We start from the raw sequence: 55,721 nt of genomic DNA, 5'->3' as shown, positions 1-55,721 counted from the left end.
GCGCGATGACGTCCGCGCGGCAGGAGCGGTCCCGGACGACCCTGAAAGCCGTAGCACGCCGCGCTCCTGGCCTGCCCTCGCCTCAGGCGGCCGTCGGCTCGCCGCGATCGCGTGCTACGTCGGGTTCGAAGAACACCCAGCGCACTTGCGGAAAGGCGCGCTGCAGATCGTCTTCGATGATGTTGATCGCATCGATCATCGCGCGGCCGCTGGCGTAATCGATCATTTCGGCCTGCACTGCCACCACGACGTGCTTGCCCCATTGCAGCGTAATGAGGCTGATGATGCGCGTGATTTCCGGGCGCGTGCGCAAGTGCGCGTCGATCGCCTTGCGTACTTCCGGGCTCGCCGATTCGCCGACGATCATCGACTTCACTTCACGCGCAACGAGAAACGCGATGATCATCAGCAGCACGCCGACGCCGATCGAGCCGGCGGCGTCGTAGGCCGGGTTGCCGGTGAGCATCGTCATGAGCACGGCGGCGAACGCGATCGCAAGGCCGAGCAGCGCCGCGACGTCCTCGCCGGCGACGACGAGCAATTCCGATTCGCGCGTTTCGCGAAACCATCGCCATAAGGTTTTGTTCGGCGCGCCCTTGCGGATTTCGCGGATCGCGCCCGCGAGCGAAAAGGCTTCGAGCACGACGGAGATGCCGAGAATCACGAGCGCGACGATCGGGTTCGACAACGGCTCGTGATGCATCAACCGATGCGCGCCCTCGTACACCGAGAACGCTCCGCCGACGAAGAACAGCAGCAGCGCGACGATGAGCGCGTAGAAATAGATTTCGCGCCCCGAGCCGAGCGGATGCAGCGCGTTCGCGGGCGCCTGCGCGCGCTTCAGGCCAAAGAGCAGCAACAGTTGGTTGCCGCAATCGGCCGTGGAATGGATGGCTTCGGCGAACATCGCGCCCGAGCCGGTGAAGGCAGCCGCCCCGAACTTGCAGACGGCGATGCCGAAATTCGCGGCGAGCGCGTAGAAAATGGCTTTCGGGGATTCTTCCTTCATGCGTTTCGAGTTTGTTTAGCTGACGTCGACGTGGCCCCGGCCGTCCACCATTTCGCCGATGATCGTCGCGTCGTGAAAGCCGTCCGCGCGGAAGATCGCGAGCACGTCGTTCACGGCATGCGGGGCGCACGACACGAGCAGGCCGCCCGAGGTCTGCGGATCGGTCAGCAAGGCGCGGGCCTCCTCACCTTCCTTGCCTTCGACGTTCAACGAGATGTCGTCGCCATACGCGCTCCAGTTGCGTCCCGACGCGCCCGTGTAGATGCCCGCGCGCACGAATTCGCGCACCTGCGGCAGCCACGGCAGATTGGCGTAACGGATGCGCGCCGTCAGTTGCGCGCCGCGCGCGAGTTCGAGCGTGTGACCGAGCAGGCCGAAACCGGTGACATCGGTGAGCGCGTGCACGCCCTCGAGTTGCGCCAGTTCCGCGCCGGGACGATTGAGCTTGGTGGTCGCGTCGATCATCGCCCTGTAGCCCGCCGCGTCGAGCTTGTCCTTCTTCAGCGCCGCCGACAGCACGCCGACGCCGAGCGGCTTGCCGAGCACGAGCACGTCGCCCGAGCGCGCGGCCGCGTTGCGCTTCACGCGCGACGGATGCACGATGCCGAGCGCCGCAAGCCCGTAGATCGGCTCGACGGAATCGATCGAATGGCCGCCCGCCACCGGAATGCCCGCTTCCGCGCACACCGCTTCGCCGCCCTTCAGCACTTGCGCGATGACTTCATGCGGCAGCACGTTGATCGGCATGCCGACGAGCGCGAGCGCGAGAATCGGCTTGCCGCCCATCGCGTAGACGTCGGAGAGCGCGTTGGTCGCGGCGATGCGGCCGAAGTCGAATGGATCGTCGACGATCGGCATGAAGAAGTCCGTCGTCGCGACGATCGCCTGCTCGTCGTTGAGCTTGTAGACGGCGGCATCGTCGGCGGTGTCGTTGCCGACCAGAAGATTCGGGAACGCGGGCAGCGGCGTCGCGCGCTTGAGCAGGTCGGCGAGCACGCCGGGCGCGATCTTGCAGCCGCAGCCGCCGCCGTGGGACAGGCTCGTGAGCCGGGGGGAAGTCGTGTCGGTCATAGTGGAAATCGGTTGAGGCGAATGTCTGCGTATTATCGCCGGATGCGCGTGAAGAGGCCGGGATAGTCGATCACGAGGCCGTCTTCGTCGACGGTGATATCCGCCGTGAAGCCCGTGTCGAGCCCTTCGTAACGATAGCGACAATCCGGCTCGATGCACGTATAAGCCTGCTCCACCGCGCTCACGCCGAGCTCGGGCACGCGCACATAGGCGACGCGAATCACGCGCCGTTCGCCGCGTTCGAGTTTCAGGCGGCGGATGGGCAGCGTGTTGGTGAAAGGCGTCGCGGTGATGTCCACGTCGATACAGCCGCGCAGCGCCTCGAGCGGCTCGCCGTTCGCATCGGTCCATGCGTGCGCGTCGCCGTTGTCGCCGTCCCTGCGATGCAGATCGAGCGATGCGCCGCCCGCGAGCTTCAGCGCGAGCCGCGTCACTTGCCAGCGCGCATCGCATTCGATGCGATACACGAGACCGAAGGCACGCGCTTCGTCTTCGCCCACGACCGCGCTTTCGATCACGATGCCATCGCGCGTCTCATCGAGAACGAGATGCTCGAGCCCTGAGCCGTCTTGTTGCGACCATCGCACCGCTTTCATTGGGCACCTCGTTCGCGTGTTTATCGGCATCAAAGGATACATCGCTGCGGGCGAGGCTTTCGATCGGCATTCGACCTGCGCGAATCGCTCGACGTCACAAAACGTCACACGGTATACTTCGCGCCATTCCTGCGCAGGCGCGCGCACCGCACGTTCAGCGCCATTCACGCGATCCGTGCTCCGGCGATCCGCGCTCTGCCCGAACATCTCCGAACGCCCTTTTCATCGCCCATCGCATGAAGAACATTCTTGCTCCCGCCCTGGCCGCGCTCGCTTTGTCGGCGTCGATGTTTCAGCTCGTCCAGGCGCAGGAAACGCCGGACGTGCCCGAGGATTATTCGTATCTGACGAGGCTTCACGTACCGGATGCCGTCGCGCAATGTGTCGCCGCATTCGATCGCTGGGTGGAGAACGCGCCGAAGTACGACACGCTCATCGTGCCCGACCGCCGCGTGCTCTCCGCGAAGATCGACGACGATACTACGATCTTCAGTGTCGGCAACCCGATTCCGGTCGATCAGGTCATCGTGATGCGCGCGTTCGCGAAGGCGCGCGGCAAGGAGCAATGGACGCGCGTCGATAGCCGCTGTGGCGTGCGCGCCGGACATGTGGTCGGCGTATCGCTCACGCCGAACATGAAGCCGAAGATCGTCCGCTAAAGTCTTTCAGCGCTTGGCCGCGCGGCGCTGGTCCGTGCGCCCGCCGAGCCATTTGACGACCTGCGGCCCGAACGTGCGCGGCGCTTTCGCATGCATGCGCCCGGAGAGATCCGCCAGCCGATCCGCCGCGAGCGCTTCACGCATGCGCTTTTCGGCGTTCTTCATCACCGCGTGAACCGCGCATACGCCGCTCGTCGCCCAAGGCGGCGCGTCGTCGCCGAACACGGCGCAGCGCGCGCGAATCTCCCTGCATTCGAAGAGAGGCTTGTCGCCGTCGATTGCGTCGACGACATCGAGCACGCTGATTTCCTTCGACGGACGCGCGAGCGCGAAACCTCCGCGCGCCCCTTCCGTCGCGACGACGAGTCCCGCCTTGTGCAGCTTCGTGAAGAGCTTCGCGACGTATTCCGCAGGCACGCCCTGCAATTCCGCCAGATCGCGCACGCTCGCCTCGCGCACGCCGTGTGGCGGCTCCGCGAGATACAGCATGCAGTGCAGCGCGTACTCGACGCCCGTGCTGATGTGAGACATGTTCACTCCGACATTTCGAATCGGAGTTCAGAATAGCGCGTCCTGCATCCGCCGTACAACGGCGCACGACGGAGCTTGTAGACGCCCGTCGCGAATATTTCAGATTACACGTTTGCTTACAAACGAACACGGCTTGTCATTTTGCGAACCGCTAAATTGGTCTCCATGGATTCACACGGAGAAACCCATGAAGAAACTAGCGATCCTTGCAGCGTTGAGCGTGTTGTTGGGTAGCGCGCTATCGGGCTGCATCGTCGTGCCGGACGGTGGCGGTTATCACCATCATCACGATTACTACCGTTGATAAGCCGGTCCTGAACCACACGCCAAAGTTTGGCCGAACTGCGACCAATCGACTCGCGGTTTCACCACCAGGCAAACGACCAAGGAGCACACATCATGAACAAGACGAAGAAAAGCCTGTTGATCGCTTCCCTTGCCGCCGCGCTGGGCATGGGTCTCGCAAACGCGGCGTCGGCGGACGTTCACCGCGGTCCCACGCATCGCGTGACGGTCGGCTGGCATGGCGAGCGCTACTGGGACGGTCATCGTTACTGGCAGCGTCAGGAATGGGAACGCCATCATCACCACGTCGCGCCGCCTCCGCCGCATCGCTATCGATAAGCACGATCGCGCATGAGAAAGGCCGCAACGATCACGCATCGTTGCGGCCTTTTTATCGATTCCCGGCTCACCAGTTCTTCGGATCGCCGCCCAGCTCCTTGCAGGTGTCATAGGCGATTGCCTGCAGCTTTTCCTCGCCGATCTGCCCCGAAAGCGCATAGCCGACGCGATTCCACGCCCAATAGAACGTGGTGCGTTGTCCGTCCTTCAGCGTGCGGATCTTGCTGTCGTTGCGCCTGATCGTGGCGGTCGTCATGTAGAGCGTGAGGCGCTCGCCCGCCGCGTTCTGATACATGAACTGCGCGGCCGGACCCTCTTCGTCCGGCAACAGGCGTCCGCCGACGAGCTGAAATCCGTACTCGGCCAGCGACGGAATCGTCACCGCGCGATTCAGCCGCTTCGAGAGCCAGGTGACGAGATGATCTTGCTGCGACGCCGCCACTTCCACCGCGTGCCGCTGCTCGGGCGCGTACACGGCATACGCGATATCCGCGCGTTCCGCGAAGCGCGGCTTGTCGCCGAGCGCGGGAAGGAGCATCTGCAACAGGAATCCGCACGCGACCCCGACGGCCATGAAGCCTGCCGCGATCAGATAACGCTCGCGCGAGCGCGGCCGCAGACGCACGATCTGCGGCTCGCTCTGATCGGCGAAGAGCGCGCGCAACGCATTGTCCTGCGCACGATACGCGGCGACGGTCGCCTCGCTCGCGGGATCGCCCGAGACGCGTTCGGCCACGGCATCGCGCTCATTGCCGGGAAGTTCGTCGTCGATAAAGGCGGACAGCGCCTGCAGATCGCGATCGGGTTTGGGCGGCCCCATACGGTCGCCGCCTTCGGATGGACGGTCTTGATTGGTCATGAGCGGCTCACCACTTTCAGCGACGAAGGCGACGCCTTGCGGCCCGATTCCTCGCCGAGCAGAACGCGCATGTGCTCCCGCGCTCTCGACAAGCGCGACATCACGGTTCCGGTCGGCACATTCAACACCACGGACGCCTCCTGATAACTCATTTCCTCGACACACACGAGCAGCATCACTTCGCGCTGCTCGACCGGCAGACAGTACAGCGCGCGCTGCACGTCGCGCAGCACGAGGCCGTCGACTTCCCCGCGCGGCGCGGCCATCTGCCGCCAGGGCGCGCTTTCATCATCGACGGCGATATCGCGGCGACCGCGCAACTGGTCGATATACAGATTGCGCATGATCGTGAACAGCCACGCGCGCAAATTCGTACCCGCATGAAACGACCGGGCGCGATTGAGCGCGCGCTCGGTCGCGTCCTGCACGAGATCGTCGGCCCAGGCGCGATCGCCCGTCAGCGCGCGCGCGTAGCGGCGCAACTGCGGCAGATGCGCGAGAAGATCGCTCTCGAAGCTCAAGACCGTGCGTCCTCGTGCGTGCGGGGCGAGCCGGAGGCGTTCGCCATCAGTAGCTGCCTCCGCCGGCAGGTCCGCTCGGCGCGCCAGAAGAAGGCGGCGCACTTTGCGTACCGCTCGCGCAGCCCGCTGTGCCGAGCGCGAGCCCGAGCGCGATCAGGAGCGCCGTCACGCCGATCGATCGTTTCATGGTCGTTACCTGTTGATTGAAAGACTGGCGGACTCGCCGATTTATTCCGCGAGCCCGCATCGATGCGAAGGCGCTCAGGGCCTCACGACGTGCCAGACATCGCGGAAATTGTCCCCGTTCTTGTCGCCGGGCTTCGTGTCCTTCGCGAAGCGATAGACGCGCTTGCCGTCATAGGCCCACTGTTTGCCGCCGTCGGCGGATTCCATGGTCCATTTCCCGCTCGGCTTGTCGGAGTCGCTCGCCATCGCGGCGGGCCAGGCCTGCGCACAGCCGCCGCTGCACGCGCTCGGGCCGCCTTTCGTGTCCTTGTCGAAGGTGTAGAGCGTCATGCCGTTTTCATCGACGAACATGCCGTTCGATTCTTTCGGCGCCGCAGCGTGCGCGGACGACGCGAGCGAAGCAAAAGCGGTAGCGACGGTTGCGGCAGCGACGAACATCTGGATACGCTTCTTCATTTCATCTTCCTTGTTGTAGAAGTCTCCGTAGAACGTTCGGAAGCGCTGCACTATTCCGCGGACGATGAAATAAATCGATGCGGCAGCGCCGTCGCATCGCCTGTTGGCAATCCATTCAAGACCATTCGCGCGCGCTCGGCCAGTGCTTCGTTGAAATTTCGGTGCTCAGGCCCCCGCGGCGGCGGCCGTCGCGTCGCGCCAGCGGCGGGTGTCGCGCAACGGCGGCGCACCGAAAAGCCGGCTGTACTCGCGGCTGAACTGCGATGCGCTTTCATAGCCCACGCGATGCGCGGCGGTGGCGGCATCGACGATATCGAGCATCATCAGGCGGCGCGCCTCCTGAAGCCGCAGCTGCTTCTGGTATTGCAGCGGGCTCATCGCCGTCACCGCCTTGAAATGATGATGCAGCGAAGACACGCTCATGTGCACGTCCCGCGCGATGTCCTCCACGCGCAGCGGCTGGTCGAAATGCTGGCGCAGCAACTGGATGGCCTTCGCGATGCGCTGCGTCTGGCTGTCCTGCAGCGCGATCTGCCGCAGACGCGCGCCGGAGCCGTTCATCAGCAGGCGATACAGGATTTCGCGCTTGACGAGCGGCGCGAGGATCGGCACGTCCTCGGGCGTGTCGACGAGCCGCAAAAGGCGCAACACGGCATCGAGCATCGAGTTGCCGAGGCGGTTCACGTAGAGGCCGCGCGAGGCGTCGGTCTGCGTCGCGGGCGGCAGGCTTTCGTCCTGGATCAGCGACGTGATTTCGTCGACATCGAGATCGAGCCGCATGCCGAGATACGGCTCGGACTCGCTCGCCACCGACACCTGCCCGCACACCGGCAGATCCACCGACGACACCAGATAGTGCATCGGATCGTAGATATAGACCTCGTCGCCGACCATGAGGCGCTTGCTGCCCTGCGCGATGAGCGCGAGCGCGGGCGTCTGGATGCCGTGCTTCGGCCCGCCCGGATTCATGATCCGATGCAGGAACAGCCCCGGCACCGGCGTCTCGACCGAGCCTTCGCAACCGATGGTGAAACGGTCGAGCAGCGCGACGAGATCGAGGCGCGCCTGATCCAGCGCGGCGTCATGACGCGTTTCTTTCGGCTGGTCATGACTTTCTTTTCCGGCGAAGCCGGGCGTGTCGTTCAGAGCCATGGTTTGCGGACTATTTTCAAGATGGGAGAAGTCTGGTTAGCTTACTCGCGCGAGGGCGTGATTGCTCGCGCGCGCCCCCAGCGTTTGCAGGAACAGGCAAGGATTGAACAGGATCAGGCTATGAACCCGCCGCGCGCCGGGACGATACTGCATTGCCGGCGCGGACCCTGTCGTGAAGGTCGTGCGATGCCGCGCCATTCCAGTCACTCGGGAGCAACCATGCGTTACAGGAAATTCGGCAACACCGGTCTTTTTGTCTCGGAGCTGTGCTTGGGCACGATGACCTTCGGCGGCGGAACGGGCGGAATCTGGGACAACATCGGTCAGTTGCAGCAGGCGGAAGCCGACAAGCTGATCGGCCGTTCGCTCGATGCGGGCATCAATTTCATCGACACCGCCGACGTCTACGCCGACGGCCGATCCGAAATCATCACCGGCCAGGCGCTGAAGAACCTCAACGTGCCGCGCGAAAACGTGGTCGTCGCGACGAAAATCCTTGGCGAGACCGGCACCAAGGGCGTGAATTCGCGCGGCGCGTCGCGCTATCACATCATCGATGGCGTGAAGGCGAGTCTGAAGCGGCTGCAGCTCGATCACGTCGATCTGTACCAGATTCACGGTTTCGATCCGGCGACGCCGATCGAGGAAACGCTGCGCGCGCTCGATAATCTCGTGCAGCATGGACACGTGCGTTACATCGGCGTTTCGAACTGGGCGGCGTGGCAGATCATGAAGGCGCTCGGTATTTCCGAGCGTCTCGGTCTCGCGCGTTTCGAGTCGCTTCAGGCGTATTACACGGTCGCTGGCCGCGATCTGGAACGCGAAATCGTGCCGCTGCTGCAAAGCGAGAACGTCGGGCTGATGGTCTGGAGTCCGCTCGCGGGCGGCCTGCTTTCGGGCAAGTTCACGCGCGAAGGCGGCAAGGAAGAAGGCAGCCGGCGCACCAAGTTCGACTTCCCGCCGGTCAATGTCGAACGCGCGTACGACTGCGTCGACGTGATGCGCCGCATCGCGGAATCCAAGGGTGTATCGGTCGCGCAGATCGCCCTTGCCTGGCTGCTGCATCAGAAGGTCGTGTCGAGCGTGATCATCGGCGCGAAACGGATCGAGCAGCTCGACGACAACATCGCGGCGACCAACGTGCGTCTCAACGGAGACGAACTCGCCGCGCTCGATGAGGTGAGCCAGTTGCCGTCGGAATATCCCGGCTGGATGCTCACGCGCCAGGGCGAATATCGGCGTAATCAGTTGAAGGAGGAAGCGGCGGAGTAAGGCCGTCCGGCGCGGGCGACCGGCCCGCGCCGGCTAGGGATTTACCCGTATTTCAGGCGATTTTCCCGCGTTTTAGGGGCTTTATCTCCGAATCAGATAGTTCTTATCCTCCCTATTGCGTTGCGGCATAAGGCCGCTCTGCCGACACTGTACGCACAACATCACCACTACCTCACGGAGACAATCATGCGTACTCAAGTCGGCATCGTCGGCGCGGGCCCGGCCGGGCTTCTTCTCTCGCACCTGCTTCATTTGCGCGGCATCGAATCGGTCGTGCTCGAAGCGCGCAGCCAGAACGACATCGAATCGACGATTCGCGCCGGCGTGCTCGAACAAGGCACGATGGACACGCTCACTCAGGCCGGTCTCGGCGCGCGCATGCAGGCCGAAGGCGCGCTGCACCACGGTTTCGAGCTCGCGTTCGAAGGCCAGCGCCGCCGTATCGCGCTGACCGAGCTCACAGGTCACTCGATCACGGTCTACGCGCAGCACGAAGTCATCAAGGATCTGGTCGCGGCGCGGCTCGCGGCGAACGGCGAGCTGAAGTTCAACGTGTCGAATGTGTCGCTGCACGACTTTCAGGATGGCAGCGATCGCAAGCCGCGCATCAAGTATCAGCACGAAGGCCGCGACGAAGAACTCGAATGCGACTTCATCATCGGCTGCGACGGTTCGCAGGGCGTTTCGCGACAGTCGATTCCCGAAGCGGTGCGGCAGGATTATCAGCGCATCTATCCGTTTGGCTGGTTCGGCATTTTGGTCGAAGCGCCGCCCTCCTCCGATGAACTCATCTACGCGCGGCACGATCGCGGATTCGCGCTCATCAGCACGCGCTCGCCGGGCGTGCAGCGCATGTACTTCCAGTGCGATCCGAAAGATACGGTCGATGCCTGGTCCGACGACCGCATCTGGGCCGAACTGCACGCACGCGTCGATACCGCCGATGGCTGGCAGATCACCGAAGGCAAGATCTTCCAGAAGAACATCGTCGGGATGCGCAGCTTCGTGTCCACGCCGATGCAGTCGGGCAAGCTGTTCCTCGCGGGCGACGCAGCGCATATCGTGCCGCCGACCGGCGCGAAGGGCCTGAACCTCGCCGTGTCGGACGTGCGCGTACTGAACGCCGCGCTTCTCGATTTCTATCAGGAAGGCAACGGCGAGAAGCTCAGCCACTATACGGAAACGGCATTGAAGCGCGTCTGGCGCGCCGAGCATTTCTCGTGGTGGATGACGCGCATGCTGCACAAGCTGGACGATACGTCGCCGTTCGAGCAGCGCCTGCAGGTGGCCGAACTCGAACATGTGACGACATCGCGCGCGGCCGCCACTGCGCTCGCCGAAAATTACGTGGGCAGCGTCGCGGTATAAGCGCGGACCGGTCGCACGGCGCTTGGTCGGCGCCGTGCGTCGTCGACGTTACAGAACGGCCACGACCCTGACGTCGCCTTCGACGGACGGAATGACCTGCCCGCCGACGCGCCGGAACGTGATCGTCGCGGTCTTGTCGCCGAGCCGCAGATCGCCGATTTCGAGCCAGTCGATGCCTTCGGGCAACTCCGGCCGGTCGATACGCACTTCTTCCTTGACGGCGTCGACGGTCACGCCGAGACACGCTTCCAGAATCATGAAAGGCGCGCCCGCCGCCCACGCCTGCGGCAGACACGCGACCGGATAGGCGATCGGCCGTTCGCCGCGTTGGCGCGTGAATCCGCAGAAAAGCTCCGGCAGACGCATGTCGAACGTGACGGCGGCTTCGAACAGCGACTGCAGCAGTCCCACGGCCGCGCCGCGATCGCCGTAGCGCGCGAGGCCGCGTGCGCAGAGCGCGGTGTCGTGCGGCCATACCGAGCCGTTGTGATACGACATCGGATTGAAGCGCGGCTGCCCCGCCGCAAGCGTCCGCACGCCCCAGCCCGTGTGAAAGAGCGCCGATTCGAGTTGCTTGGCGACAGCCTCGCCGCGTTCGCGTTCGACGAGATCGAACGCGAGCAGATGCCCCGCATTCGACGACAGCACGCGGCATAGCTCGCCCTTGCCATCGAGCGCAATGCCGTAAAAATCCATCTCCGGCATCCAGTACATCTCTTCGACACGCTCGCGAATGTGACGCGCACGCCGCTCGAACTCGCTTGCGTTCTCGCCTTGCCCGCGCTCGCGGGCGAGACGCGCCATCGTGGAAAACGCGGTCGATGCGTAACCTTGGACTTCGACGAGCGAGATCGGGCCGATCGGAAACTTGCCGTCCGCGTGGAAGACCGAATCCTGGCTGTCCTTCCACCCCTGATTCGCCAGACCGTGCTCGGATGCGCGCTGGTAGTCGAGCAGACCGTGCGGATTCTTGTCGCAATGGCGCGCGACCCATTGCGCTGCGAGCTGCAGCGCCGGCCAGATTTCATCGATCAGGGCGGTGTCACCGGTGCGTTCCGCGTATGCGCCCGCCAGCACGATGAAGAGCGGCGTGCTGTCGACGCCGCCGTAATAGAGCGCGAACGGCACTTCGCCGGTTGCCGCCATCTCGCTCTTGCGCGTCTCGTGCATGATCTTGCCGATTTCGGCATCGCGGAAAGCGGAGTCTTCACGCGCCTGATTCGCGGCAAGGAAGCGCAGCACGCCGCGCGCGAGCGTCGGATGCAGCCAGAGCATTTGCAGCGACGTGATGATCGCGTCGCGGCCGAACGCCGTCGAGAACCACGGAATGCCAGCGTACGGATAAGGGCCGGTTTCGAGATCGGTGGTGAGCAGCCCGAGATCGGCGAGCGAACGGTCGATCCATTCGCTGAAGAGCGGATTGCTCGAACGCACGCGCGCGCTCGCGCGGCGCCGGTCGCGCATGCGGCGATGCGCCTCCACGAGCGCGTCGCGGATCGCGGGACGGCCCGATTCGGGCGCGCATTCGGCCGCTTCCGCGGCGTTGCGCTTGCTTTGCTCGCTGGCGTCCGAGAGCGCGTGCGTCACGGCCGTCACCGAGAGATACACGGAAATGGCCGTTTCCGACTGGATATGCAGCGCGTAGTCGGCGCGGGTGGGCGAAAGCACGTCCGGCGCGGGCGTGAACTGGATGCGCGCCGTGCGCTCCACCTCGTCGAGGCCGACATAGCGCAACACGACCTCGCCGTTCTCGACGACCGGCGGACGCAAAGCCCCGCGCTTGCCACGTATCGCGCCGCGAACCTCGAACATGTCGAGGAAGTCGGCCTTGAAGGAGATCGACAGCGGCACGGTGGACGGCTCCGTGCCGTAGTTCGTCAGCACGATGCTCTCGTGCAGCACATGCCCCGACAGCACGCGCTTGCGTTCGACGTGGATTACGCCTTCCGGCGTGCGTGCTCCGCCGATGGGCGGCAGCGGGCGGTTGGTCAGGTGCGCGGTAAAGACGGCGTTGTCGCTCGATACGCTGCCCGAAAGCAGCGACGGCGCGCGTCCGCCGAACGTCAGCACGAGCTCCGACAGCACGCGCGTGTCGTTGACGAAGAGGCCGTCGTCGTCGCCGCGGATATCGCCGTTCGCATCGTAGACGGCGAACGTGTTGCCCGACTTCAGCACGAACTGGCGTTCGCTCGGTATGTTCGGGTGCTCCGTCGGGATGAACGCTTCGTCCGGCAGCTTCGATTGCGACACCTGCATCTGCTGTTGTTGCTGCTGTTGCTGCTGTTCCTGTGTGTTCATTGCACCTTCCTGAAAGTAATCTGAAGGGTTTCGCGAGGCGTTCGGGGGCGCTTACCCGCTGTCATCGAAAGCCTTTCGACCCGCCCACGCCTGACGCGTTCTCCGCGCGCAATGTCATCTCGATATGTCGGACCATAAGCCTCTCGGCCTTATGTGGCAATGGCTTGGGCTAAAATTGCGCTTTTTGAGCGAACTCAGAGGTGGATTTGCGCAACAGAACAATCGACGCAGCCCGAGGGATCGGGATCGTTCTTGTTGTCCTTGGACACGCCATTGGTTTGCCAGAGTGGCTCTTCCGAGTCATTTACTCGTGTCATATGCCTCTGTTCTTTTTCCTGTCTGGATACCTTTTCAACGGCAAGAGAGGTCCGCTAGAGGTAATGCGCAGGAATTCCCGACGCCTTCTGATGCCGTACGCAGTCGCCGCCGCAATCGCGATCTTCCCGTCGATTCTATTTGGGAATACAACCAGTCTCTCCCAATTCTTCGTGCAACTCGGGGGTACGGCGTATTCCATACCTCGATCGAATCTTACTTTCTATTGCACGCCGCTCTGGTTTCTAACTTGCCTGTTCTGCACTGAAGCCATGTACGCGGCGTTGACCCGGTACGCGCGACACGTTGTGCATGTCGTGATCGCCGCATCATTGGTCGTCGGCTGCACGTTAATGGCCTTCGTGAAAGGCTTCTCACCCTGGAACATCAAGATCGCTTTTGTCGCGCTCTTTTATTTCCACCTGGGTTTCGTTGCAGCCGAATCCAAAATGCTGGACGGCAGGCGTTTTCCCGCTTGGACGCTGCCACTTTGCGCGCTCGGATGGATCATCGCTTCGCTGTGGAATCCCAAAGCAGCGAACCTCGCCGGCGAGACTATCGGTAATCCAGCGCTCTTCCTCCTCGCATCAATATGTGGGATATGGGCATTGGCCAGGTTAGCCCGGCTCACCGCGACGTCGCGCGCACTCAGTTTTCTCGGTAAGAACACGCTGCCCATATTCGCGTTCAACTATCCCCTCAATCTTTTTGCTCAGTGGCTGTTCGCGCCGACCACGCCGTGGTTCGTCTTCGCTGCTTCGGAAATGGCGTTAGCCGTCGGGTTCGTTTTCCTGCTTCGACGCATTCCGGCAATCGCGCGCGTGTTCTCGATCGAATCGGGACAACGCGCAAGCCCAACTGCGGTCTAGGCCGGCCAGGCTGGTCAGTTCGGCATAGGCTCCGCGAGCCATAGCTGAAGAGTGCTATGCTCTTAGCCCTTTTGTCCGGCCAGCGCTAAAAGGCGTCTGCCGGGAGGCGCACGGTTTCATTAGAAGGCCGGCGCAGCGTTTGGGCTCCGATCGCTGAAAGAGTACTTCGCGGACGCGCGCGAAATCGGGACGCCCTAAGCCGCGACGCCGAAAGGTTCTCACGAAATCCGACCGCTCTCGGCGCGCCTCCGTTTGCAGGAAAAAGGAAAGGATTTTGCCCGGGCAATTTTCGGGCGTCGGTCGGCCGCGATGACCGAGTCGTACAAGGATGTCCGAAGCCAAGAGTCGCGATTCGGACAAATTTTGGATGAACGTTAAACAGCCCCGCCCAGCAAGGGTTGCGGGCGTCCGGCATGTCATTTCCGCATATCGACTTACTTTATTCTGCCTCAGGCCTCGCAGTGGGTTTCCTGGTCGGCCTGACGGGCGTCGGCGGCGGCTCCCTGATGACCCCGCTGCTCGTCCTGCTGTTCGGCATACATCCGGCGACCGCCGTCGGCACCGATCTGCTGTACGCCACGGCGACCAAGACGGCCGGCACGCTCGTGCACGGCATCAAGGGTTCGGTCGACTGGCGCATCACCGGCCGTCTCGCGGCGGGCAGCGTGCCCGCTGCGGCCATCACCCTCTACTTTCTGCACGAACACGGTTTGACAGCGCCGGGCACCGCGCGGCTCATCCAGCTGATACTCGGCACCGCGCTCCTTATCACGGCGGTTTCGCTGATCTTCCGGCCGCAACTCGCGCGCCTTGCCTACAAAAAGGGACATGGCCGCCCCGAACACCCGACGCGTACCGCCGCGTGGACCGTCTTCACCGGCGCGATTCTCGGCCTGCTGGTCTCGATCACTTCCGTGGGCGCAGGCGCAATCGGCGTGACTGTACTTCTGCTGCTGTATCCGCGTCTCGCGACGGCGCGCATCGTCGGCTCGGACGTGGCTCACGCGGTGCCGCTCACGCTGATTGCCGGCACTGGCCATTGGATGCTCGGCTCAGTCGACTGGTCCTTGCTCGCCTCGCTCCTCGTGGGCTCGATTCCCGGCATCGTCCTTGGCAGCATGCTGTCGACCAAGGCGCCGGAAGCGTTACTCCGTCACGTTCTTGCCGCGACGCTCGTTCTCGTCGGAGCAAAGCTCGTGTTCAGTTGATGTTAGTCACGGTCGTTCGCGCTTTCCAGTCGGCCAAAAGACATAGGCCGATTCGTACGATATTCCTGTTTTTTGCCTATGTCGTTCGGCCGGGTTTCCCGCGGCGGGACGATGCGGCATCATCCCCACTCAGTTGAGCCGCACGCAGAGCGGTTCAAGTCGGGGCGCCGGTAACGGGCGCGTCATCTTTCGGCGTCGATCATGCAGCGTGCGTCAACGGGCGTGGGCCGCATATTCACGAGGAGTCAGGCGATGAATGAAAACAATCATCCGCAGCACGAGCTTCCTTCCGGCAACGATACGCCAGCAGGCGACGCACCCGCCGACCCCGCGCGGCGGCGGCTTCTCGCGGCGGGCGTGGGCCTGGCGGGGCTGTCGCTCGGCGGGTGCAATCTGTTCGAAAACAAGCCGACCACCCCGAAAACTGCCGCCGATATCGCACTCGACCGCACGCTCGCCGCGAAAGTGCAGCACATCGTCGTGATTTACGCGGAAAACCGCAGCTTCACGAATCTCTACGGCAACTATCCGGGCGTGCAATATCCGCTGTCGGCGGTGCCGGCATCGCACTACACGCAACTCGATCGCGATGGCGTCACGCCCATGCCCACGCTGCCGAAAATCTGGGGCGGGCTTGTGCCGCAGGCGCAGGAAGTCGACGGCAAGCGCTACGCGATCACCGAGCAGCAGATCATCGATCTGCGCAACGCGCCCTTCCAGATCGCAGACGCGCACGGTGCGCCGCTGCCCAATTCCGTCATCACGCGCGATCTCGTGCATCGGTTCTATCAGAATCAGATGCAGATCAACGCAGGGCGCAACAACCAGTTCGCGGCGTGGGGCGATTCGGGCGGCCTCGTCATGGGGCACTACCAAAACTCACCCGAAACGCTGAAACTTTGGGGGCTCGCGCAGCAATACACGCTCTGCGACAACTTCTTCATGTCGGCGTTCGGCGGCTCCTGGCTGAACCACATCTTCCTCATTTCCGCGCAGGCGCCCTTCTATCCCGATGTCAAAGGCAGCCCGGCTTCGAAGCTGCTCGCGGTCGTCGAAGGCGACGATCCTGCCGGTTCGCGCCTGAAGCTCGCCCCGGATTCGCACAAATCCGCGCTCGAGGGCCCGCCGAAGTACGTGCGCGACGGCGCGCTCACGGCGGACGGATACGCCGTCAACACCATGTTCCCGCCGTATCAGCCGAGCAACGTGCCGCCTCCGCAAGGCGGCGACTCGCGCTATGCGGACCGCTCGAACGCGCTGGTATTGCCGCCGCAGACGTATGCGACGATCGGCGACCGCCTGTCGGACAAGAACGTCGATTGGGCGTGGTACAGCGGCGCGTGGCAGTACGCACTGGAACATCGGGACACCGGCGCGGTGCCGGACTTCCAGTACCACCATCAACCGTTCAATTACTTCGCCAACTTTGCGCCGGGCACGGCCGCACGGGCGCAGCATTTGCGCGACGCGGGACTTGGCGACGATCCGTCGACGAACAAGCTGCTCGCGGACATCGACGCGGGCCGCCTTCCTGCCGTCACGTTCTACAAGCCCCAGGGCAATCTCAACATGCACGCGGGCTATGCGGATGTCGCTTCGGGCGATCGGCATATTTCGAACGTGATCGAGCGTCTGCGGCGCGGGCCGCAATGGGAGAACACCGTGGTGATCGTCACCGTCGACGAAAACGGCGGCTGGTGGGACCACGTCTCGCCGCCGAAGGGCGATCGCTGGGGGCCCGGTTCGCGCATCCCGGCGCTCGTGATTTCGCCGTTCGCGAAGAAGGGCTACGTCGATCACACCGTGTATGACACGAACTCGATCCTGCGCTTCATCTCGCGCGTGCACGATCTCGCGCCGCTGGACGGCGTGGCCGCGCGGGATCGCGCGTTCGCCGCAAGCGGTCAGGCGCCGCTCGGCGACCTGACAAAATCGCTCGATCTCGCGTAACGGCTAGACGCGTTCGACCCACGCTCGCGCGGAAATTTCCAGCAGATAGCCGTAGTGCAGCGCGCCGACCGGCACGACGGCGCGTGCCGGTTTCCAGGCGCCGAAGTGACGCGCGTAGATCTCGTTGAACGCTTTCCAGTGTTCGACGCCGACGAGATACACCGTCACCTCGATGCAATCCGCGAGGCTCGCACCCGCGGCTTCGAGCACGGTGCGCAGATTCGAAAGCGTCTGTTCGGCCTGCTCGTCGAACGGGAGATCGCCGGTATGCGTGCCGTCCGCGCGCATCGGCAATTGACCCGAAACGCAGACGAGATTGCCGGCGCGCGTCGCGTGGCTGTAGTGTCCGGCGGGAATCGGCAGGCCCGGAGCGTTGATGAGTTCGATCGGTGGCATCGTCGGTCGCGTTGGGTGGATGGCCTCGGATTATTGATTCCGAGTCAAGTTTCATTTGAGACTATCACCGTTTTTGCGAAAGTCGAAGCGGCTCATACTGTGTTCATCGCAGTTTGAACATTCAACGGAGCAAGAACATGAACGTTTTCATCACGGGCGCGGGCGGTTTCATCGGCGGCTCGATCGCGGCGGGACTCGCGCGGGACGGACATCGCGTGCGCGGCCTCATCCGTCGCGCGGAACAGGCCGACGAACTGAAACGCCTGAACATCGAACCGGTGATCGGCAGTCTCGACGACGCGGCCTTGCTCGCCGCCGAAGCGCACGCGGCCGATGCCGTCATCAACGCGGCGAGCAGCGATCATCGCGGCGCGGTCGAAACGCTGATCGGCGCGCTCGAAGGCACGAACAAGCCGTTTCTGCATACGAGCGGATCGAGCATCGTCGGCGACGCATCGGGCGGCGAGGCATCGGAGAAGATCTATACCGAGGACGACCTGCCGGAGCCGACGCCCGACAAGGCGCCGCGCGTAGCGATCGACAATCTCGTGCTCGACGCCGCCAAGCGTGCCGTGCGCTCGACGGTGCTCTGCAACACGCTGATCTACGGCCACGGCGCGGTGCGCGATACCGCGAGCGTGCAGTTGCCGCGTCTGGAACGACAGGCGCGCAAGAGCGGCATCGTGCGCCATGTGGGGCGTGGCCTCAACATCTGGTCGAACGTGCATATCGACGATGTCGTGACCATCTATCGGCTCGCGCTCGAAAAGTCGCCTGCGGGCACGTTCTACTTCGTCGAAAGCGGCGAGGCGCAATTCCGCGACATGACCGTCGCGATGGCGAAGGCGCTCGATCTGCGCGGGCCGGAAGACTGGCCGCTCGAAGAAGCGATCAAGGAATGGGGCTACGAGATGGCCTCGTACGGCCTCGGCTCGAACAGCCGCGTGCGCAGCAAGCGAACCCGCGAGATTCTGGGCTGGCAGCCGTCGCGCACGTCGGTGGTCGAATGGATCGAGAAGGAATTGACTGCTTGAGTGAATTTAGCGCGGCAAATTGGCTTGACCAATTTGCCGCGCCTACCGCTTCGCGCAATTACTGCAGCGCGGCCGCGAACTTTTCGATTTCCGCTTCCGGCATGCCCGATTTCGTCGCCGAATCGCGGATTTGCTGCCACGTCGTCGGATCGATTGCGATGCCGTTCGCGCCGCGGTCCGCACGACGCGCCTCTTCCGGCTCGCCCGGCGCGTAGATCGCATCGACGCCTTCCGCGCGCGGCGACGCCTTCATCCATTCGAGGAACGCTTCGGCCTCTGCTTGCGCGGCGGGCGCATCGAACGCGTTCGGATCGACGATCACCGAAGTCATGCAGTTGATGATCGCACTCGATTTCTCCAGCGTCTCTTCGTGCGTCGTGTAGCCGCCCGAGAGCGCGCCGCCGAAGATCTCGCACAGCGCGGCCAGGCCCGAACCCTTGTGCAGGCCGAACGCGGTGAGGGAGCCGAACGGCTCCTCGTGCATCACCTTCGGCTCGATCGTCGGCTTGCCCTCATGATCGAGCAACATGCCCGGCGCGACCTTTACGCCCTTGTTGTAGGCGACGCGCGTCTTGCCGTACGCGATGCCCGCCGTCGCGAAATCGAGCACGAGCGGGCTCTTGCCGTCGCGCGGATAGGCTGCGCAGAACGGATTGGTGCCGAAGCGCCGGTCGATGCCGCCGAAGGGCGCGACGAGCGGATCGCCCGCCACGTTCACGAAGTGGAACGATACGAGTCCGGCCTTCGCGCACTGTTCCGCCCAGTGGCCGATACGCCCGATGTGGTGCGCGTTGCGCAAGCCGACCGCGCATACGCCGAGCTTCTTCGCGCGCTCGATGCCGTGCTCCATCGCCTCGTAGGCGACGACCTGACCGAAGCCCTTGCGGCCGTCGACGGTCAGCACCGCGCCCGCATCGCGCACGATTTCGGCGTGCGTGTTGAGCTGCAACTGACCTTCGGAGAGCGACGCGACATAGCGCGGGATCATGCCGACGCCGTGGGAATCGTGGCCCGAAAGGTTCGACATCACGAGGTGATCCGCGACCAGTTCCGCCTCGCGCGGCGCGCTGCCTGCCGACTCCCAGATGGCGCGGACGTACGCGTGCAGCGTGTCGGCGGCGATGCGCCGTTCAGTGGCGGATGGGGTGGACGTGGGGGATGCATTCATTGCGACACTCGTCTCCATAGTTGATGGCTCGCGCTCTGCTTTTCGAGATGCGCGCGGATTATCACTTTACAGACGATCAACTGGCCTTACCACTTTGTTTTTACGAAATCGCTGAAATCGGCCGAAAAAAAGCCCGGACGAACCGGGCTTTCTCCAGACAGAAGTTCGGCCGCCCGGCCTCAGGGCGCTGCCGCGATGACCTCGGCCACCGACGCCGTCAGCTTCTTCGCGTACGGCACGTGCAGGAATTCGTTCGGACCGTGCGCGTTCGATTTCGGACCGAGCACGCCGCACACCATGAATTGCGAGCGCGGGAAGCCTTCCTTGAGCGTATTCATCAGCGGAATCGTGCCGCCCTGCCCGATGTATGCGACATCCGCGCCGAAGTGCCGTTTCGACGCCTCATTCAGCGACGAGCGCAGCCACGGCGCGAGATCCGGCGCATTCCAGCCCGTCGCCGCGCCCGCTTCGGGCTTGAACGTCACCTTGGCGTTGTACGGCGGATCCATTTCGAGCAGCCGCTGCAGGCGGACGATCGCACTGGCAGCGTCGACGAGCGGCGGCAAGCGCAGCGACAGCTTGAACGCCGTGCGCGGCGCAAGTACGTTGCCGGCATCGGCCAGCGGCGGCAGGCCCGACGCGCCCGTCACCGTGAGCGACGGCCGCCAGGTCGAATTGAGCAGTGCCTCGCGCGGATCGGTCGTCGTGGGCAGAACGCTGCCGCCATCGGCGCCGCACGCCCACGGCAGCTTCTTCCAGACATCGTCGCCGAGAATGCGCGCGGTCATTTCGGCTTCGCGCCGGCGCAGCATCGGAATCGGGCAATGAAAACTTTCCGGCAGCAGATTGCCGGTGCTCGAATCTTCGAGGCGCTCGAACAGTTGCCGCAAGATTCGAAATGCCGACGGCGCGATGCCGCCATAGCCGCCCGAGTGAATGCCCTCGTCCAGCACCTGCACTTCGAGATCGCCGGCGACGAGGCCGCGCAGGGACGTCGTGAGCCAGAGCTGATCGTAATTGCCCGCGCCCGAATCGAGACAGATCACGAGGCCGACATCGCCGAGCCGGTCGCGCAAGGCATCGATATACGGCAAAAGATCGTAGCTGCCCGATTCCTCGCACGTCTCGATGATACCCACGCAACGCGGACGCTCGACGCCCTGCGCATCCAGCGCCGCCAGCGCGGTGATGCTCGCGTAGGTCGCGTAGCCGTCGTCGGCGCCGCCGCGGCCGTACAGTTTGTCGTCTTCGAGCTTGGGCGTCCACGGACCGAGATCGCTGCGCCAGCCTTCGAATTCCGGCTGCTTGTCCAAATGGCCATACAGGACGACCGTTTCGGTGCTGCCCGAGCGCGTGGCGGGGGCTTCGAAGAAAATGACCGGCGTGCGCTCCGGCAAGCGGACGATTTCGACCTTCAGGCCTTTGACCGGCTGCGTTCTGATCCAGTCGACGGCGTCCGTGACCACGCGTTCGATGAAGCCGTGACGCGCCCAGTCGCTGTCGAACATCGGGCTTTTCGCGGGCACGGCGATGTAGTCCGTCAGCGCGGGCACGATTTCGTCATTCCATTTGCGATCCACGAAATCCCGCAGCGCGACGGAATCGAGCCGTACCGCTTCGTCGTGATGCGTGCTGTCGCCGATAGTCATGACCGTGTTTCCCTCCGAGGCAAACTTCCATAATAGACGCGATTTGCCCGCGGTTCGACCGCCGCCGCGCCGCGCGCGCACGTTTTCCGCGACTTTTTTCAACGTTTCGGCGCGCCCGGCCCTCCGTCGCGCGTTCCCGAAACGACAACGCGCGTCACCGCCGGATCGGAGTCGATCGACTGTTCGGTGAAGGGAAAGCGCGCCCAGCGTTTCGCCGCGAACGCGCGCGTCGCGTCGCCCGAATGGGGCGATGCCGGATCGTCCGATTCGGAGTGCGACAGCATCGTGTCGGCTTCGACGCCGTTTTCGCCGAAGGTGACGACTTGCACGTAGCTGTCGCCCTGGCCGCTTGAGTCCATCGGATAGCCCTTGGGATCGAGCGGACGCCGCGCGCAGACGATCGTGAAATAGCCCGCTTCGTCGCAGCCGCCGTAAAGCGGCACGCGCGCGCCGTTGCGCGTCGTGTAGAGGATGTCGCCGCGCCGCGAATCGAGCGCGAAGCCGTTCAGCTTCAGCGCGAGCGCCGCGCCGCCCAGCGCCTGACGCAAGTCCTGCACGACGGCAGGATTGTCGATGTTGAAGCCGCCCGGCGTCGCGAGCGGCTTGTTCGGATCGAAGCCGGATTCGTACAGGCGCTCGGGCGCGATCTGCATCGCGCGCTGCCAGAACTCGTCCCACAGGTTCGCGCCGCGCGCGTCGATATCCGCCGTGCCGTTCCACTTGCGCAACACCTCGCAGGCTTCGTGCAGCGGCCCGCCCGCTTCATTCACCGTGCACACGGCGTCGAGCAGCGGCCGGCGGAACAGCCGCTCGGACATCGAGTGCGTCTCGAGCACCGCCGATTCGAGCGCCTCGCGCGTCACGCCGCCGCGTTCGCGCTGCAGACGCGCCGCGAGCAGATGGCCGTAGCGCGTGCGCAGCGATTGTTCGACGCGCGCCGCGCCCGCAATACGCGGATAGCCAGACATCGGCGCATTCGCATTGGTGAGCCAGTAGCTGTCGTTGAAGTTGCCGACGTAGTCGCCGCGCACGGCGCTCGGCAGTTGCTCCAGCGGCAACGCGCCCGGCTGCGCGCTCGTCGCATCGACGCGCCACGCGCACGCGCTTTTCGAGCCGTCGAGGAACGGCACGCCCGGCGCGCGGGCCGCGAACGCGCGTCCGGCGGGCGGCGTGCACGATTGCGCGAGCGCGTCAGGCACGTTCGGGATCGGGCCGATGTCCGCGAACCAGACGCGCACGTCGTCGCGACCGATCGCGAACGTGTTGACCCACGGCATGCCGGCGTAGCGCTTCTGGATCGCCATGAAATCGGCGAGCGAGCGCGCCTGATTCCACGCGAAGAAGTTCTGAAAGGCGCGCGTGTTGTCGGCGTTCACGTCCGCGATCGCGAAGGCGGTTTGCGCGGTCCAGCCGAGGCCTTGCGCCATCGCGGACAGATCGACGACCGGCCCGAAGCGCGTCCTGTACAGCGTGCGCGACACGGACTCATACGTGCCGTCGGCGCGGCGCGCGCGCACGGTGAGCGGCACGGGCGTCATCGCTTCGCTCTGGCCATCGACGAGATAGCGCGTCGGATCGGCGGGATCGAGCGTCAACTGAAAGATGCCGAAACGCCGCGCGCTCGACACCGTATGCGTCCACGCGATGTTTTCGTTGAAGCCGAGGACGATCAGCGGCACGCCGAGAAAGGACACGCCCGCGACGTTCATCTGGCCGGGAATCGTCAGTTGCGCCTGATAGAAACGGTCCGGGCCGCGCCAGAACCAGTGCGGATTGCCGAACAGGATGCTGCGCCGGTCGCGCGTGATCTGCGCGCCGAACGCGAGCGCATTGCTGCCGATGCCCGGATTTTCGCCGATCGGAAACCGCAGCGAATCGAGCGCGGTCCGCGCGGTGTCGGCGTCGGCGTTGTCGCCGCGCGGGGCCGCCGCGCCCGGTTTCGGCGGATGCGCCAACGCGATCGGCGTCACGAAACGCGCCGAGCCGCCCGCGAGATTCGCCGCGATCAGACGCAGGTAGATATCGTCGGCGCTGATCTTGTCGACCCACGGCTTGCCCCGGCACGCCGCATGTGCCTCGGGAAATTTGCCGGCGTTGAGGTCGTCGAGATAGCGGTCGTAGCCGTTCGCGAAGCCGTCGATGAGATCGCGCAATTCGGGCGATTGCGCCGCACGGTAACGCTCGACGGCCGCCTGATCGCCGACCAGACGAAAGAAGAAATCGGCGTCGATGTTGCGCGGCTGACCGAACGTCGCCGCCGACGTCGGGCCTGCATCCGCGCCGAAATACGCCGAGCGCTCGCCGCGATACGTGACGAAGCCATCGGCGAGCGTGCAGAGATTGTCCTGCGCCTGCGCGTAGCCGAAACCGAAGCCGAGGCTGCCCCAATCGGCCGCTCGGATATGCGGAATGCCGTCCTGCGTGCGGCGGATTTCGGCGTGCCAAGCCGTTTGAGCGCCGGACTCCGGCTGCTGGCCGGGCGCCGCGCAGCCGCCAAGCAAAGCGCTCGCGAGCGCAGCGGAGATCGCAAGGCTGACGATCTGATTCATCGCGTGAGTTCCTCGATCCGATCGACGTGATGACGGGGCGCAATCGCCGCCCCGCGCGCAGTATCGCATTGCGCATGACGCGCGCCGCAGCCAAAGTCTAGCCGCCCGCGTCCGCTCAGCGAAGCCGATGCACAATGAAGCGATGAACGATCCATCCCGCCCCGCCGACGATCCTCGCCCGACGCCGCCCGAGCGTCCGCTGCCGGAAGACTGCTGCCGCAGCGGCTGCAATCAGTGCGTGTTCGAGTTGTACAGGGAAGCGCTGGAGCGCTACGAGGCCGACGTGCGCGCGTGGGAAGCGCGGCATGCGCAGGCTTCCCGTTCGTGAGTGACTCCGGCCGATTCGAGCAGGCAACCGGGCGCGGCGCTATGCTTGTGACCCCTGTCGCTGTCGAATCCGAACCTCAAGGAGCGCAACCCATGTCCCTCACGATGTATCGCGCATCGATTCCGGTCTTCATTCGCGGACTCGAAGTCTGTGCGGACCTGCTGAAGAAAGGCGCCGCCTTCGCCGATGAAAAAGGCCTCGCTCACGCCGATGTGATCAACGCGCGCCTCGCGCCCGACATGCTGCCGCTCGCCGCGCAGATCCAGCGCGCGAGCGACACGGCGAAGCTCTCGGCGGCGCGTCTCGCGGGCATCGAGGCGCCGCGCTTCGAGGACAACGAGGACAGCTTTCCGGCGCTGCAGGCGCGCATCGAGAAGACGATCGCGTTCCTGAAGAGCATCGACAAGGCTTCGCTCGCCGGCTGCGAAACGCGCACCGTCACGCTGAAGTTCCCGGATTTCTCGCCTTCGTTCTCAGGCGACGATTATCTGTTCGGCTTCGGCTTGCCGAACTTCTATTTCCACGTCGTCACGACCCACGACATCCTGCGCCATCTCGGCGCGCCGATCGGCAAGCGGGATTATCTCGGCCCGCTCAAGTAAGCCGGTCGCGGCGCTGCGTTATTGCTGCCGCGCCGCGATCTGCTTGCGCCAGCCCGCGAGAATCCGCCGCGCGAGCACATCGTAGTCGCCGCCGAAGTGATGATCGCCCGGCAGCTTCACCACTTCGATGCCCGTCTTCGTCAGCGCGGGACACAGCGTGTCTTCTTCGTTCGCGCCGTAGATGCACTGCACCATCGATGGCGGCAGTTTGTCGAATTCCGGCCGCACCTTCAGCGCCTTGTCGCTCGCCTTCATGCCGAGCCAGCCCGTCACGCGAATCTGGAAGTCGGCGTCGGGCGCGAAGCCCATCAGCGAGATATACGACACCTGCGCGCGGACTGCGTCCGGCAGACGGTTGTACGCGAACGGCATCACGTCCGCGCCGAACGAATAGCCGACGAGCGCGACATGGCTCGTATGCCAGCGCGCGTTGTACGTGCGGATGATTCGCGCCAAATCGTCGGCGGTTTGCTGCGGCGACTTCTCGCTCCAGAAGTAACGCAGCGAGTCGACGCCGATCACCGACACGCCATCGCGTTGCAGCGCCAGCGCCATCGTTTTGTCGAGATCGCGCCAGCCGCCGTCGCCGGAAATCACGATCGCCAGCAAGTCGGTCGGTTGCGCGGCGCGCAGTTCGATCAGCGGGAGATCGGAGACATCGTTCTCGGTCGGACGCCCGGCTTTTTTCAGACGCGGCGCCGTCATCGCGACGAGCGCGTCGGCCTTCGAGCGGTTCGCTTCCAGCACGGCCGTGTATTCGAAGAAGCCCGGCAAACCCTTTGCGTGGATGATGGTCGCATCCGGCGCGCACGGATTGAAACGCGGGTCGAGCATCGGGTCGGCCGCAAGCGAGACCGCGCCCGCGACGGTGTTGTCCGGCGCCTGCTTCAGCGCGCTTTCCGCGACCATCGCGCCCTGCCCGGTGCCGACGAGAATCGGCGAAAAATATCGATTCGACTGAACGGTGCGTTCGAGCTGATGGCTCATGTTTTCCGCATCGCCGACGAGGTTGTGGCAGGACTTCTCGGTCTTGTCGGCGGCGAGGCGCGCGGCATAGCGCGGCGTGTCGACGCCGATGACCATCGCGCCCTTGGCAGCGAGCGCGTCGGCGGCCTGCTGATCGGCCGGCGTCCAGCCGCTCTTCTCGGAAAACAGCACGACGAAGCCGGTCATGTCGCCCGCAGGCTTCGTGAGTTGGACCTGACCGTAACGTCCGCCGGAGATCGACTCGGCGGCATGCGCCATACCCGTCACGGACACACCACAGACGGCGGCCACCACGAGCGCCGCCGCTTTCTTGCAAAGGAATTTCATGAACGCCAGCCGCCCGCGAGGAGCGAAAGATCCGCCAAAGTGAAAAATACGCCGACCGAGCCGGACGCCGCCAGATAGCGCGGCTCCCAGCGCGGCTGGAACTTGCTTTTGAATCCGCGCAGACCGCGGAAGTTGTAGAAACGGCCGCCGAAGCGCCACACCAGTCCGGCCATCCGATGCCACGGCGATGCGAGCGGCGTCGGCTCCATGCCCGACAGCGGCGCAATGCCGAGCGACAGCGACTTGAAACCCGCTTCCTTCAGATGCAGCGCGAGCTTGGTGAAGAGATATTCCATCGCATAGGGTGACGCGGCCGAAACATGGCGCATCACGCCGACGGTCGCTTCGGTGTTCATGTCGGTCGTCATGAAAGTGACGAACGCGACCGGCTCGCCCTGCTGGCGCACGAGCAGCACCGACTGCGCCGCGAGGTATTCCTCGTTGAACGCCGCGACCGAGAAGCTCTTCTCGCGCGCCGAGCGGCTGCCGAGCCAGTCGTCGGAGATGGCGCGCAACATCGGCATGCTTGCTCCGATGCGCTCCGGTCCGATGACTTCGGTGTCCAGACCGTCGCGCTCGCCCCGTTTGATCGCATAGCGCAAATGCGAGCGATGCGAGCCCTTCAGATCGAAGTCGGACAGAGCGACATGCGCTTCCTCGCCGAGCTTCATCAGCGTGAGGCCGGCGTCGAGATAGAGCGGCAGCGCATCGGCGCGCACCTGATAGAACGCCGCGCGGCCGTTGTGCGCGTGCGCGAGCTCGACGAACTTGCGGATCAGTTCGGCCCACTCGCGGCGCGGACCGACCGGATCGTGCAGCGCGGCCCACGTGCGGCCGTGTTTCGCGTACATCAGAAAGGCTTCGCGCGACTCGGAGAAGAGGAAGCTCTTGTCACCCATCATCGCGAGGCCGGCGTCGCTGCGTTCCTGCGCGCGCAGGATGCGTGCGGCATCGGCGAGATCCTGCGGCGCGGGCTTCACGAAGCGGCCCGCCGCCGGGCGCAGCAGTTGCCACACCGCGAACGCGGACGCGAACAGCGCCGCCGCGAGCGTCGCGCGCAGCGCACGCGGGGCGCGCTCGTCGAATGCGAACTGCCACCAGAGATCGCGGCTATAAGGCACGTCGCGGAAGGCGAAGAACATGATCCACACGGCGAGCGCCATCACGACGCCGATCGAAATGAGCCACGTCGCGGTGAAACGCTCGGCGAAGAGCGATGAACGGCGATTGAAGCGCTCGCGCGTCAGGACGAGCAGCACGACGAGAAACGCGAGCACGCCCACTTCGACGAACGCGAGACCTTTCGCGAGCGACAGCGCGAGGTTGGCCACCGCGAGAATCAGCGCGAGCCACCAGGCGGCGTCGAGGCGGCGCATGAGACCGCGCGCGACGAACAGCAGCAGCACGCCGAGCACCGAGCCGAGCAGTTGCGAGCTTTCCAGCACCCAAAGCGGCACGATGGTCTGCAACAGCGCGATACGCATCTTGAACGCGGGCGTCGCGCCCGAGATGACGAGCATCGAGCCTGCCGCGAACGTGACGATCGACAGGAACAACGGCGCAAGCTGCGAAACGTGATGCGGGCTCAGAAAATTGAAGCGGCCTTTCAGCGCGCGGCCTTCGAAGGCGGCCATGACGCCGGCCGACAGGATCAGCGGCAAGCCGAAGTAGATCGCGCGATACGCGAGCAGCGCGGCGACGACGTCCGGCGTCTGTGCGCTGCCGCCGAGCGCGAAGACCATCGCCGCCTCGAACACGCCGACGCCGCCCGGCGTATGGCCGATCATGCCGAGCAGCATCGCCGCCGAGAAGACCGTCATGAATTCGCCGAAGCCGACCTGGGGATTCGGCAGGAGCGCCCAGAGCGCGAGTCCGGCGCCGAACACGTCGACGACGGCGAGCGCGGCCTGCGCGACGAAATCGCGGCGCGCCGGCACGGTGAACGACAGCCACTTCCAGCGCGAGTGCAAAGTGCGCGGCTCGCGGCCGCAGACGATGACCATCGCGGCGAAAACGGCGAGCAGCGCCGCGCCGGTCGCGCGCAACGCGGCCGGCGGCAGGTGCATCATGCCGGAGAGCGTCTCCGCGCCGAACACCATGCCGGCGGCGGCCATGAACGCGAGGGACAGCGCGAGCGTGATGCTCGTGAAAATCGTCAGACGGCCGACTTGCGCGGGCGTGACATCGGCCGCGCCGTACACGCGGCAACGCACGGCGCCGCCCGTCAGCGCGCCGAAACCGGTCACGTTGCCGAGCGCCGAACCGACCGTCGCGCCGACCCACAGCAAAGACCGCGGCACCGCGACGCCGATGTGACGCAGCCCCACGGCGTCACGCCCGACGAGCGCGGCGAAGCTGAGCGCGGTGGCGAACAGCGCGGCGAACCACGCTTGCGCCGTCATCATGCGCAGCGAGTGCATGACCGACTTGTAATCGACCGAGCGCGAAAGATGCTGGAAGACGACGAGCAGCAGCACGCAGATGACGACCGTGAGCACGGGCGCGGCGAGCCGCTGAAGATCGACGCCGCCGGACGAACGTCCGATCGGGGAAATGGCGCGAAGCCGGGCGAGCAACTTTGTGCGAGACATGCGTTCTATGAAACTGGCTCACGCTGCGTTTCGTCAGCGAATCGACGACGGCAACGGTACGTCAAGGTTATCGGGGTCCACGCATTGCCGGGACTTCGCGCGGACGGAGAGCGCCATTTCGGCTCCCGCCGCCCGCGCTCGCGCCATACAAAAGGCTTCAACGTGTGAAACGCCTATATAACGGCCATGGTTGACCCGACTTGACCAATATTGGGAAAACTACGGATCGAAAGCTTGCTTTCAGATCTGGCGCGGAGTTCCGGACAGCGCGACCGGCACGAACGAGCGGTCGCCCATGCTTTACGGTTTGTCAGGGAAACGGTTAGGATCGACGGCCGTGAAGCTTGTCGGGCATCGAATAGACGCGGGTCGGTAGCTTAAGCGGATACTACAGAAAAAGGCATCGGAATCATGAGAAAAACCACATCGATCTTGTTCGCCGCCATCGGCGCGTGCGCCCTGAGCGCCTGCGTTTCGACCGACGACGCCCTGCTCAAGACCGTCCCGTTCGGGTCGGGCACGTCGCAGTACAAGCCGTACGAGTTCGTCCGCTGCGTGAAGGAAAAATGGACGCCGATCGCGCCGCGCGTGCGCGAATACTCGCCGAGCTCCGACACGCTGGCCGTCTCCGTGCCCAGCGGCGGCCTGACGAGCCAGTCACTGGTGCTCGTCATCGCGCAGGCGTCGGCGAACGGCACGGGCTACACGATCTACGGCGACATCGCGGCGGCCGGCCGCTACGTCACCGCGACGCACACCTGCGATTAACCCCGGTTTCCGCGCTTCAGGAGGGCTTGCCGTTGCGCATGTCGACGCCGGCGAGATGCGTCCCGACGACACGCCCGATCAGATAACCATCCGACGCGCACGCGTTGACGCGCTCCTTTCCTTCCCACTGGATCTTGTATTGATCGTCCTGGGAATGAACGGCCGATGCGTCGAACTTGCGCTTCGCCTTGCCGCCGTTGCGCACGTCTTCGCTGACGAGCCGGTTCCATGTCAGCGCATAGCCGTAGCGCACGCCGTCGGCGAACGCGTTGTCGTCGCAGACTTGCGATGGCTGCGTCGTCTTGAGCATCAGGTGATAGCCGTTCGCGGTGCCGACCATGATGCGCCTTTCCCCCGGCGGGGCCGGCGCGACGGGCGCCTTGACCGCCGCCTGAGCCGCTTGCGCGGCCGATGCCGCCGATGCCGCCGCGGCCGCGTCCGTGTCGTTCTGCTGCGGAAGCGGCGCACATGCGCCAAGAAGCAGCGCCGCTGTCACCGTGAATGCCGTGCCGGCGCCTTGCATTTTCGTGAACGTCATCCTGCGAATCACCTACGCTGACCCCATCTCAAATTTAGTCCGGGCTCTACCTTACCATCCCCGGGATGATTCATCGGACCGATGAAAAAAAGACGACGCGGACGCCCTTTCGGTGCGCCCGCGTCGAGGAAGAGAAACGGGAGGCTCAGGAGGCCGACGACGTATTGCTCATCGGCATTTCGATCCCGCGCCGCGCCATTTCGACGATTAGAAACGTTCGCCGCGTGACGTGAAAGCGCGCGAGCAGATCGCTCGAATATTCCTTCGCGGTGTTTTCGCTGATGTTCATCTTTCGCGCGATCGCCTTGTTCGACAGCCCTTGCAGCAGATAGCGCAGCGTCTCGGTCAGGCGCGGCGGCAGTTCGAGCGATTCGATCGTCACGCCCGCGTGCGGCGAAACCGGCTTCGGGCTGTGGCCGCCCTTGCCCAGCACCGTATTCGGCAAATAGACGCGCCCGTTCAGGATCGTTTTCAGCGCCTCGCGAAACACGCCCGCGCCCTGCTCGCTGCCCTTCGAGATGAATCCGCACGCGCCGTTCTTGATGCATTCGAGCACCGTGTCGCGGTCATCCTGCGCCGACAGCATGATCGTCTGGACCTCGCGTTCTTCTTCGCGGATCCAGTTGAGCAGATCCATGCCGGTCGCCTGGCCGCGCAAGTGGTAGTCGAGAAACATCAGATCGTAGGTATTGGCGGAAAGCTTGGCTTTCGCCTGCTCGACTCCATCGGCTTCGTCGATTTCGAGCAAAGGCTCGTTCGCCAGGATCAGGCTTTTCATCGCGCTCCTGGTGAGCCCTTCGTCCTCTACTAGCAACACAGTTTTGAAATAGCCATTTTCCATTGCGACGCTCCGAGAACGGTTCCGATATTACGCGCGCCTTGCCCGACTTCCACCCTCCTTTCGCAGGGATACATTCGGCAGTCTCCCAAAATCTCCTGCGTTCCCCTCCCGCGCCGGGTTTAGCGACCGCCACGTTCGGCCGAAACTGAACGCAGTCGAATCACCACGTAACCCAAAACGAGAATGGAGGATGAGATGTCAAGCCGTCTGGCCGCCAGCGAAAGCGAATTCGCATTGTGGCGCATCAAGCGGGCGCGTACCGGAGACGCATCGCGCCGTGTGCTGATCGCCCACAAGGACAAGTCGATCGGCGATTCGCTCGCCGTGCAACTTCGGCTCAAAGGCTTGCAGGTCATCCTTTCGCAGGATCTGAAGTCGGTGCGCGCGCTGGTCAATAGCTGGCATCCGCACGCGCTGCTTCTCGACACGAGCCTTGACAACGAATCCGGCTACGTCTTTCTGCGCACGTTGAGTACGGACGGCGATGTCACCGGCCGCCTGCTCGTCGCGATGAGCAACGTGTGGCCCGCCGATCCGGTGCAGACGCTCAAGGACGCCGGTTTCGACGCCCATTGCCGCCGGCCTTGCGCGACGTGGCGCATCGTCGATCTCGTCGAATCGTTCTTTTCGATGCCGCTCACGCGCTGAGTCGATGGAGGTGCGCCATGAACACGGATATTTGCATCGTCGGGGGCGTGCTGCCCGCGAACGCATCGCGCTGCCGCGCGGTCCGCGAGCGCGCCTGTGTCGAAGCGCGCGTCAGGCGGCGGCGCCGTCGTGCCGGGCCGGGTTCGCGCCGGCTGCCATCGAGAGCGACGCCTGTATTTCACTACCTGGCTCGATGACGGCGATGCCCGTCCCGCGCAAGCCCTGCGCCGCGAGATTGAAGCCGTCGCTCACGTGCGACACCGGTTCGACGCACAGATAACCCGCCCCGGCCGGACAATGCACGACGACGTGACCGAGCGCGTCGTCGGCGATCAATCCGAGCGTGCGGCCGTCGGCGTAATGCAGCGTCGCACGGCCGTCCCAGCCGCTCAGATAGCGCGTGTACCCTTCCGTCTCGCGTTGGTGGAGAAGCGCGGGACGTTCGTCCGTCGGCTCGATCGCGATTTCGGCTTCGTGACGCCAATGCGTCGTCGTATGGAGTTCGGCTTCCAGCGCGACGAAATACGGATGAAAACCGAGGCCGACCGGCATCGGGCTCGACGACCGGTTCGCGACACGCATCGACAGCCGCGCGCCATCCGCATTGGCCTCGATCAGTTGCACGGCCTCGAACGCCCACGGCCAGCCGTGCTCGCCCTCGCCGTGCGTGTAACGCATCACGACGCAATCCGCCTCGTGCAACTCGACGCTCCACGCCGCGTACTGGCCGAATCCATGCAATGCGTGCGTCATGCTTGGAAACGTCGCCAGTTCGACGACGGAACCGTCCGGCGCGGGAAAACGCGCATCGCGCACGCGATTCGAAAACGGCACGAGCGGATAGCTGCCGCCCTTGGGCCACGCATCGCAAGACCAGCTCGCGACTGTCACCGGCGCGAGCCAGTCATGCAATCCGCGCGCATCCCGCGTGGCGAAGCGCGTGATGCGCCCGCCCGCCATCGGCGCGATTTCGATCACATGCGGCCCGCTCGCGATACTCAGGCGCGGTTCCGCGTTCAGCTCTCCAACTGCACGAAATTTCGTCACTGCTTCTGTTCCTTCACGCGCGACACGAGCTGCGTCGGGCTCACGAACTGCAACGCGATCAGCACCCAGATCATCGTGATGGCCATGTAGATCATCGCCATCGCGTCGATGGACTGCGGCGCGCGCACGCCCGTCGAGAACACCGCGTAGTACAGCGCGACGACGAGCGTCTGCGTCGTCGGACCGGCGGTGAAGAACGTCAGCTCGAACATGCCGATGGTCCGCACCAGCACCAGCAAGCCGGCAGCCAGCATGCCCGGCACGAGCAGCGGCAGCAGCACGTAGCGGAAATACTTCGCCGTGTTCGCGCCGAAGATGCGCGCGGCCGATTCCAGATTCGGATCGATCTGCTCGATGAACGGTGTCATCACGAGAATGACGAACGGCAGCGCAGGCACCAGGTTCGCGAGGATCACGCCGGTCAGCGTGCCCGCGAGATGGAACTTGTACATGACCGTCGCCATCGGGATGCCGTAGGTCACGGGCGGCACCATCAGCGGCAGCAGGAAGACGAGCATCGCGAAACGCTTGCCGGGGAATTGCACGCGGGCGAGCGCATACGCGGCGGGCACGCCGAGCGCGATCGACAGCAGCACGACCGCGCCGACCACTTCGAGCGTCACGAGCAGCACGCTCGAAAGCTGGAAGTCGCTCCACGCCTGCGCGTACCAGTGCAGCGTGAAGCCTTGCGGCAGCAGCGTGCCGAACCAGCGCGTCGCCACCGAATTCACGGCGACCGTCGCGATCAGCAGCAGCACGTTGACGAGGAAGAAGGCCATCGTCGTCCAGACGAAGAACTTCCATAGCCTGGCGCGCAGGCTCGCTTGCTGTTTCATCTGTTTGCCCGTGCTTCGAGTCGGGGCGCCGGCCTGCCAGCCGGACGCCGCGCGGTTATCGGTCGTCATTATCCCTTGCCTCCCGTCACCGGACCCGTATAGAAGAAGCGGCGCGCGCCGAGCATGCCGCCGACCACGAGCAACTGCACGAAGCCCATCACGATCGCGATGGTCGATGCGAGCGCGTAGTCGTAGTTTTCGAACGCAGCCTCCGATGCGGCGATCGAGATCACGCGCGTCGGGCCGGCCGGCGCGCCGAGCAGCACCGCCGACGGAAACACCGAGAACGCCTGCACGAACGAGAGACACGCGGTCATCGTGAGGCCGGGCAACAGCAAGGGCAGATAGATCTGACGGAACTGCTGCCACGGATTCGCGCCGAGCGTGGCCGCCGCGCGCGCGAGCGTCGGATCGATGCCGGTCACGTACGAAAGCGTCAGCAGAAACGCGAACGGAAATCCCGACACGATCAGCGAAATCAGCACGCCCCAGTAGTTGTGCGTGAGACGCACTTCATCGCCGTAGAGATGCAGCGCCTGCAACGCCTGCGGGAACCAGCCGTTCGGACTGAAGTACGTGAGCATGCCGTCGGCGATCAGCACGGTGCCGAGCGTCACCGGCACGACGAGCAGCGTCGTCGCGAACTTCTGCCACGGCGACGTGCGGCGCAGCGCGAACGCGACGGGCACCGATACGCCGACGTTGATGATCGTCGCGGGCACGGCGAGCTTGAGCGTGACGATGATCGTCGGCCACATCGACGAATCGGTGAAGAACGTGACGTAGTTCGCCCATATGCCGCCGCCGTTCATCGGATTGAACGACAGCATCAGCCCGTAGGCGAACGGATAGATGAACAGCGCGAGAATGAAGATGAGCGCGGGCGCTACGAGCCAGCCCTTCGGATCGCGCTGCGCGGGAAGCGCGATCATTTTTCTTCTCCGTACACGAGCGTCTTCGAAGGCGCGACGCGCAGCGTGATGCGCTCGCCTTCGCTGCATTCGCCCGCGATGCGCGCCCAGAGCTTGCCGAACGCCGTATCGATGATGATGAGCGAATCGCGTCCGCCGTACTCGACGACTTCGACGTGCGCGTCGAACGCGTTTTCCGTGCCGGGCGCGACGCGCTCCATGTCTTCCGGACGCAGCGCGACCGCAACGCGCTTGCTGTCGAAGCCTTCCATCGGCGTGCCGAGCAGCCTGACGCCGTTCGCGTTCACCGCGACGCAATCGCCCTGCGTGCCTTCGAGCGTCGCCTGCACGACATTGCGAAAGCCCATGAACCGCGCGACGTGCAGGTTCTTCGGACGCGAATAGACTTCCTTCGGCGACGCGACCTGCTGCACGACGCCCTCTTTCATCACGACGATGCGATCGGCCATCGAGAGCGCTTCGTCCTGATCGTGCGTGACGTAGATCGTCGCGCGCTCCAGTTTGCCGTGGATGCGGCGAATCTCGGCGCGCATTTCGATGCGCAACTTGGTGTCGAGGTTAGAGAGCGGCTCGTCCATCAAAACGAGCGGCGGTTCGATGACGATCGCGCGCGCGATCGCCACGCGCTGTTGCTGGCCGCCGGAAAGCTGACCGGGCAGCTTGGCGTCGTGGCCGATCAGTTGCACGAGTTGCAACGCGGCTTTCGCCCGCTTCGTCGCTTCGGCCTTGGATACCCCGCGCATCTTCAATCCGAAACCGACGTTGTCCAGCACCGACATGTGCGGAAAGAGCGCGTAGTTCTGAAAGACCATGCCGAAGCCGCGCTTTTCGGGCGGCAGCACGTCGATACGTTTGTCGTCGAGCCAGATGCCGCCGCCGGTCAACGGCTGCAATCCGGCGATGCAGTTCAGCGCGGTCGACTTGCCGCAGCCCGACGGTCCGAGCAGCGCGATGAACTCGCCGCGCTGGATGTTCAGATCGAGTCCCTTCAACGCCGCGAGTTGCTGACCTTCGGCGTTGGTGAAGCTGCGCGAGACCGAGTCGAGGCGCAACTGCTCAAAAGTGTGCTTCATGACATTTCCTGCGCTTTTTTGTACAAGCGGCGACGCTCCTCGCGAGGAACGTCGCCGTCTCATCACACCGATACGTCGACTTACTTCGTCTTCGCCGCGCCGATTTCGCGGTCCCATTTTTGGAACGCGGCGACCATCGCCTGCGCGTTCAGCGGCAGTACGTGCGGACGGTCGGCGAGGAGCTTCGCGTATTCCGGACGGCCGAACTTCTGGATGACTTCCTGGCTCTTCGCGGGCGCCATCGAGAGCGGCACGTCCTTCACCGCCGGGCCCGGATAGAAATAGCCATCGTCATATGTCAGCGCCTGCTGCGCCGGCTCGAGCATGAAGTTCATCAGCTTGTAGAGCACGTCGAGCTTTTCCTTCGGCACGCCTTTCGGAATCACCATGTAATGGGCGTCGTTGACCCACGTCATGTTGTCGAATGCGCCGACCTTGAATTCCGCCGGCACGATGCCGAGCGCGCGCGGATTGATGTCCCAGCCCGTCACGGTGACGGTCATGTCGCGCGTGCCTTCACCCAGCTCCTTCATCACGGCCGACGTGCCGCCCGGGTAGTACGGAATGCAGTCGTTCAGTTGCTTGAGGAACGCCCAGGTCTTGTCCCAGCCGTTGATCGGGTCCATCGGGTCCTTGTCGCCGAGCACGTACGGCAGGCCCATCAGGAAGGTGCGGCCCGGACCGGAGTTGGCCGGACGCGCGTAGATCAGCTTGTTCGGATGCGCCTTGCACCACGCGAGCAGTTGATCCGGCGTCTTGGGGACATCGGTGACTTTGGCCGGGTTGTATTCGAGCAGCGGACCCGCTGGCATGTACGTCACTTCCAGACCGTAGCCCTGCGCGATGTCCTGCATCTTGCGCGGACCGGGCGCGTACTTGTCGAGCACGCCGGGGAATGCCTTGGCGTTGTCGGGCAGAAGCTTCTCCCACAGACCTTGCTGAATGCCGGCCGCGAGCGCGTCGGTGCCCGTCACGACGAGGTCGATGTCCGAGCGCCCCGCCGCCTGCATCGCCTTGATCTTGCCCGGCAGTTGCGGCGCCGGCGCATTCGTGAACGTGATGCTGGACACGAGGTCCGGATACTTGGCCTTGAACGCCTCGAAGCCCTTTTGCGTCAGTTGCAGATTGCCTGCAACGTCGACGATGTTGATCGACACGGGATCGGCCGCGTGGGCCGCGCTCGTGCCGAAAGCCGCGCTCACGGCGACGCAAATCGCCGCCAGTTTCACTGACAGTCCTGCCTTGAAAGCCATGTTGTCTCCTCACTTCTCTCGCAACCGCTGGTCGGGAAGAGGTCCGGTCGGATCGTCGATGTTGTCGATTGTGTTGATCGCCGGCCTGTTTGTACTTCGTTCTGATTCTTGCGTGTCTATCGTGCGCGTGCGTCCTCGTTGCGGCTTGGATGCTGAAAAATAGCTAACGAGGTTATAGGATGTCAAGCAAATCGCAACCCGCCGATGCTGTTACCGAAACAGCCGAACCGGCTTTTTTCCTCTGCCGATAGCGCTTTGCAAGCCGCCTCGGGATATACCCCGAGCGCTTGTTACCTCCCGCTTTAACCTTTGTTTAACTGGGGTTTCCTGCACGTTTCCCGGAAACGCGGAGGGTTTCATCGAATGCGAGCAGCGCGCGCGCTTCACGTTCGATGGCCGGCAACGCAGCTTCGGGCGACGCGCTCAGCAACGGCAGTATCGGGCCCATGTCGGCGATGCCCGATAAGGTCACGGCGTCGTGCAGAACGCGGATCAGCGAGACTTCGTCGCGAAGGGTTTCGAGCGGCATAAAGTGCTCGTAGATGGAATCGGCCCCGGTGCCGCCTGCTTTTGCCGCGCGCAGCAGCGCCATCACTGCGTGCGGCGCGATGCATCCCGAGCCGGTCGTCCATGACGCGAGACCGAAGTCGCGCGTGTGAACCAGCGCGGGGCGCTCGCCCATGCCCGACACGACCTTCGACGCCGGCACGCTTTCGAGCAAGCGCCGCAGATAGCCGTCGTCCGCTGGATTGGCCCGCTGAATCGCGTATTTCACCGCGAGCAGCGTGCCGTCATCGACGAGGCCGGCAAGCCCGTCCACGTCGATGTAACTCTCGCTCTTGATATAGAGCGTGAACGGCATGCCGGCCACATCGGCAAGACGTCTGAGGCCGTGCGCGACGCCCTCCGGCGTGGTGAAACCCGCGAGCGGCAGGATCATCGCGGTGCGGTAGCCCGTCTGCGCGAGGATGCGCGCCTGATCGAGCATCTTCCCGTAGTCAGGGCCGATGGCCGGAATGACGCGAGTCCGCGGGCCAGCCGACTCGGCCAGCATGTCAAGCAACTCCCGGAACTCGCTGACGGCGACGTGGTACAGATTCGCGTTGCCGCCGTAAAGCAGCGTGGACACGCCGCCGGCCTCGATATGAGCGATCAGCCTGCGGTTGGCTTCGGGATCGAGCGAATAATCCGGGCGACGCGCCAGCGGCGGCACCGCCATGACGGATGCGGAAAACTCGCTGACGACGATGGGATCGGTATTCATGACGCCTCGCTGAATCGACGGAAAAGGTCCGCAGAAGGTAGCAAGGCGGGTAAAAGTTGTCAAACAACTTTGCCGGGAGGGAGCCAGTTTATCGCAAGTTGGCTAAGGTTGTGTGACAACTGTCGGGTCGAAATTATTCACCGAACATGCGCTCGACCGCGTTCTCGAGGTGCGCCTTCATCGCTTGCCCGGCTCGGGCGGAATCGTGCGCGCGGATCGCTTCAAGGATTTCGCGATGCTCTCTCTGAACGAGACGCTGGCGTTCGAGCGTCTTCACGTACGACAGGTTGCGTGACAGGTTCATGCTGACTTCGACCTGTTCTTCGATGAACGACAGCACGGTGATGAAGAACTGATTTTTAGACGCTCGCGCGACCGCGAGATGAAACGCGAAATCGTCTTTCGCGCCGATGCCCTCCTGCGTTTCGACGACGCGTTCGAGCTGGTCCCACGCGTCCTGAATCGCGCGGATGTCTTGCTCCTCGGCCTTGACGGCGGCCAGTTCCGCCGCGCCCGACTCCGTCACCACGCGAAATTCGTAGCAGCGACGAATGTCGGATAGCGTTTCCAGCGGAGCGAAGCGGCGCACGTCGGGATCGGGGCGGCGACCCACGATCGTTCCCGATCCGCGCCGCGTCACGATGATGCCGTCTGCGCGCAACCGCGCGAGCGCCTCGCGCACGGTCGGACGCGAGGTGGCGAATCGTTCCGCGAGCGCGTGTTCGGTGAGGAGCCGGTCGCCCTCCTTGAACTCGCCTTCGATGATGCTGTTGAGGATGTCGCTATAAATCCGGTCGGCGAGGCCGGATGACTTACGCTCGTTCATGTTCGCGCGTGACGTGCTTGTCAGGGTGGAGACCGATTGTAAGGCAGATTTTGTCAGGCAGATTTTTCGCGCGAGGCACCGCAAGCCGCCTGTCCCATGCTCAGTACTTCGCCGCACGCGAAGTGCGAGCCTTGAATGACATTTCGGCATGCGAAGCGATATTGCGCAGCGTAAACAAAAACGCGCCCGCGGTCTCCCGCAAGCGCGCTTCGGCCATCGCCATCGAAATTCAGATCGACAACAGCTTCCTCGCTTCCGTCGCCGTCGCCACCGGCCGACCGTACTCCGCGCATAACGACGCCACCCGGCTCACGAGTTGCGCATTGCTCTTCGCGAGCGTGTCCTTGTCCCAGCGCACGTTGTCTTCGAGTCCCGTTCGGCAATGTCCGCCCAATTGCAACGTCCAATGATTCACTTCGAGCTGATGGCGCCCGATGCCCGCAGCCGTCCACGTGGCATCCGGCAGATTCTTCTTCAACTGCTCGACCTCGAACTCGAGAATCTCGCGTCGCGCGGGCAATGCGTTCTTCACGCCGAGCACGAACTGAACGTGCACAGGCGATTTCAACAAACCCTGATTCACGAGATCGACGGTGCTATAGAGCATCGCCAGATCGAAGATCTCGATCTCGGGCTTCACGTTGTGATCGAGCATCGTCTGCGCGAGCGAGCGCACGAAATCGGGCGGATTCTCGTAGACGATCGTCGGAAAGTTGACCGATCCCGTCGCGAGCGACGCCATGTCAGGCTTCAAGTCCAGCATCGCGCCGCGCTGCTCGAACGAACGCCCGCGCCCGCCCGTCGAGAACTGGATGATGATGTCAGGGCAATGCTTGCGGATGCCTTCCTGCAATTCCGCGAACCTGTGCCGGTCCGAGCTCGATCGCTCATCCTCGTCGCGCACATGCAGATGCACGAGCGTCGCGCCCGCTTCATACGCCTCGTGCGTGCTTTCGATCTGCTCGGCAATCGTGATCGGCACGGCGGGATTGTCTTTCTTGCGCGGCACCGAACCGGTGATCGCAACCGATATGACGCAAGGTTCTTTCGTAGGGGATTGGGTCACGCTTCGCTCCTTGACGGCGCCATGCTTGAAACAACTTCGCGGAGATCGTATATGGCGCTCAAATTTGAACTAACTAGTACATTTGTGATGTTGAGGCATTCTCCGTGCCGCTGCAAGCCACGCAAACCCTAAGCTCTCGACGCGCGTTCGTACGACGAATCGGGCCGCTTGCCCCGCTACTGTCGCTGCGCATACTCGGCGAGCATTTTTCCGACCTGCTCGTCCGTGATCGCCGGCTTGATGTCGAACATGAACAAATCGGCCCATTCGTGCGCCCATTGCGCGAGCGGCTCGACGTTGTCGCATTCGCACACGGCGATACCCCAGATCGAACCGATCGCATGCCAGCGGCCCAGCAGATGAATGCCGTCGGGCGGCGCGCCGCGAGTTTGCAGGAATCGCTCGGCCGCGAGTCGTTCGGCCTCGGGTTGCGCAGTCCAGTTGACGATGAATAGCATGGCTCGATCCTCCTGTTGGAACGCCATGAAACGGCGCGACGCGCCGGGCTCGCCGCCGCATCGGCAGTTGCGCCCATGCGGTTCATCCAGTATAGGAGGCGGCCGTGGATCGCATTGATCAATGCATGACGACGACGGGCGTCGCGAGCACCGGCTGCGCGTAAGTCACTCTGACGGCAGGCGCAACTCCATACGGCGTCACGATGACGGCAGGCTGCGGCGGCGGAGGCGGCGGCGCGGCGACCACCACCGGCGCGAACGCCGGCTCGACGACGATCGTGCGCGCGGGCACGTAGTAATACGGCGGCCTCGGCGGCGGCGCGTAGCAGTACACGGGACGCGGCGGCGGCGCGTAAACGACGGCGGGCGCGACGTAGGAAACCTGCGCGCTCGTTCCAGCCGATGCGGTCTTCGCGCAGGTCAGGCTGATGGCGGCAACGGCGGAAACGCTGAGCAAACGGCAATTCATGTTGAAGTCCTCATGCATCGGGAGACGTTGAATACGGCAGCAACAAAGAAATGCAACTGCCGGCGATGAGAACGATAGCGAAGCCCTGCCCGATGCGTGAGTCGTAACTTATGTCGCGGGATGTCGGCGCGAATGCGCGGCATCGAACGCGAAATACGGCGACATGATTCGTAGCATCCCCAAGATTGCGTTCGCGGCGCGGCTCAATAGAATGGCATCACCGTCGACGTTCATCCGTAGCGAATCAGGGGAGAGAGCCATGCGAAAGATTCTTGTCATCCTTGCGGCATGCGCGGCGTGCGCCACGTCGGGCGCGGCGTTCGCGCAGACCGCTACGCAGCCGATGGGCGCGAGCCCGCGCCTCGAACACGTGCTCGGCCAGTTGCAGACGCGCTTTTCGAGCGCCAACACCACGCACGACGGCAAGCTCACGCGCGAGCAGGCATCCACGGGCATGCCGATGGTCGCCAAGCACTTCGACGAAATCGACACGCAGAAGAACGGCTACGTCACGCTGCCGCAAATCGAAGCCTTCATGCACGAGCACGCCGCGCAACGCTGACCCGGAGCCTCCATGGAAACCCTGCCGAAGATCATCGTGCTTGACGACGAAGCCGAGTTGCGCAACATGCTGCAGCGATTTCTGAGTTCGCAGGGTTTCGAAGTACGCGTCGTCGAAAATGGCAAGCGGCTCGACCGCTATTTGCAGCGCGAGCCTTACGACCTGCTGGTGCTCGACTGGATGATGGAGCCCGAAGACGGCCTTTCGGTCTGCAAGCGCCTGCGCGCCGAAGGCCAGACGCTGCCGATCCTGATGCTCACCGCGAAAGGCGATCCGGTCGACAAGGTCGTCGGCCTCGAAACCGGCGCCGACGATTACCTTGCCAAGCCCTTTCTGCCGCAGGAACTCGTCGCTCGCGTGCGTGCGTTGCTGCGCCGCCAGAAGATTGCGGCGGGCGACCCGACGCATACGCAGCAGCGCATCCGTTTCGGCGATTTCCGCCTCGATCTCGCGAAGCAAAAGCTGTATCGCGGCGGCGAGCCGTTCGAGATTCATTCCGCGCAGATGCAGTTGCTCACGGCGCTCGGCTCGTCGCCGAACCGCGCGGTCAGCCGCGACAACCTCATCGCCCGCACGCGCGGCCGCGATCACGACGCGCTCGATCGCAGCATCGACGTGCAGGTGTTGCGGCTGCGTCAGATCGTCGAGGAAGATCCGGGCAAGCCGCGCTTCATCAAGACCGTGTGGGGCGTCGGCTACATGCTGCTCGCGGAAATCGAATCGTGAAGTGGGCGCCGCGCTCGCTCTTCGCGCGCAACATCCTGCTGCTGGTCGCGCTCGTCGCGGTGAGCCAGGTGTGCGCGATCGCCGTGCTGCTCCATTTCATCCAGACGCCGCGCATCGAGCGCGCGGCGGCGACCTTCGCGAGCTATATTGTCACGCTCGATACGCTCCTGAAAACTTCGCCGCCCGAAGCCGCGCAAAGCGTCGCCGTGAACCTCGACCTTCGCGCCGAACTGCCCGCCGGCGCGCGCGACATGGCGCCGGGATCGCGCTTGCGCTTCTATCAAACGTATCAGCGCCGGACGTTCATCGAGAGCCTGCGCGCGCATCTGCCCGCCGACATGCTCGTGCGCTGGCAAGGCGCAGAAGCGTCCGACGACGGTCAGCAGCGCTTGTGGATCCGCGCGCATCTGGCGGGCGAGCCGCGCTGGCTGGCGCTGCCGGTGCCCGAAGCCGCGCACGACGACGGCCTCGCGACCGCCCTTTTCCTTTCGCTCGGACTCGGCGCGCTCGCGTTCGCGACGGCGTACTTGATCCAGCGCCATCTGAACCGTCCGCTCGCGCATCTCGCCGATGCCGCTCGGCTCGTGTCCGCGGGCGGCGAGCCGGGCGTCCTGCCGACCGACGGTCCGACGGAAATCGCCCAGGTCAGCGGCGCCTTCAATCGCATGACGGCCGCGCTGAAGGAAGCCGACGCCACGCGCGCGCTGATGCTCGCGGGCATTTCGCACGACATTCGCACGCCGATGACCAAGCTGCGCCTCGCCATGGCGATGTCCGCCGTGCCATCGACGGACGCGGCTTTCGCGGCATCGGCGGAAGGCTATCTCGACACCATCGATACGATTCTTCAGCAGTTCATGGACTACGCGGGCAGCGGCGCGAAGGAAACGCCCGTCGTCGGCGATCTCAACGCGCTGATCGCCAATCTGGCCGCCGATTTCGCCGGACTGGGGCACGAGTTCGCGCTCGATCTCGGCGAGATCGAACCGTTCCCGTTCAGGCCGATCAGCATGATGCGGATGCTCATGAACCTGATGCAGAACGCAGTGCTCTACGGCGTAGTCGGCCTGGAAGTGCGGACGTGGACAGATCGCGAGGCGAACACGGCCTGCGTCGTGATCGCGGATCGCGGAAAAGGCCTCGGCGGTCAGGATCCGGAAGCGCTGAAGCAGCCGTTCAAGCGCGGCGGCGGCGAAGGCCAGCCGAAGGGCACGGGCCTCGGACTTGCAATCGTCGAGCGCATCGCGCGGCTGCACGGCGGAACGCTCGAACTGCGCGCGCGCGACGGCGGCGGCGCGGAGTCGCGCATCGTTCTGCCGCTCTCGAGCTAGCGTTATTCGGGATCGGCGATCGCCTGTTTGTCATCGCCCTCGTTCGCCGTCTGCGCCTGATCCTCGGCGACCGTGGATTCGCGTGCGAGCGGCGCGATTGCGTGCAAGGGCACCATCGGCTGCGTGCGCGCATTCACACCGGCGGGACTGGGCTCGTTGTCGTGGATCAATGCGCGGATGCGCGGATAAATCTGCTGCTCCCAGCGCTTGCCGTTGAACACGCCGTAGTGGCCGACGCCCGTCTGAACATGATGCGCCTTCAGATACGGCCGCAGCTTGTCGCACAGATCCTGCGCCGCGAGCGTCTGGCCGACGGCGCAGATATCGTCGCGCTCGCCCTCGACGGTGAAAAGCGCGGTGCGCCGGATCGCCGACGGATCGACCTTGCGGCCGCGCACTTCGAGCTGCTTCAGCGGCAGTGCGTGCCGCTGAAACACGGTGTCGACGGTTTCCAGATAGAACTCCGCGGTGAGGTCCATCGTCGCGAAGTATTCCTCGTAGAAAACGCGGATCGCATCGGCCTTCGCGACGTCGCCCTTCGCGCGTTGATGATGCATCTCCTCGAACGATTCGATGTGACGCGCGAGATTCATCGACATGAACGCGCCCAGCTGTACGAAGCCCGGATAAACGCGCCGCATCGCGCCCGCGAAACCGAACGGCACCATGCTGATGAGATTGCGCTCGAACCAGTCGATCGGCTTGCTTTTCGCGAGTTCGTTCACGCGCGTCGGGTTCACGCGCGTATCGATGGGACCGGCCATCAGCGTCATGCTCGCCGGCTCGGCGGGATGCCGGTCCTCGGCCATCAGCGCAACCGCCGAGAGCGCCGCGACGGTCGGCTGGCAGACGGCGAGCAGATGCGCGCCCGGCCCGATCGTCTCGATGAAATCGATGATGTGCTGCACGTATTCGTCGAAACCGAAGCGGCCGTGCATCAGCGAGACGTCGCGCGGATTGCGCCAGTCGGTGATATAGACGTCGTGATCGGCGAGCATCGTCTGCACGGTGCCGCGCAAGAGGGTCGCGAAGTGGCCGGACATCGGCGCGATGACGAGCACGCGCGGCTGCACGATGGACGCATCGTCCTTGCGAAAATGCAGCAGATCGCAGAACGGCGTCGATGCCGCGACTTCTTCCACGACGCGCATCGTTTTGCCTTCGGCTTGCACCGGCGCGATATCGAATGGCGGCCGCGCGTGCGTCAGGCCCGTGAGCGCGACCTGTTCGCAGAGCGCCGCCATACCGCGGGCCTGCGGCGTCTCGCCGATATCCTTCCAGACGCGCAGCGCGCCTTCGACGAGCGTAGCGGCGTGGCGGATCGGCAGCATCGAATCGGACCAGGCCTGATAGCCCGCATAGGTGAACGGATTCATGGCGACGAAAGGAGGCAATAGCCATGCCAATCGATGGCTACATGGGCCTTCATATGTCACGCGATTGGCATAGGCTTTGCACGGATGCCATTCACGAGCGCGTTTTGCCGCGCTTCGGTGCTTGGGCGCACCGCGCTCGATCCGTCTTGGTGCACGACGCGCGAGGAACGACTCATGGCGAACGCCACGCTCACCATTAGCAGCAAGAACTATTCGTCCTGGTCGCTGCGCGGCTGGCTGCTCACGAAGTTCAGCGGACTGCCGTTCGAGGAAGTCGTGATGCCCGCCGACGATCCCGGCGCGCGCGCCGAACTGCTTTTGCTGTCGCCATCGATACTCGTGCCGTGTCTCTTTCACGATGGCATCAAGGTCTGGGACACGCTCGCCATCGCGGAATATCTGAATGAAGTATGCCCCGATGCCGGCCTGTTGCCGAAGGAGCGCGCCGAACGCGCGCATTGCCGCGCGATTTGCGGCGAGATGCACTCGGGTTTTGCCGCACTGCGCTCCGCCCTGCCGATGAACCTGAAGGCGCACTTTCCGGGCTTCAAGGTATGGGCGCGCGCGCAGACCGACATCGAGCGGATCGTGACGATCTGGCATGAATGTCTCGCGCGGTATGGTGGTCCGTATCTGTTCGGCGAACGTACGTGCGCGGACGCGATGTTCGCGCCGGTCGTCACGCGCTTCGTCACCTACGATGTCAAGCTCGACGCCGATATCGTCGCGTACGGCGAGCGCATTCTCGCGATGCCGGAAATGCGCCGCTGGATCGCCGATGCGCAACAGGAAGCCGAGGAAATCGACGAACTCGATATCGAGTTCTGAAACGGTCGCGCGAGTCAGGCCGATTTTCTTTTCCTCCATTCGTGAACCATACTGGTCTTGAAGGAGGAAGTCGCAATGGAACCTTCAATCGATGCGGGCGCTTCGACCCGGCGCGCGCCGACGTTGCACGTCCGCTTTTCGGACACCGACGCGATCCCGTTTCCGACGCGCACCGTCGAGCGTGGCGATGCGTTGTATTGCGCGGGGGAGCCGTTGCGCAGCCTGTATACGGTGCAAAGCGGTTGCTTCAAGACCGTTGCGACATTCCCCAGCAGCGACGATGACAGCGCGCCGCACACGCAGGTCACGGGCTTTCACTTCGAAAACGAAACGCTCGGTCTCGACGGCATATGCACGAACCGGCACGAAAGCGACGCCGTCGCGCTCGAAGCGAGCGTCGTGCGGATCATGCCGGTCGGCATTCTCGAACCGCTGTGTCGCGAATACGCGGGGATGCAGCACGAACTGCTCGCGATCATGAGCGCGGAGATCGTGCGCGCATCGCGTCTCGCGCTGATGCTCGGCACCATGCCCGCGCGCGAACGCGTCGCGGCGTTCCTGCTCGATTTCGCCGAACGCCTCGACGCGGGCGCAACGTCATCCGGCGGACATCCGGTCGATCTTCTCTTGCCAATGACGCGCGCGGATATCGGCAGCTATCTCGGGCTCGAACTCGAAACCGTGAGCCGCACGCTCTCGAAGCTGCAGCGCGAAGGCGCGATCGGGCTCAACGGGCGTCAGGTCCGCATCGTCGATCGCGCGATGCTCGAACATCACTGATTCACGCGCGGACCGTCAGCACCGCCGCGCCCGTCAGCTTGCCGTCGCGCAGATCGGCGAGCGCGCGGTTCGCTTCGTCGAGCGGATAAGGCGTCGTGTGCAGATCCAAATGAAACTGCGCGGCGATCCCCATGAACGCGCGGCCGTCCTCGCGCGTGAGATTCGCCACCGATATGACGCGCCGCTCGCCCCAGAGCAGCGCATACGGAAACGAAGGAATGTCGCTCATGTGGATGCCGCCGCACACCACGGCGCCGCCCTTCGCGACCGCCTTGAGCGCCGCGGGCACGAGCGCGCCGGCGGGCGCGAAGATCAGCGCGGCGTCGAGTTCATCGGGCGGCGTCTCGTCGCTGCCGCCCGCCCAATGCGCCTTCAGGGCGAGCGCGAGACGTTGCGCCGCGATATCGCCCGGACGCGTGAACGCATAGACCGCGCGCCCCTGATGCTTCGCCACCTGCGCGACGATATGCGCGGCCGCGCCGAAGCCATAGATGCCGATGCGCTGCGCGTCGCCGGCCACCGCGAGCGTGCGATAGCCGATCAGTCCCGCGCACAGCAGCGGCGCGGCTTCCACGTCCGAATACCGTTGCGGCAGATGCAGGCAGTAGCGCGCATCGGCGACGACGCGTTGCGCGTAACCGCCGTCGATCGTATAGCCGGTGAAATCCGGCGCATCGCAGAGATTCTCGCGGCCGGCGATGCAGTAGCGGCAACGGCCGCAGGTATGGCCCAGCCACGGCACGCCCACGCGATCGCCGGGCGCGAAGTTCGTCACGCCCGCGCCGAGCCGCGCGACCGTTCCCACGATCTCGTGGCCCGGTATCACGGGCCGCTTCGGATGCGCGAGCTCGCCGTCGACTACATGGAGATCGGTGCGGCACACGCCGCACGCATGGACGTCGATGAGCAGTTCACCTGCGCGCGGCACCGGATCGGGCAGATCGCGCAACTGCAGGAAAGGACCGTTGCCGTCGAAGACCATTGCGCGCATGAATTCATCTCCATCGATATTGCAGCGCAGCGTGTTGTCCGTCGCAGCAGCAAACGAACGGCACGCACGCGCGATGCGCTGGGGCGCGCGAAGCCGCCTTGGTGCACCGATGCACGCTCGCCGGGCATTCTGGTTACACCACATCACGCGATGATGCGGCGCACGCATCGCGCATCGGTTGCTCGCGCGTGCGGCGATTTGCCTCCGATGACTGTCGCTGAACGGTCAGATTGTCGTACTAAACTTGACTCATGCAGTCACGAAGCGAACATGTGTCGGCGACACATTTCGGCATCGGACTTGCTTGTTTGGTTCGGACATCATCGCTGTTGCGGCGCGGCAAGTTCGCGATCCGAAGCGTGCCTTACGAACGCATCGGCGATGGAACCCATTACATGCGGCGCGATTAAACTTATCTGCGGCGTCCAGTTCGAACCTCTCATCGCGGTCTGAGAAGATCGCGTCGCAACGCCTCAACAATACGCGCGGCGCAAGCCGCCATTCAACCGAGGACGCTCATGGCCGGCGAAAGCGCCGAGCGTCTTCGTCCATCGAATTTGCTTCATGGAGGATGACATGCGTATCACGGTCAAGCTGGATGGCTTCGAAGGCGCTCAATCGGCGGCCTACGCCATCCTGTGGCTCGACAAGGAAACCCGCCGATGGTCGCGCGAGGGTCATCAGTCCGTCGATGTGCCGGACTGGGGCGGCTTGCGCACAGGTTCGAACGGCACGATGATTTGCGGCCAGCAAGTGGGCGATCCCATCTGCGTTCTGGAGCGCCTCGATGTCGACGCGCCGGATGGCCCATGCGAGGGTCTCGCGGGACGCGTCCTCTGGTATGCCGACGGCGCCGGCATGAAGAGCACCGGACGCTGGCACGTCCAGTGCATCGATCGCGAGCAGATCAAGGCGGAGCACGGCGTATTCGCCGACGAGGAGAGAATCTGATCGGCACGCGCTCAATCGTCAGGGCTCGTCGCTCGGGAACGGTGTCAGCATCACGACGAACGACGCAGCCCCGATGAGTATCGCGAGCACGCCGTAGTACATCACCGACGTCTCGTCGAAGAGCAGGCCGCGCAGCGCCGCATTGATGCCGCCCAGCGTCACGAACACCGCGCCCAAAGCCGCCACGATGCGCCCTTCACCCCTGATCATGATGTTCTCCCGACCGTCGGGCGCACCGATACCGCGCCGCGATAATTCAATGGTCGCTTGCTCGGCGCGGCACGAATTGACCTGCATCAACCTCAACCGAACGTCGCGCGCGCCGGGAGGCGACCGCTCGTTCTGGTGTTTTCCCTTGCCCCATTTCCACGGCTTATATTGGTAGTATCAGGTGCTGGCTGCGCGTTGGCATGGCTTCGCGCACACGGCGCATGCTGCCCGGGCCATCCTCGCCTTTGCCCGCAAGAATGGCTCGCATTCGACCGACAAAACCCTGGGGAGGCACGATGAACCAAAATTTCAGCGATCCGTTCAGCCAGTTTGCAGCCATGTTCCAGCAGTACCAGCTTCCTGGGTTCGACGTCACCGCGATCATGGAATCGCGCCGCAAGGACGTCGAAGCGCTCGCGGCGACCAATCGCGTCGCGTTCGGCGGCATGGAGGCGCTGCGCGACAAACAACTCGAAATCCTGCGCCGGACCTTGAGCGATCTCGAAGGCATCGCAAAACAATTCGCCACGACCTCGACGCAACCGCCGTTCAACGCCAACGAAGTCGTGCAACGCGCGCTGCACAACGCGCTCGCGGACATGCAGGACATCGCGCGCACGACCCAGCAGACTCAGGCCGAAGCCTATGCGCTCGTCAGCAAACGCATGGAAGACGCCCTGAACGAACTCAAAGCTTCTATCGAGAAGCCCAAGACCTAGCCTCGCGCGGTCCTGACGAGGCCCGGCCTCCGGCAACGACGAGCCGCGCGTGCGGCGAGCGGAGGTGCGTCATGCAATTCGACGAATTCGCAGCGTTCGAGAAGGACGGCTGGGAGCATGTGGTCCCGTCGTACGAGGACTATTTTGGAAGGCTGACCGTTCAGGCGCATCCCGCGCTGCTCGATGCGCTTTCGGTCGCGCCGGGCATCCGCATGCTCGATGTCGCCGCCGGGCCGGGCAATCTCGCCGCGGCGGCGATCGAGCGTGGCGCGACTGCGGCGGCCGTCGATTTTTCCGCGTCGATGATCGCGCACGCGCGGCAGTTTCATCCCGAGATCGAGTTTCATCTCGCGGGCGCGGAGCAGTTGCCGTTCGGCGACGAAAGCTTCGACGCCGTCGGCATCAACTTCGGCATGCTGCATTTTCCCGAGCCCGAGCGCGCGCTCGACGAAGCGGCGCGCGTGCTCCGCCAGGGCGGACGCATTGCGTTCACCGCGTGGGCTGCACCCGAACGCGCGGTCGGCTTCGGCATGGTGCTCGACGCGGTCCGGCTGCATGGGACGCTCGATGTCGGACTGCCGCCCTCGCCGCCCTTCTTTCGCTTCAGCGATCCCGACGAATGTGTGCGCGTGCTCACCGAAGCCGGCTTTGCCGACGCGCGCGCCGTCGAAGTCGAGCAAACGTGGCATCTCGTGCTGCCCGAAACGCCGCTCGACGCCTTGATGCACGGCGGCGTGCGAATGGCGGCGCTGCTGCGCGCGCAATCGAAAAGCGCGCTTGCCGCAATCGCGCAGGAAGTGCACGCCCGCGTGACGGCGTACGCGCGGCACGGCGAGCTGCTCGTGCCGATGCCCTGTGTGCTGGCGTCCGCCACGAAACCCTGAGCCGGCGCTACTTTTTGGCTTGCGTCGTGATCTGGAAGATATCGACGGCGACGCGCTCGCGGCCGTATTTGCCCGCGAGCGCCGAGAGCCGCTTGTCGACGGCGCGCAGATATTCGGACTTCGCTTCGCTGTCGGGGCGCGGCGAGTCGAAGAGCGGCGCGGGCGTGACTGTCAGCACGATCATCTCCGAACCGAACGGCTTGCCGACGACCCAATCGCCCATTGTGCCGATGGTCGCCGTGTAGTTTGCGGGCGCCTGGTTGTCGCGCGAGCGCGCGTTCGGCAACAGATGCACGACGCTGCCATCGAGCATGAAATAGTCGACGTTGACGTAGGACTCGAACGCGGGCGTCATCAGATCGACGATGAGCGGGTCGCCTTCGGTGAGGCTCGTCGCGCGCGAGCGCGTGTGCACCGATGCCGGTCGCCCCGACTGGCGGTTGGCCGTCCAGAACGGGCCGTACACCTTGAGCAGATCGCATTTGTCGTCGGCGACCGGCTGCACGCCGAAGTTCGTCGTCTTCACGCCTGGCACGCGGCCGAGCGCTTCCTTCAGTCGCGCGAGACCGTATTTCTGCGATACGAAGCCCTGCACGTCGACGGTCTGATCATGCACCGACGCCACCAGCGCCGAGCACGGCACGCTCCCGAGCACGGGCGTGACGGCGGCCATCGTGAGTTCGGGAACGGGCGTCGCGGGCACGGCGGGCGTGACCGCCACCGCCGCCGAAGCGGGGGGCGCGCCGGGCGAATGCGGTGTCACCGTTCCCGCGGCGCTGCCTTCTGCCGGCGCGGGCGGCGCTTCGTGCGCAACTTCCTCGCCGCCCCTCGACTGATCGTAGAAGTAATATCCCGCGCCCGCCGCCAGCAGGGCCACGAGCGCCGCCGCGCCGATCGCAAACTTCGGCACGCCGCCTTTTTTTCCCTTGCGGCCCGCGGGCGACGCGGCATTTTCGTCGGCGATATCTTCGAGAAATTGCGTGACGCTCGGCGTCCTCGCTTCGCGTTCGAATGCGAGCGCGGCCTTCAGCGCTTTCCACTGCTTGTTGCCGAGATGCTCGGGACGCTGCGGCTTCATGCCCGCGCTTCTCGCCTGCAACGCGGGCACGCGATCGAACGGATGCTTGCCCGTCAGCAATTCGTAGGTGATGCAGCCGAGCGCGTAAATGTCGTCGCGCGGATCGGGCTCGCGATGCTCCAGCATCTCCGGGCTCGCGTACGCGGGCGTGAGCGCGCCGAGGCTGCCGGGATCGAACACGGTCGCCTCGGTTTCCTCCTCGGGCCGCTGGATCACGCGCGAAATGCCGAAGTCGATCACCTTCACTTCCGACGTGTCCGTGAGAAACACGTTGGCCGGTTTGAAATCGCAGTGCACGAAGCCGCGTTCGTGCGCGTAGGCGAGCGCGTTGGCCATGCCCTTGAAGATCGGAAAGACCTCGGAGAACGGCATGCCCTTGAAGTTCGGGTTCCGAAGCAGACGCGAGAGGGGCTGGCCAGACAGATATTCCATCGTCAGATAGACGACCTGACCGTCGCGGTCGAAGTCGTACACGGTGACGATATTCCGATGCGCGAGCTGCTGCGCCTTGCGCGCCTCGCGCTGCAACGCGATCAGCGATTTCGGATTGCCGCGGAACTGGAGATTGAGCACCTTGATCGCGACATACGGCCGCCGGTCCGACGCTTCGAGCTTGCGCAGATCGAGCGCCTTGTACACGGTCCCCATTCCGCCGATGCCGAGACATTCTTCCAGCACGAAGCGGCTGTTGAGCGTGTCGCCGACGCCTTTCATCTGCTGATCGTGATCGACCATCACTTGCGTCGCCTGACTCCCGGTGCCGCCGCTCGGATCGCGCGAAGGCGGCGGCGCGAAACCCGGCGACGTTTGCAGACGCGTCTCGTCGCGGCTCGCGGGCCCGGTAGGGGAATCGGCTTCGGGACGCATGCGCGCCGCATGCTCGATGCGGCGGCGGATGGCCGCATAGATGTCGGGGGGCAACGGCCGCGCCGCGTGCTCCTCGTCGAGGATCTCCATGAGCCGCCTTGCCGGAGTCTGTTCGGTCGCCAGTGCGCCGTCCACTCCCGCAAAGAACTCGTCGCGCGACCCGCCGTCGCCCCGATAAGTACGAATCGCTTGCGCAAAACTTGTCATCTGTGCGACGCGACGCGGCTCCAATCGATCGACAACTACTTGTCGTAACAAAACCCCGGTGATCGTTCGATACTAGCCTTCACATGGAGCTTTCGCAAATGGCGTTTTCGATCATGAGCGGCATCGCGCACATGTCGTTCGGAGACCGACACATCGATGACGAGTGTTGGCGTCACGCCATCGAAATACGCTTGGCACGAACTCGCCGCGTGGCGAAAAGGACCGAAAAATCAACGCACTGGACAGTTCATGCCGCTCGCACGCGGCGTTGGCACGCGATTCGCATTGGTCTTCACGAACGTCTTTGCGGCAGAAGGCACGCGCCTTGTGCCGCCATTGGCGTTCACGCGCGATCGGTGTTGCGGATCACGGAGTCGCTCCGGCACATCGAAGACGATTGTCTATACTCGATTGGGACTCCCCACTCTGGAGGAAGCATCCATGGCCGTCATCAAAATCAGGGATCTCGCCGACAGCGTCGAACTCGACAGGCAGGCGATGCATACGATCGTCGGCGGCGCGCGCGATGGCGTGCGTCCATTGTTTCGCATCCGGCCGGCATCGGCGACAAATCGCGTCGTCGGTTATCCGGGCGTGCCGGTGAAGGACGTGCCCGCTACGCAGGCCGGTCCGTTCAACACGAGATTCGTCTCGAAGAAATAACGTCGATAGCGGCGAGGGATCGCGTCCTTCGCCGCTTCAATGGCGCGTCGGCATGCTCGCGCCCGTCACTCCGCTGCCGATGGAACTGCCGAGCGAACGCGCCGTGCGCTTGACGAGCGCGAGACGCATGCGCTCGCGCCCTTCTCCATCGAAATCGCCGAAATAGCGCGTCTTGCCCGCGACCACCGCGCCGACCGGCACGCCGTCGAGATACAGCACGCGATTGGCCGCGAGCGCCGGCACTTTTTCTCCCGGCAGCAAGGTGCCGACGAGATTGAGCGGATCGACCGCCGACAGCACCACGAACACGCCGTCCTTCGGCCGCTTGCGCATGTCGCGCAGCAGCGGCACGGCTTCGGGCAGCGCGAATTGCTCGCCCGCGAGCCCGGCGACGAAGCGCCCGCCGCGAATCTCGCCGCGCGCTTCCAGCCGGTGATAGACGCGCAGCAGATCGCGCCACGGCGGCAGCCATTGCGCCTCGCGCTCCAGAAGACGCCAGAACACGACACCGTAGCGCCGCAAAAGCGTCAGCGCGATGTGTTCGAGATCGCCGTCTTCGCGCGCGTCGTCCGGTTTCGCGCGGCGCAGGAGCGCCCAGCGGCCCGCGTCGTCCATTCCGCCGATGAAGAGGCCACCGCGCCTCGGACGCCGCGCGAACGCGTTGCGCTTCGCCGCCGGAGCGAGCAGCGCGCGCAGGCCCGCGAAACTGTCGGCATTGACGAGTCCGAGCGCGACCAGTTCGCCGAGCGCGTCTTCGAGTTCGGTGCGCAGAAGGCGCACGTCGGAGAGCAGTTCGTCGAAGAACATCGCGCCGTGCGCTTTCAGCGCGTCGAACACGCGTTCGGCACGCGACGACAGTTGCGGCGCTTCGTCGGGACGCATGAGCGCGTTCCATGCATCGAGGTGACGGCGCGGCAGCAGCACGATCGGCGTGCCGCGCACCGGACCGCCCGATGCGCGCGAGCGTCCTGCCGGACGCGTCCACACGAGCTTGCCCGCGCGGCACAGATCGTCGAGCCACATGCCCGAATAATCGGCGATGCGCGCCGGCAGTATTTCTTCCTCCCACGCGACGGCGGGCGCCTCGAAACCTTCGAGCTGTTCGAGCACGGCGCCGAGCGCGTCGCGGCCCTCGCCGCGCGAATCGGGCGCGACGCGCTGCCATTCGAGCAGAAAGCGCATGAAATCCTGCCGCTCGACCGGCTCGATTTCGCGACGCAGCCGCCGCACCGTATAGCGATGAATCCGCGCGAGCAAATGCCGCTCGCACCACTCTTCGACCTGCGCGCCCGGCGCGAACCGTCCGCGCATCACGTAGCCCTGCGCTTCGAGCCGCGTCAGGGCGAGCGCGATCGCCGACGCGGGCAGCGCGAGCGGACGCGCGATCTCCGGCACCGTCAGCGGCCCGAATCCCGACAGACGCGCGCGCACGATTTCGACGAGCGCGTCGTCGGTTGTCCACGCATCGTCGAAACCGGGCGGCGGCTGCAGCGACGGATGCATCGGCGCATGCTCGTAGACGGCGCGCACACACGCGAGACGTTCGACGGGCGTCCACAGCGCGTCGTGCTCCGCGATCTGCAGACGCGTCGCTCGGCCGGAGCGCGCGAGCGCATCCAGCCACGCGATCCATTGCGGGTCGCGTTGCGCTTCGGATTCGGCGATGCAGGCGAGCGTCGAAAGCGCCTCGTGCATTTCATCGGCGCTCGTGACTTCGGGCCAGGCTTCGTCGCGCACGCTCGCGATGGCGTCGGGATCGAGCGCGCCGAGATCGTCCGCCGAATGCGGATCGCTCCATCGGCGCGCGAGCACGGCCTGCGTGCGGCGTTCCTCGAGCGGCGCATCGTCGAGAAACGCATACGGCCGCGCCGACAGAATCTCGGCCGCGAGCGGCGACGGCGCGGGCAATTCGCGCGTGACGAGCCGCACATCGCCTGCTTCGATGCGCCGCAGGAGCGCGAGCCACGCGTCGGCATCCATCGCGTCGTGGAGGCAATCGTCGATCGTCTGCTCGACGAGCGGATGCGTCGGCACGTCGCGCTCGCCCGAGATGTTTTCCGCGCACGCGACCTGATCCGGGAACACCGCCGCGAGCAGATCCTCGCTTTTCATGCGCTGCAACTGCGGCGCGACCTTGCGCCCGCCGGTATAGCGCGGCAGCGCAAGCGAGTTGGTCGCGTTCCAGCGCCAGCGCACGCCAAAGAGCGGCGCGTCGAGCAGCGCCTGGATCAGCACGTGCTCCGCAGTCGCCGATTTCAGATAGCGCCAGACGTCATCGAGCGCAAAGCTGTGGCTGCCCGTCAGCGACAGCACGATCGCGTCCTCGGTCGCGGCCGCCTGCAGCTCGAAGTTGAACGTGCGGCAGAAGCGCTTTCTCAGCGCGAGTCCCCACGCACGATTCACGCGGCTGCCGAACGGCGCGTGGATGACGAGCTGCGTGCCGCCGGATTCGTCGAAGAAGCGCTCCATGACGAGCGTGTCCTGCGTCGGCAGCACGGTCAGCGCGGCGCGCGAACGCGCCAGATAATCGACGATCTGCCGCGCGGCTTCGATGTCGATGCCACTTTCTTGTGCAAGCCGCGCGACCGTCGCTTCGACGCCGCCATCGAGCCATGCGTCGACATCGGCGCGCAGACGCGAAATCGCATGAGAAAGCTCGTCGCTGCGGCCCGGCGCTTCGCCGAGCCAAAACGGGATGTTCGGCGGCTGGCCGTTCGCGTTTTCGACGCGCACGCGCCCGCCTTCCACGCGCACGATCCGGTACGACGTATTGCCGAGCTGAAAGATGTCGCCCGCGAGACTCTCGACGGCGAAATCCTCGTTCACCGTGCCGATCTGCAAGCCTTGCGGTTCGAGGATCACGGCGAAATCGGCGTTGTCAGGTATCGCGCCGCCCGAGGTCACGGCCGTCAGCTTGCCGCCGCGACGGCCGCGCAGCGTGCGCGAGACCGCAT

At 64.6% G+C, this 55,721-nt stretch carries 54 protein-coding genes (1 of these 54 cut by a window edge); 21 read left to right on the top strand and 33 right to left on the bottom strand.

Features of this window, described 5'->3' with window-relative positions:
* Positions 1 to 82: 82 nt before the first annotated feature.
* The 3 genes from NCT05_RS19365 to NCT05_RS19355 are packed head-to-tail and all read right to left on the bottom strand — an operon-like array spanning position 83 to position 2,676.
* Positions 83 to 1,009, bottom strand: coding sequence for a cation diffusion facilitator family transporter (locus NCT05_RS19365; protein WP_175979332.1), 927 nt, complete (start codon positions 1,007 to 1,009; stop codon positions 83 to 85).
* A 15-nt stretch (positions 1,010 to 1,024) separates the two neighbouring features.
* Positions 1,025 to 2,080, bottom strand: a complete 1,056-nt coding sequence (selD, locus tag NCT05_RS19360) for a selenide, water dikinase SelD (protein ID WP_250502969.1) — start codon at positions 2,078 to 2,080, stop codon at positions 1,025 to 1,027.
* A 32-nt stretch (positions 2,081 to 2,112) separates the two neighbouring features.
* Positions 2,113 to 2,676 carry a putative glycolipid-binding domain-containing protein gene (locus tag NCT05_RS19355; RefSeq protein WP_175979330.1) on the bottom strand — a complete coding sequence of 188 codons (564 nt, stop codon included), beginning with the start codon at positions 2,674 to 2,676 and terminating at the stop codon, positions 2,113 to 2,115.
* A gap of 236 nt (positions 2,677 to 2,912) precedes the next feature.
* Here NCT05_RS19355 and NCT05_RS19350 point away from each other — a divergent pair, with 236 nt between their 5' ends.
* Positions 2,913 to 3,335: a BspC domain-containing protein gene (locus NCT05_RS19350; RefSeq protein ID WP_008353380.1), complete on the top strand. Its 423-nt coding sequence runs from the start codon at positions 2,913 to 2,915 to the stop codon at positions 3,333 to 3,335.
* A gap of 6 nt (positions 3,336 to 3,341) precedes the next feature.
* Here the strand turns inward: NCT05_RS19350 and NCT05_RS19345 are convergent, their stop codons facing one another.
* Positions 3,342 to 3,866, bottom strand: a complete 525-nt coding sequence (locus NCT05_RS19345) for an RrF2 family transcriptional regulator (protein WP_008353382.1) — start codon at positions 3,864 to 3,866, stop codon at positions 3,342 to 3,344.
* A gap of 399 nt (positions 3,867 to 4,265) precedes the next feature.
* Between NCT05_RS19345 and NCT05_RS19340 the strand changes: the two genes are divergently transcribed.
* A complete protein-coding gene (locus tag NCT05_RS19340; protein ID WP_250502968.1) occupies positions 4,266 to 4,490 on the top strand; it encodes a hypothetical protein in 225 nt (74 codons plus the stop codon).
* A gap of 67 nt (positions 4,491 to 4,557) precedes the next feature.
* Here the strand turns inward: NCT05_RS19340 and NCT05_RS19335 are convergent, their stop codons facing one another.
* From NCT05_RS19335 to NCT05_RS19315, 5 genes are all read right to left on the bottom strand, one after another.
* On the bottom strand, positions 4,558 to 5,349 hold the full coding sequence (locus NCT05_RS19335) for an anti-sigma factor family protein (RefSeq protein ID WP_250502967.1): 792 nt from the start codon (positions 5,347 to 5,349) through the stop codon (positions 4,558 to 4,560).
* Positions 5,346 to 5,870 carry an RNA polymerase sigma factor gene (locus NCT05_RS19330; protein ID WP_008353386.1) on the bottom strand — a complete coding sequence of 175 codons (525 nt, stop codon included), beginning with the start codon at positions 5,868 to 5,870 and terminating at the stop codon, positions 5,346 to 5,348. The genes NCT05_RS19335 and NCT05_RS19330 overlap by 4 nt, the downstream gene beginning before the upstream one ends.
* Before the next feature lie 46 nt (positions 5,871 to 5,916).
* Positions 5,917 to 6,057 carry a hypothetical protein gene (locus NCT05_RS19325; RefSeq protein ID WP_160172887.1) on the bottom strand — a complete coding sequence of 47 codons (141 nt, stop codon included), beginning with the start codon at positions 6,055 to 6,057 and terminating at the stop codon, positions 5,917 to 5,919.
* A gap of 74 nt (positions 6,058 to 6,131) precedes the next feature.
* Positions 6,132 to 6,512, bottom strand: coding sequence for a COG4315 family predicted lipoprotein (locus NCT05_RS19320; RefSeq protein ID WP_250502966.1), 381 nt, complete (start codon positions 6,510 to 6,512; stop codon positions 6,132 to 6,134).
* Positions 6,513 to 6,677: 165 nt separating this feature from the next.
* Positions 6,678 to 7,664 (bottom strand): AraC family transcriptional regulator, encoded by a 987-nt coding sequence (locus tag NCT05_RS19315; RefSeq protein ID WP_008353388.1) that lies wholly within the window; start codon positions 7,662 to 7,664, stop codon positions 6,678 to 6,680.
* Between the two features lie 219 nt (positions 7,665 to 7,883).
* On the opposite strand from NCT05_RS19315, the gene NCT05_RS19310 reads away from it, so the two are divergent.
* Together NCT05_RS19310 and NCT05_RS19305 are read left to right on the top strand one after the other, a co-directional pair.
* A complete protein-coding gene (locus tag NCT05_RS19310) occupies positions 7,884 to 8,936 on the top strand; it encodes an aldo/keto reductase (protein ID WP_250502965.1) in 1,053 nt (350 codons plus the stop codon).
* 186 nt (positions 8,937 to 9,122) lie between these two features.
* Positions 9,123 to 10,304, top strand: a complete 1,182-nt coding sequence (locus tag NCT05_RS19305) for a 4-hydroxybenzoate 3-monooxygenase (protein ID WP_175979325.1) — start codon at positions 9,123 to 9,125, stop codon at positions 10,302 to 10,304.
* A 48-nt stretch (positions 10,305 to 10,352) separates the two neighbouring features.
* Here NCT05_RS19305 and NCT05_RS19300 read toward each other — a convergent pair whose 3' ends face one another.
* On the bottom strand, positions 10,353 to 12,560 hold the full coding sequence (locus NCT05_RS19300; RefSeq protein WP_235366214.1) for an amylo-alpha-1,6-glucosidase: 2,208 nt from the start codon (positions 12,558 to 12,560) through the stop codon (positions 10,353 to 10,355).
* A gap of 242 nt (positions 12,561 to 12,802) precedes the next feature.
* On the opposite strand from NCT05_RS19300, the gene NCT05_RS19295 reads away from it, so the two are divergent.
* From NCT05_RS19295 to NCT05_RS19285, 3 genes are all read left to right on the top strand, one after another.
* Positions 12,803 to 13,786, top strand: coding sequence for an acyltransferase family protein (locus NCT05_RS19295; RefSeq protein WP_008353393.1), 984 nt, complete (start codon positions 12,803 to 12,805; stop codon positions 13,784 to 13,786).
* 413 nt (positions 13,787 to 14,199) lie between these two features.
* Positions 14,200 to 14,994 carry a sulfite exporter TauE/SafE family protein gene (locus NCT05_RS19290; protein WP_250502964.1) on the top strand — a complete coding sequence of 265 codons (795 nt, stop codon included), beginning with the start codon at positions 14,200 to 14,202 and terminating at the stop codon, positions 14,992 to 14,994.
* 252 nt (positions 14,995 to 15,246) lie between these two features.
* Positions 15,247 to 16,944, top strand: a complete 1,698-nt coding sequence (locus NCT05_RS19285; RefSeq protein WP_250502963.1) for an acid phosphatase — start codon at positions 15,247 to 15,249, stop codon at positions 16,942 to 16,944.
* A 3-nt stretch (positions 16,945 to 16,947) separates the two neighbouring features.
* Here the strand turns inward: NCT05_RS19285 and NCT05_RS19280 are convergent, their stop codons facing one another.
* Entirely contained in the window at positions 16,948 to 17,340 is a 393-nt protein-coding gene (locus NCT05_RS19280) for a RidA family protein (RefSeq protein WP_008353398.1), read from the bottom strand.
* Positions 17,341 to 17,477: 137 nt separating this feature from the next.
* On the opposite strand from NCT05_RS19280, the gene NCT05_RS19275 reads away from it, so the two are divergent.
* Positions 17,478 to 18,374 carry an NAD-dependent epimerase/dehydratase family protein gene (locus tag NCT05_RS19275; protein ID WP_250502962.1) on the top strand — a complete coding sequence of 299 codons (897 nt, stop codon included), beginning with the start codon at positions 17,478 to 17,480 and terminating at the stop codon, positions 18,372 to 18,374.
* Positions 18,375 to 18,432: 58 nt separating this feature from the next.
* Here the strand turns inward: NCT05_RS19275 and NCT05_RS19270 are convergent, their stop codons facing one another.
* The 3 genes from NCT05_RS19270 to NCT05_RS19260 all read right to left on the bottom strand — a co-directional run bounded on the left by NCT05_RS19270 (position 18,433) and on the right by NCT05_RS19260 (position 23,740).
* A complete protein-coding gene (locus NCT05_RS19270; protein ID WP_008353401.1) occupies positions 18,433 to 19,542 on the bottom strand; it encodes a malate/lactate/ureidoglycolate dehydrogenase in 1,110 nt (369 codons plus the stop codon).
* Positions 19,543 to 19,721: 179 nt separating this feature from the next.
* Positions 19,722 to 21,191, bottom strand: coding sequence for a M20 family metallopeptidase (locus NCT05_RS19265; protein ID WP_034471776.1), 1,470 nt, complete (start codon positions 21,189 to 21,191; stop codon positions 19,722 to 19,724).
* A gap of 98 nt (positions 21,192 to 21,289) precedes the next feature.
* Complete coding sequence (locus NCT05_RS19260) at positions 21,290 to 23,740, bottom strand: penicillin acylase family protein (protein WP_250502961.1); 2,451 nt, start codon at positions 23,738 to 23,740, stop codon at positions 21,290 to 21,292.
* 142 nt (positions 23,741 to 23,882) lie between these two features.
* Here NCT05_RS19260 and NCT05_RS19255 point away from each other — a divergent pair, with 142 nt between their 5' ends.
* On the top strand, positions 23,883 to 24,068 hold the full coding sequence (locus NCT05_RS19255; protein WP_372492483.1) for an oxidoreductase-like domain-containing protein: 186 nt from the start codon (positions 23,883 to 23,885) through the stop codon (positions 24,066 to 24,068).
* A 92-nt stretch (positions 24,069 to 24,160) separates the two neighbouring features.
* The gene (locus NCT05_RS19250) at positions 24,161 to 24,670 is read left to right on the top strand and encodes a DUF1993 domain-containing protein (RefSeq protein WP_008353409.1); all 510 of its coding nucleotides are present in this window, start codon (positions 24,161 to 24,163) and stop codon (positions 24,668 to 24,670) included.
* A gap of 18 nt (positions 24,671 to 24,688) precedes the next feature.
* On the opposite strand, the gene NCT05_RS19245 is transcribed toward NCT05_RS19250, so the two are convergent.
* Positions 24,689 to 25,984 (bottom strand): virulence factor family protein, encoded by a 1,296-nt coding sequence (locus tag NCT05_RS19245; RefSeq protein ID WP_250435742.1) that lies wholly within the window; start codon positions 25,982 to 25,984, stop codon positions 24,689 to 24,691.
* Positions 25,981 to 28,575, bottom strand: a complete 2,595-nt coding sequence (gene mprF / locus NCT05_RS19240; protein WP_250502960.1) for a bifunctional lysylphosphatidylglycerol flippase/synthetase MprF — start codon at positions 28,573 to 28,575, stop codon at positions 25,981 to 25,983. The genes NCT05_RS19245 and mprF overlap by 4 nt, the downstream gene beginning before the upstream one ends.
* A 411-nt stretch (positions 28,576 to 28,986) precedes the next feature.
* Here mprF and NCT05_RS19235 point away from each other — a divergent pair, with 411 nt between their 5' ends.
* Positions 28,987 to 29,343 carry a hypothetical protein gene (locus NCT05_RS19235; RefSeq protein WP_250502959.1) on the top strand — a complete coding sequence of 119 codons (357 nt, stop codon included), beginning with the start codon at positions 28,987 to 28,989 and terminating at the stop codon, positions 29,341 to 29,343.
* A gap of 16 nt (positions 29,344 to 29,359) precedes the next feature.
* Here the strand turns inward: NCT05_RS19235 and NCT05_RS19230 are convergent, their stop codons facing one another.
* Together NCT05_RS19230 and NCT05_RS19225 are read right to left on the bottom strand one after the other, a co-directional pair.
* Complete coding sequence (locus NCT05_RS19230; RefSeq protein WP_250502958.1) at positions 29,360 to 29,881, bottom strand: hypothetical protein; 522 nt, start codon at positions 29,879 to 29,881, stop codon at positions 29,360 to 29,362.
* A gap of 145 nt (positions 29,882 to 30,026) precedes the next feature.
* Positions 30,027 to 30,722: a response regulator transcription factor gene (locus tag NCT05_RS19225; protein ID WP_033536135.1), complete on the bottom strand. Its 696-nt coding sequence runs from the start codon at positions 30,720 to 30,722 to the stop codon at positions 30,027 to 30,029.
* 195 nt (positions 30,723 to 30,917) lie between these two features.
* On the opposite strand from NCT05_RS19225, the gene NCT05_RS19220 reads away from it, so the two are divergent.
* Positions 30,918 to 31,370 (top strand): response regulator, encoded by a 453-nt coding sequence (locus tag NCT05_RS19220; protein ID WP_008353416.1) that lies wholly within the window; start codon positions 30,918 to 30,920, stop codon positions 31,368 to 31,370.
* A gap of 111 nt (positions 31,371 to 31,481) precedes the next feature.
* On the opposite strand, the gene NCT05_RS19215 is transcribed toward NCT05_RS19220, so the two are convergent.
* From NCT05_RS19215 to NCT05_RS19170, 10 genes are all read right to left on the bottom strand, one after another.
* Entirely contained in the window at positions 31,482 to 32,417 is a 936-nt protein-coding gene (locus tag NCT05_RS19215; RefSeq protein ID WP_250502957.1) for an aldose epimerase family protein, read from the bottom strand.
* Entirely contained in the window at positions 32,414 to 33,322 is a 909-nt protein-coding gene (locus NCT05_RS19210; RefSeq protein WP_033536134.1) for an ABC transporter permease, read from the bottom strand. Before NCT05_RS19210 ends, NCT05_RS19215 begins: the two co-directional genes overlap by 4 nt.
* On the bottom strand, positions 33,322 to 34,185 hold the full coding sequence (locus NCT05_RS19205; protein WP_175979312.1) for an ABC transporter permease: 864 nt from the start codon (positions 34,183 to 34,185) through the stop codon (positions 33,322 to 33,324). Before NCT05_RS19205 ends, NCT05_RS19210 begins: the two co-directional genes overlap by 1 nt.
* On the bottom strand, positions 34,182 to 35,258 hold the full coding sequence (locus NCT05_RS19200; protein WP_008353423.1) for an ABC transporter ATP-binding protein: 1,077 nt from the start codon (positions 35,256 to 35,258) through the stop codon (positions 34,182 to 34,184). The genes NCT05_RS19205 and NCT05_RS19200 overlap by 4 nt, the downstream gene beginning before the upstream one ends.
* 80 nt (positions 35,259 to 35,338) lie before the next feature.
* Positions 35,339 to 36,511, bottom strand: a complete 1,173-nt coding sequence (locus NCT05_RS19195) for an ABC transporter substrate-binding protein (RefSeq protein WP_008353424.1) — start codon at positions 36,509 to 36,511, stop codon at positions 35,339 to 35,341.
* A gap of 313 nt (positions 36,512 to 36,824) precedes the next feature.
* On the bottom strand, positions 36,825 to 37,775 hold the full coding sequence (locus NCT05_RS19190; RefSeq protein WP_250502956.1) for a dihydrodipicolinate synthase family protein: 951 nt from the start codon (positions 37,773 to 37,775) through the stop codon (positions 36,825 to 36,827).
* 133 nt (positions 37,776 to 37,908) lie between these two features.
* Positions 37,909 to 38,601: a FadR/GntR family transcriptional regulator gene (locus tag NCT05_RS19185; protein WP_250502955.1), complete on the bottom strand. Its 693-nt coding sequence runs from the start codon at positions 38,599 to 38,601 to the stop codon at positions 37,909 to 37,911.
* Between the two features lie 229 nt (positions 38,602 to 38,830).
* Positions 38,831 to 39,667, bottom strand: a complete 837-nt coding sequence (locus NCT05_RS19180) for a 3-oxoadipate:acetyl-CoA acetyltransferase (protein WP_250502954.1) — start codon at positions 39,665 to 39,667, stop codon at positions 38,831 to 38,833.
* Between the two features lie 176 nt (positions 39,668 to 39,843).
* Positions 39,844 to 40,125, bottom strand: coding sequence for a DUF3303 domain-containing protein (locus NCT05_RS19175; RefSeq protein ID WP_008353429.1), 282 nt, complete (start codon positions 40,123 to 40,125; stop codon positions 39,844 to 39,846).
* Between the two features lie 118 nt (positions 40,126 to 40,243).
* Positions 40,244 to 40,594, bottom strand: a complete 351-nt coding sequence (locus NCT05_RS19170) for a hypothetical protein (RefSeq protein WP_250502953.1) — start codon at positions 40,592 to 40,594, stop codon at positions 40,244 to 40,246.
* Positions 40,595 to 40,853: 259 nt separating this feature from the next.
* Between NCT05_RS19170 and NCT05_RS19165 the strand changes: the two genes are divergently transcribed.
* From NCT05_RS19165 to NCT05_RS19155, 3 genes are read left to right on the top strand one after another with little or no spacing between them, the layout of a single operon-like run.
* Positions 40,854 to 41,156: an EF-hand domain-containing protein gene (locus NCT05_RS19165; protein WP_008353431.1), complete on the top strand. Its 303-nt coding sequence runs from the start codon at positions 40,854 to 40,856 to the stop codon at positions 41,154 to 41,156.
* 12 nt (positions 41,157 to 41,168) lie between these two features.
* The gene (locus tag NCT05_RS19160; RefSeq protein ID WP_008353432.1) at positions 41,169 to 41,882 is read left to right on the top strand and encodes a response regulator; all 714 of its coding nucleotides are present in this window, start codon (positions 41,169 to 41,171) and stop codon (positions 41,880 to 41,882) included.
* Positions 41,879 to 43,213 (top strand): ATP-binding protein, encoded by a 1,335-nt coding sequence (locus NCT05_RS19155; RefSeq protein ID WP_175979309.1) that lies wholly within the window; start codon positions 41,879 to 41,881, stop codon positions 43,211 to 43,213. Before NCT05_RS19160 ends, NCT05_RS19155 begins: the two co-directional genes overlap by 4 nt.
* 2 nt (positions 43,214 to 43,215) lie before the next feature.
* Here NCT05_RS19155 and NCT05_RS19150 read toward each other — a convergent pair whose 3' ends face one another.
* The gene (locus tag NCT05_RS19150) at positions 43,216 to 44,589 is read right to left on the bottom strand and encodes a polyhydroxyalkanoate depolymerase (protein ID WP_250502952.1); all 1,374 of its coding nucleotides are present in this window, start codon (positions 44,587 to 44,589) and stop codon (positions 43,216 to 43,218) included.
* Between the two features lie 174 nt (positions 44,590 to 44,763).
* Between NCT05_RS19150 and NCT05_RS19145 the strand changes: the two genes are divergently transcribed.
* Both NCT05_RS19145 and NCT05_RS19140 read left to right on the top strand, forming a co-directional pair.
* A complete protein-coding gene (locus NCT05_RS19145) occupies positions 44,764 to 45,417 on the top strand; it encodes a glutathione S-transferase family protein (protein WP_250435728.1) in 654 nt (217 codons plus the stop codon).
* Positions 45,418 to 45,492: 75 nt separating this feature from the next.
* Positions 45,493 to 46,197: a Crp/Fnr family transcriptional regulator gene (locus NCT05_RS19140; RefSeq protein ID WP_008353439.1), complete on the top strand. Its 705-nt coding sequence runs from the start codon at positions 45,493 to 45,495 to the stop codon at positions 46,195 to 46,197.
* Position 46,198: 1 nt separating this feature from the next.
* Here the strand turns inward: NCT05_RS19140 and NCT05_RS19135 are convergent, their stop codons facing one another.
* Positions 46,199 to 47,188 (bottom strand): zinc-dependent alcohol dehydrogenase family protein, encoded by a 990-nt coding sequence (locus tag NCT05_RS19135; protein ID WP_250502951.1) that lies wholly within the window; start codon positions 47,186 to 47,188, stop codon positions 46,199 to 46,201.
* 576 nt (positions 47,189 to 47,764) lie between these two features.
* Here NCT05_RS19135 and NCT05_RS19130 point away from each other — a divergent pair.
* Positions 47,765 to 48,139: a DUF3564 family protein gene (locus tag NCT05_RS19130; RefSeq protein WP_033536165.1), complete on the top strand. Its 375-nt coding sequence runs from the start codon at positions 47,765 to 47,767 to the stop codon at positions 48,137 to 48,139.
* An 18-nt stretch (positions 48,140 to 48,157) separates the two neighbouring features.
* Here the strand turns inward: NCT05_RS19130 and NCT05_RS19125 are convergent, their stop codons facing one another.
* Positions 48,158 to 48,349, bottom strand: a complete 192-nt coding sequence (locus tag NCT05_RS19125; protein WP_033536164.1) for a DUF2964 family protein — start codon at positions 48,347 to 48,349, stop codon at positions 48,158 to 48,160.
* A gap of 296 nt (positions 48,350 to 48,645) precedes the next feature.
* On the opposite strand from NCT05_RS19125, the gene phaP reads away from it, so the two are divergent.
* The gene (gene phaP, locus NCT05_RS19120; protein WP_008353443.1) at positions 48,646 to 49,068 is read left to right on the top strand and encodes a phasin family protein; all 423 of its coding nucleotides are present in this window, start codon (positions 48,646 to 48,648) and stop codon (positions 49,066 to 49,068) included.
* 71 nt (positions 49,069 to 49,139) lie between these two features.
* Positions 49,140 to 49,952, top strand: a complete 813-nt coding sequence (locus tag NCT05_RS19115; protein WP_008353444.1) for a class I SAM-dependent methyltransferase — start codon at positions 49,140 to 49,142, stop codon at positions 49,950 to 49,952.
* A 7-nt stretch (positions 49,953 to 49,959) separates the two neighbouring features.
* Here the strand turns inward: NCT05_RS19115 and NCT05_RS19110 are convergent, their stop codons facing one another.
* Positions 49,960 to 52,104, bottom strand: coding sequence for a serine/threonine-protein kinase (locus NCT05_RS19110; RefSeq protein WP_033536133.1), 2,145 nt, complete (start codon positions 52,102 to 52,104; stop codon positions 49,960 to 49,962).
* A 441-nt stretch (positions 52,105 to 52,545) separates the two neighbouring features.
* Between NCT05_RS19110 and NCT05_RS19105 the strand changes: the two genes are divergently transcribed.
* Positions 52,546 to 52,767: a hypothetical protein gene (locus tag NCT05_RS19105; RefSeq protein ID WP_250502950.1), complete on the top strand. Its 222-nt coding sequence runs from the start codon at positions 52,546 to 52,548 to the stop codon at positions 52,765 to 52,767.
* 36 nt (positions 52,768 to 52,803) lie between these two features.
* Here NCT05_RS19105 and NCT05_RS19100 read toward each other — a convergent pair whose 3' ends face one another.
* A protein-coding gene (locus NCT05_RS19100; protein WP_250502949.1) for a DEAD/DEAH box helicase crosses the window boundary here: on the bottom strand, positions 52,804 to 55,721 show its 3' portion. 1,450 nt of this gene lie beyond the right edge of the window; the window shows 2,918 of its 4,368 coding nt (coding positions 1,451-4,368); its start codon lies off the right edge, out of view; it ends in the stop codon at positions 52,804 to 52,806.

Source organism: Caballeronia sp. AZ7_KS35, from assembly GCF_023631045.1.
Classification (GTDB): Bacteria; Pseudomonadota; Gammaproteobacteria; order Burkholderiales; family Burkholderiaceae; genus Caballeronia; species Caballeronia zhejiangensis.
The sequence above is the reverse complement of the archived record's forward strand: the minus strand, read 5'-3'. Positions and strand labels throughout refer to the sequence as shown.

Bases quoted from the DNA above. Each gene is read 5' to 3' on its own strand.
- NCT05_RS19170 (WP_250502953.1), bottom strand. From the start codon at position 40,594: ATGAATTGCCGTTTGCTCAGCGTTTCCGCCGTTGCCGCCATCAGCCTG.
- NCT05_RS19235 (WP_250502959.1), top strand. From the start codon at position 28,987: ATGAGAAAAACCACATCGATCTTGTTCGCCGCCATCGGCGCGTGCGCC.
- NCT05_RS19150 (WP_250502952.1), bottom strand. From the start codon at position 44,589: ATGAATCCGTTCACCTATGCGGGCTATCAGGCCTGGTCCGATTCGATG.
- NCT05_RS19165 (WP_008353431.1), top strand. From the start codon at position 40,854: ATGCGAAAGATTCTTGTCATCCTTGCGGCATGCGCGGCGTGCGCCACG.
- NCT05_RS19335 (WP_250502967.1), bottom strand. From the start codon at position 5,349: ATGACCAATCAAGACCGTCCATCCGAAGGCGGCGACCGTATGGGGCCG.
- NCT05_RS19200 (WP_008353423.1), bottom strand. From the start codon at position 35,258: ATGAAGCACACTTTTGAGCAGTTGCGCCTCGACTCGGTCTCGCGCAGC.
- NCT05_RS19265 (WP_034471776.1), bottom strand. From the start codon at position 21,191: ATGACTATCGGCGACAGCACGCATCACGACGAAGCGGTACGGCTCGAT.
- NCT05_RS19365 (WP_175979332.1), bottom strand. From the start codon at position 1,009: ATGAAGGAAGAATCCCCGAAAGCCATTTTCTACGCGCTCGCCGCGAAT.
- NCT05_RS19355 (WP_175979330.1), bottom strand. From the start codon at position 2,676: ATGAAAGCGGTGCGATGGTCGCAACAAGACGGCTCAGGGCTCGAGCAT.
- NCT05_RS19205 (WP_175979312.1), bottom strand. From the start codon at position 34,185: ATGATCGCGCTTCCCGCGCAGCGCGATCCGAAGGGCTGGCTCGTAGCG.
- NCT05_RS19255 (WP_372492483.1), top strand. From the start codon at position 23,883: ATGAACGATCCATCCCGCCCCGCCGACGATCCTCGCCCGACGCCGCCC.
- NCT05_RS19260 (WP_250502961.1), bottom strand. From the start codon at position 23,740: ATGAATCAGATCGTCAGCCTTGCGATCTCCGCTGCGCTCGCGAGCGCT.
- NCT05_RS19130 (WP_033536165.1), top strand. From the start codon at position 47,765: ATGCGTATCACGGTCAAGCTGGATGGCTTCGAAGGCGCTCAATCGGCG.
- NCT05_RS19175 (WP_008353429.1), bottom strand. From the start codon at position 40,125: ATGCTATTCATCGTCAACTGGACTGCGCAACCCGAGGCCGAACGACTC.
- NCT05_RS19300 (WP_235366214.1), bottom strand. From the start codon at position 12,560: ATGCAGGTGTCGCAATCGAAGCTGCCGGACGAAGCGTTCATCCCGACG.
- NCT05_RS19140 (WP_008353439.1), top strand. From the start codon at position 45,493: ATGGAACCTTCAATCGATGCGGGCGCTTCGACCCGGCGCGCGCCGACG.
- selD (WP_250502969.1), bottom strand. From the start codon at position 2,080: ATGACCGACACGACTTCCCCCCGGCTCACGAGCCTGTCCCACGGCGGC.
- NCT05_RS19275 (WP_250502962.1), top strand. From the start codon at position 17,478: ATGAACGTTTTCATCACGGGCGCGGGCGGTTTCATCGGCGGCTCGATC.
- NCT05_RS19345 (WP_008353382.1), bottom strand. From the start codon at position 3,866: ATGTCTCACATCAGCACGGGCGTCGAGTACGCGCTGCACTGCATGCTG.
- NCT05_RS19230 (WP_250502958.1), bottom strand. From the start codon at position 29,881: ATGACGTTCACGAAAATGCAAGGCGCCGGCACGGCATTCACGGTGACA.
- NCT05_RS19145 (WP_250435728.1), top strand. From the start codon at position 44,764: ATGGCGAACGCCACGCTCACCATTAGCAGCAAGAACTATTCGTCCTGG.
- NCT05_RS19315 (WP_008353388.1), bottom strand. From the start codon at position 7,664: ATGGCTCTGAACGACACGCCCGGCTTCGCCGGAAAAGAAAGTCATGAC.
- NCT05_RS19105 (WP_250502950.1), top strand. From the start codon at position 52,546: ATGGCCGTCATCAAAATCAGGGATCTCGCCGACAGCGTCGAACTCGAC.
- NCT05_RS19195 (WP_008353424.1), bottom strand. From the start codon at position 36,511: ATGGCTTTCAAGGCAGGACTGTCAGTGAAACTGGCGGCGATTTGCGTC.
- NCT05_RS19280 (WP_008353398.1), bottom strand. From the start codon at position 17,340: ATGCCACCGATCGAACTCATCAACGCTCCGGGCCTGCCGATTCCCGCC.
- NCT05_RS19340 (WP_250502968.1), top strand. From the start codon at position 4,266: ATGAACAAGACGAAGAAAAGCCTGTTGATCGCTTCCCTTGCCGCCGCG.
- phaP (WP_008353443.1), top strand. From the start codon at position 48,646: ATGAACCAAAATTTCAGCGATCCGTTCAGCCAGTTTGCAGCCATGTTC.
- NCT05_RS19135 (WP_250502951.1), bottom strand. From the start codon at position 47,188: ATGCGCGCAATGGTCTTCGACGGCAACGGTCCTTTCCTGCAGTTGCGC.
- NCT05_RS19305 (WP_175979325.1), top strand. From the start codon at position 9,123: ATGCGTACTCAAGTCGGCATCGTCGGCGCGGGCCCGGCCGGGCTTCTT.
- NCT05_RS19185 (WP_250502955.1), bottom strand. From the start codon at position 38,601: ATGAACGAGCGTAAGTCATCCGGCCTCGCCGACCGGATTTATAGCGAC.
- NCT05_RS19325 (WP_160172887.1), bottom strand. From the start codon at position 6,057: ATGAAACGATCGATCGGCGTGACGGCGCTCCTGATCGCGCTCGGGCTC.
- NCT05_RS19210 (WP_033536134.1), bottom strand. From the start codon at position 33,322: ATGACGACCGATAACCGCGCGGCGTCCGGCTGGCAGGCCGGCGCCCCG.
- NCT05_RS19110 (WP_033536133.1), bottom strand. From the start codon at position 52,104: ATGACAAGTTTTGCGCAAGCGATTCGTACTTATCGGGGCGACGGCGGG.
- NCT05_RS19285 (WP_250502963.1), top strand. From the start codon at position 15,247: ATGAATGAAAACAATCATCCGCAGCACGAGCTTCCTTCCGGCAACGAT.
- NCT05_RS19160 (WP_008353432.1), top strand. From the start codon at position 41,169: ATGGAAACCCTGCCGAAGATCATCGTGCTTGACGACGAAGCCGAGTTG.
- NCT05_RS19290 (WP_250502964.1), top strand. From the start codon at position 14,200: ATGTCATTTCCGCATATCGACTTACTTTATTCTGCCTCAGGCCTCGCA.
- NCT05_RS19125 (WP_033536164.1), bottom strand. From the start codon at position 48,349: ATGATCAGGGGTGAAGGGCGCATCGTGGCGGCTTTGGGCGCGGTGTTC.
- NCT05_RS19350 (WP_008353380.1), top strand. From the start codon at position 2,913: ATGAAGAACATTCTTGCTCCCGCCCTGGCCGCGCTCGCTTTGTCGGCG.
- NCT05_RS19320 (WP_250502966.1), bottom strand. From the start codon at position 6,512: ATGAAGAAGCGTATCCAGATGTTCGTCGCTGCCGCAACCGTCGCTACC.
- NCT05_RS19310 (WP_250502965.1), top strand. From the start codon at position 7,884: ATGCGTTACAGGAAATTCGGCAACACCGGTCTTTTTGTCTCGGAGCTG.
- NCT05_RS19220 (WP_008353416.1), top strand. From the start codon at position 30,918: ATGTCAAGCCGTCTGGCCGCCAGCGAAAGCGAATTCGCATTGTGGCGC.
- NCT05_RS19190 (WP_250502956.1), bottom strand. From the start codon at position 37,775: ATGAATACCGATCCCATCGTCGTCAGCGAGTTTTCCGCATCCGTCATG.
- NCT05_RS19270 (WP_008353401.1), bottom strand. From the start codon at position 19,542: ATGAATGCATCCCCCACGTCCACCCCATCCGCCACTGAACGGCGCATC.
- NCT05_RS19115 (WP_008353444.1), top strand. From the start codon at position 49,140: ATGCAATTCGACGAATTCGCAGCGTTCGAGAAGGACGGCTGGGAGCAT.
- NCT05_RS19250 (WP_008353409.1), top strand. From the start codon at position 24,161: ATGTCCCTCACGATGTATCGCGCATCGATTCCGGTCTTCATTCGCGGA.
- mprF (WP_250502960.1), bottom strand. From the start codon at position 28,575: ATGTCTCGCACAAAGTTGCTCGCCCGGCTTCGCGCCATTTCCCCGATC.
- NCT05_RS19245 (WP_250435742.1), bottom strand. From the start codon at position 25,984: ATGAAATTCCTTTGCAAGAAAGCGGCGGCGCTCGTGGTGGCCGCCGTC.
- NCT05_RS19225 (WP_033536135.1), bottom strand. From the start codon at position 30,722: ATGGAAAATGGCTATTTCAAAACTGTGTTGCTAGTAGAGGACGAAGGG.